The sequence below is a fragment of the Pseudoalteromonas sp. 19-MNA-CIBAN-0066 genome (assembly GCF_040308705.1).
GTDB classification, from domain to species: domain Bacteria; phylum Pseudomonadota; class Gammaproteobacteria; order Enterobacterales; family Alteromonadaceae; genus Pseudoalteromonas; species Pseudoalteromonas nigrifaciens.
Map to the genome: position 1 here is coordinate 1 of NZ_JBEONZ010000028.1, position 43,079 is coordinate 43,079.

Here is a 43,079-nt window from a genome sequence, read left to right on the forward strand (position 1 = left end):
ATGGTGGGGCATGATGGATTTGAACCATCGACCAATTGATTAAAAGTCAACTGCTCTACCAACTGAGCTAATGCCCCGCTCTATGCACTTAATTTAATTAAGCTTACGTAAATCCGCCGATTCCAGCCATTCTTAAATATAAAGAATGGTGGGGCATGATGGATTTGAACCATCGACCAATTGATTAAAAGTCAACTGCTCTACCAACTGAGCTAATGCCCCGCTCTGGGTACTTAATTTAATAATTAATTAAGCTTACGTAAATCCGCCGATAATAGACCATTATTACTATAAATATAATGGTGGGTCATGATGGATTTGAACCATCGACCAATTGATTAAAAGTCAACTGCTCTACCAACTGAGCTAATGACCCGCTCTATTTTTGTCGCATTTCGAGTGGGGTAACCATTCGTTTGCTGCGGGCGCTTATAATACTTATTTATAAAATGAGTGCAACCGAAATTGTCTCTTTTTTTAAGTTTTTATGCTTAGCTGAACAATTTTAGACCGCTTATGACAAAAAGCAGCCTAATCAAGTCTCTTGTATTAATTTTATAAGCGCTTTGTGGCCAATTTTGCAGCAGTGGTACTTGGATACTGATTAATTAAATCGTTCAGTATTTTTTGCGCTTCGGCTGCTAAATTTTGCTCTTGTAGCAAAGTACCTAACTTTAACATGGCATCTGGGCGCTTATTTGAATTTGGAAATTCATTAACCACCACTTTAAAATGCTCCGTTGCTTTAGCTGGGTTATTTTTTATCGTGAGCAGCTGCCCAAGCCAATAATGTGCATTTGATGCATACACAGAATTTGGGTAGGTAGTTAAAAAAGTTTGAAACTCTGGGATCGCCTGATCATAGCGTTTATCTTTCATTATTAAAGCAACAGCACGCTCGTATGCTTCGTTTTCAGATAAATCGACACTGTATGTCTGAGTATCGCTTGCTTGCGTGTGATCAACTCCAGGCGCTGTGGCAGCCGGTTGACTATAAGCTTGGCTTACGCGGTTTTCAATTTCTTGATAAAGCTCGCGCTGACGCTGCAGCACTTTTTCTAGCTTATAACTTTGCTCTTCGGTTACACCACGAATTTGGCTTACTTCATCTTGCAATAAATTAAGCTGTTGCTGTAACTCAACTTGTAAAAAGTTACGTTGTTGCATCATATTCTCTAACGACGCTAAACGCTTTTCAATACTCGATTGTGAACTTGCAGCTTCTGAAACAGGAGCGGGAGCAGCCATTAACTGGGTGCTCCCGCTCAATATCATGGCTGCCAAAATAATTTTCGGCTTCATAATATCTCTTATCTTAGTAAACTAGTACCGCACGGCGGTTTTTAGCGAAAGCTGATTCAGTGCGAGATTTAACCATAGGTTTCTCTTCACCGTAGCTTACCACTGACATTTGGCTTGCAGAAACACCTAAGCTTTGTAGGTATTTTTCAACTGCTTGGCCACGGTGCTCACCTAGTGCAATATTGTACTCTGGCGTACCGCGCTCATCTGCGTGGCCTTCAATAAGTACTTTAACAGATGAGTTTTGAACTAAAAACTCAGCGTGTGCGCGTAATAAATCAGCGTACTTGCCTTCAACTGTCGCTTTATCAAAATCAAAGTAAATTACTTGCTCTTGACGAAGTGCTTCGTATTTTTGACGAAGTTGCTCTTCTGCACGTTGCTCTGGCGAAATTGTCGCTACTTCAACTGTGTCAGTATTTGTTGATTGCTCAACCATACCTTGATTTGATTGGTTAGCTGCGCCTTCATCTATATCTGAAGATGAGCTACAAGCTGCTAAAGCCATTACTGGCACAGCAATTAGCAGGCCTTTAAGTATTTTATTAAGTTGCATTGAGTAGATTCCTATTTTGAGTAAACCAGCAATTATTACTGTAAATATGGCGACCAAGCTGGCGCCTTTACTTGTCCGTCTAGCACAGGTAACCGTGCTTTAAAGCGACCGTCCATCGATACCAGCGCAAGTACCTGTTTATTATTATGAAGCGTGCTATATATAATCATCGAGCCATTTGGCGCTATACTCGGTGATTCATCAAGGCGAGTTCGTGTTAATACTTGAAACGCACCTGTAGCCAGCTCTTTTTTAGCAAGATGGTACTGCCCGTTGGTACGGTTAACCATCACTAATTCTTTGCCATCGGGTGTTATTGAACCTGCTAGGTTCATATCACCGTCAAAGCTTAATCTTTGTGTTCTGCCAGTTTTTAAATTTAACTTATAAATCTGGGCATTACCACCCCTTTCAGATGTAAATACAATATCTTGGCCATTAGGATGCCACGATGGCTCTGTATCTATACTGCGATGACGAGTAAGACGCGTTTCTTTGCGTGTTACTAAGTCTAGTAAATAAACTTCGGTTGCACCGGTTTTATCTTTTGAAAGTACTAATAGTAACTTTTTACCATCGGGCGAAAACTGCGGTGCACCGTTAATACCAGGGTAACTAGTAACCAATTCACGTTTACCTGAGTATAGGTCTTGAATGTAAATTTGGCTCTGACGATTTTCAAACGTTACATAGGCTAACTTAGTGCCATCGGGCGACCATGCAGGCGACATTAACGGCTCTTTAGAGCGCAGTAATACTTGCTCATTAAAACCATCGTAATCAGAAACTACCAGTTGATAAGGTCTGTCGTCATTATCACGTACTATAACATAGGCTATTTTAGTTAAAAATGCGCCTTTTTCACCGGTTAACTTTTCGTAAATCACATCACTTATACGGTGTGAATAACGACGAAAGCCGGTGTCGCTAATAATACTTTCACGTGCTTCTAAAATATGGTCTTGGTTTTTAATTAATTTACCGTTAGTCATCATTTGCGTTTGACCACCGGTAATTTGCCCACGAATAACATCAACCAGTTCATAACGCACCAAGTAGCGGCCATTAGATTGCTGCTCAACTTCGCCAACTAATATCGCCTCTACTCCTTTGTTTACCCAAGAAGCATAGTTAATATCGCTATCTTTACTTGGCTGTTGCGGCATTTGTGCTACATCTACAGGCTTAAATTTACCACTGCGCATTAAATCTGCAGCAATAACTTCGCTGATCTTTTGTGGAATAGGGCCAATACCTTGATACTTAAATGGCACAATAGCAATTGGTCGTGCGCCATCTATACCCTCTGTTATTACAATTTCCAGGGCTGCATTTGCAACGCCCTGAAAACCCAATAATAAAATTAAACAGGCTACTTTTACTTTGTTGAACATATCATTCCTTTAAAATTCTGGCTTGATTGTTAAATTTATATTCTTAAGTTGGTCGAATACGTCTTTATCTTTTGATACCGGTAATGTGTCGGCCATACGCACCGCTCTTAATGCAGCTTCACACACTAATCTATCGCCGCCTAATGAAGTCACTTGCGTTACTAAGCCATTAAAGCCTAAACGAATGTTAACTCGGCACTGCTGATTTTTCATTTTTTCGTCAATAAGTAAGTTTTGCTGTATACGCGCCATTATTAATGCACGGTACTTATCTACTTCACTCACTACTTGTTGTTGGCGTATTTTACTGCGGGCAGCCTGCTCTTTAGCAAGTTGCTCTTGTAACATTTGCTCTTGCATTGCTTGCTCACGCTTACGTTCGGCTTCTGCTTCGCGTTTTTTGCGTTCAGCTTGTGCTTTTTTAAGCGCATCTTCCTCAGCTTTGCGTTTATCAGCGGCAGCCTTTGCAGCGTTTTCAGACTCTTGCTTTTGCTTTTCGGCTTGCTTAGCTTTAGCACGCTCTTGCTGCTCTATGGCACGTGCTTTTTTAGCTTGCGCTTGCGCCTCTGCCGTTTCTTTCTCTTTGGCTTTACGCTGTTGCTCTAACTTTTTAATTTGTCGTGCTTCTGATTCTCGCTCTTTGCGCGCATTACTAGCTCTGCGCTCTAAATCGCGAATACGTTTATCTTCAGCTCGCTTTTGATCGTCTTCTTTTTTTCTAAGTTGCGCAATTTTTTGCTCAACCTGTTTTTGATCAACCGTTACCGCAGACACCGCTTTATCTACATCGGGAATAGCCGAATTAAGTGTAACTTCCATTACCTTAGGCGCTGGCGGATGAATATTTGCGGTGGCATACAAAAACCCACCTAATGCCACATGTAAAAGTACTGATTTAATTAATGGTGTTTGCATAAGGCTACTTCGTCCCCTCAAAGGATTCTGTCATTAACCCTACCGATGGCACGCCTGCTCTTTTTAAAAAGTCCATTAATAGTAATACTTCTTGATATGACACTTTGCCCGAGCCTTTTATCATTACAGGTACATCTGGATTTTTCATCAGCTGTAACTTAATTACGGCAGCTACATCTAGCGCTTCCATTGGCTCTTCAGGGTCGGTGCCTACGCTTACATAGTATCGGCCATCAGCATCTATAGAGGCAATAATAGGTGGCGTATCTTTAGTATCAACTAAGTCTGACTCTTCCATTTTTGGTAAGTCAACTTTAACACCGTGAGTAATGAGTGGTGCTGTAGCCATAAATATAATTAGTAGTACCAACATTACATCAATGTAAGGCACTACATTAATTTCTGCGACCGGACGGCGCTTTTTACGCTGATACATTCGCTTGGGCCTCTATTTGAGTAGCTGCTTGACGGTGTAGGATATTAGCAAACTCTTCCATAAAGTTAATGTAATGCGTTTCTAATTTTTCAACTTTATTAGCAAAACGGTTATAAGCAATAACAGCTGGAATAGCTGCAAATAAACCCATTGCAGTAGCAATCAACGCTTCAGCAATACCTGGTGCTACCATTTGTAGCGTAGCTTGCTTAACTTCGCCCAGTGCAATAAAGGCATTCATTATGCCCCATACTGTACCAAACAAGCCTATATATGGACTAATTGAGCCCACGGTTGCTAAAAATGACAAACTTGATTCTAACTTTTCCACTTCACGCGAAAGCGCCACGCGCATGGAGCGATGTGTGCCTTCCATAACAATGCCAGCACTTTGAAATGTATTTTTTTTATGACGTGCAAACTCTTTAAAGCCAGCGGTAAATAATGCTTCTATACCTTTTGATTGCCCACTACGTGATGAAATTTCGCTATACAGCTTACTTAAATCAATTCCAGACCAAAACTTTTGTTCGAACTTTTTGGCATTGCTTAAAGCGTCTGAGATTGCTTTTTTACGCTGAAAAATAATAGCCCACGACATTACCGACATCGCTACTAACGCTAGCATCACTAGTTGCACAAGCAAACTTGCTTCTAGAATTAGATCTAAAAAATTAAGCCCTGATCCCACGTTAAACTCCTAAAAAATTAAAAACACATCAAATTGATTTATTTGGATAATATGACCTTACACCAGAACTACAAAGGGTAAGCGTCTAAAATTGTAGCTAGTGTATATAGTGTATTTCCCGCTTACAACGATCTTGCTATGAATAGACAACAAAAAACGTTAAAAAATTCTTTTATTTTTATTAAACCGTAAAATAACCCGTTTATTATAATTGCGTAATTAATATTAGTGTTTATTAATGCGCTATTATAAAGGTAACACTCAGTTAAATTAGCTGTTTATTCAAAATATAAGCATAAGCACGCAAAACAACCTAAGGTTTACTTTAACGTAATAGTAAAACTAATACCGAAATTTACTGCAAAATACAATATAAGCAAATAATTTCATAAAGTTATAATGTTAACGATTAATTAACGTGCAATAATTGAACATTCATAAAAAGCATTCAGATTAGTTTTTTTTATCTGAAATTATAAATTTTCTAGTTTGAACAAAAAACAACTCTTCGGTATTATTACCTCATACCGAACTAACGCATTAAATGAAAGTTTTCATTGCACCCAGTTCTTCGTAATATGACATTTCATCGTATTACATTGTTTTACTTTTTTAGGATAAAACCTAAGTAAGTAAAATAGAGTTCCCAAGATTACTTCCTTCAACTTGTTGTTTGCCCGCATTATTTGCGGGCTTTTTTTTGCCCATAAATAATCTTCATAACATTAATACCTAGGTATTAAGTTAACATCACAACTTTAGCGTTTATAACAATTGCATAAAGCCTAAGCTAGTGCGCCACAGCAAGCCACCTATTAGTTAACACCAGCAATATAACGCAGGCACAATAACCTTGATTGACTTAACGCATCGTGAATTATTGCTAAATTTAAGTACGCATACCAACCACATTAAAACTCACCAAGTATAGCGCCAATAACGTGCCTATAGAATGAATATAACGGCAGCGCAAAGCAACATAAAACACGGCTAAGCATAAACTAAAAAGCCATTGCAATTAATTAATCGCAATGGCTTTTTAAATTGGGTAAAGCTTTTTATTAGTCTTGCTTTGGTAGTAAACCAAAGTGATGATATGCGTTGTCTGACACTATTCGTCCACGGGGTGTACGCTGAATAAAGCCCTGTTGAATTAAAAAGGGTTCTATTACATCTTCAATAGTCTCTTTTTCCTCGCCAATAGCTGCAGCTATATTGTCGAGCCCAACTGGGCCGCCCATAAATTTTTCTATAATGGCGAGTAAGTACTTACGATCCATATAATCAAAACCGCTTTTATCTACATCGATCATATTAAGTGCCAGCTCTGCCACTTCGGCGTTTACCGTACCGTCTGACTTTACTTGGGTGTAGTCACGCACTCGGCGTAGTAATCTATTGGCAATACGGGGGGTACCGCGTGAGCGTTTAGCAATTTCAACTGCACCCTCGTCGCACATTTCTAAATCAAGAAAATGCGCCGATCGCCCTACTATGTACGATAAGTCTTCTACTGAATAAAACTCTAAGCGCTGCACAATACCAAAGCGGTCACGCAGTGGCGAGGTTAACGAACCCGCGCGAGTCGTTGCGCCAATAAGCGTAAACGAGGGTAAATCTAATTTTATCGAGCGTGCTGCTGGGCCTTCACCTATCATAATATCAAGTTGGTAGTCTTCCATTGCTGGGTAGAGTATTTCTTCAACTTGTGGGCTTAACCTGTGTATTTCATCAATAAATAATACATCACCTTCTTCAAGGTTGGTTAGCAATGCGGCTAAATCACCGGCTTTTTCGAGCACTGGCCCTGAGGTTGCCTTTATATTTACCTGCAGCTCGTTGGCAACAATATTAGCTAATGTAGTTTTACCCAAACCTGGTGGGCCAAAAATAAGCAGGTGATCGAGTGCTTCGCCTCGGCTACGGGCCGCTTCAATAAAAATTTCCATTTGCTGTTTAACATGCGGTTGACCACGGTAATCGGCGAGTAATTTTGGCCTAATTGCACGGTCTATAGAGTCTTCGTTGGGTTTTTCAGTCGCGTCAATTAAGCGATCAGCTTCGATCATAGGTTACTCACAGCATTGATTTTAAAGATTCTTTAATAAGAACCTCAGTAGACATATCGGGTTTACTTACTGATTTTACTGCTTTTTGCGCTTGTGGCAATTTATAACCTAGCGACACCAAAGCCGACACAGCATCATCGGCGGCATTATTAGCAATTGTTGCGTCGCTAAACGGCTCAATAACCGCACTGTCGCTGAAAGGGGTGAATAAATCGTTGCCCCAATTTTTTAATCTGTCTTTCATTTCGAGTACTAGCCGCTCGGCGGTTTTTTTACCTACACCGGGTAATTTAACTAAGCTTGTGGAGTCTTCGTTATTTACACAGCTTACAAATTGCTGCGCCGACATACCCGACAAAATAGCTAAACCTAGCTTTGGCCCTACGCCATTGGCTTTTAATAACTCTCTAAATAAGGCACGCTCTACTTTATTGTTAAAGCCAAACAATAGTTGTGCATCTTCGCGTACTACAAAATGAGTATAAACAATGGCATTTTCGCCAACTTTAGGTAAGTCGTAAAAGCAGGTCATTGGCATTTGCACTTCGTAGCCAACACCATTTACCTCTAATAATATTTCGGGAGGTTGTTTTTCTACTAAAATACCATTTAAGCGACCAATCATAGTTATTTCCTTAAACGTCCTCTAACGGTTTTGCTTGCGCTACCCGCTAGTTTTATTAAATTTTGTTCTGAGTGCGCATGGCAAATAGCAATAGCCAGTGCATCGGCGGCATCAGCTTGTGGCGTACCAGGTAGTTTTAAAATGTTTTTAACCATATGCTGTACTTGAGTTTTATCGGCGCCACCATTGCCTACTACGGCTTGTTTTATTTGCCTTGCTGAGTATTCAAATACTGGTAAGTCGGCCATTGCAGCGCCTACAATAGCAGCACCACGTGCTTGGCCTAGCTTTAAGGCTGAGTCGGGATTGTGCGCCATAAACACTTTTTCTATCGCGAAGGTTTCTGGCGAAAACTGCTCTATAAGCTGGGTAATGCCTTGGTAAATCATTTTAAGTCTTATATGAAACTCATGATCCGCTAATTTAATGCAACCACTGCCTAAATAAGTGAATTTAGATCCCTGATGCGCTACAACACCGTAGCCAGTTAAGCGTGAGCCTGGATCAATCCCTAAAATTATGGCCAAAAAGCACCCTCATTATTGTTATTCGTTAATTAGGCTAATAATGCCAGAGCACTGTATAAATTACCAGTAACAATAAAACAAAAACGCCCACTTAAGTGGGCGTTTTCCTTTTGCTTAAATATTGGCAACTTAACCTAACGCACGCACCAGCCCTTGGGTGTTTTGCTTAAGTGTGCGAGCAATCATAAAATAGCCTAACCCCGCTACAAACACTCCACCTGCCACCGGTCCTATTATCCAAATATGTGGATGTAATTTACCCGCCAGATCAAATAACTGCTGCTGTACAATTAATAGCGCAATATCACTAAAAAAAGCGGCAACTAAGCCGGCCAAACCACCAAGCAATAAAAACTCATATAAAGTGGCGTTTTTAATAAGCCGGCTTTTTGCACCAAGTGTGCGCAGTATTACAATTTCTTGCATGCGCTCGCCTAAGCTTGCTTGCACTTGCGATATTAATACCAGTGCACCACACAACACCACAATAGTAAGTACAAAGCCAATTGCAAGTGACACTTGCTCTATGGTTGATTGTATTTGTTTAACAAAGTTACCTACATCTATGGCGGTAACCGTTGGGTAGCTGCGCAGCAATTGACTAAAGTCGCGTTTTTGATCAGGCTCAATACGTACCGACGATATATAGGTTGCCGGAAAGTCTTTGAGCACATCAGGACTTAAAATAATAAAAAAGTTTGGCTTAAGGGTGGCCCAGTTTACTTTACGCACACTGGTAATTTTAGCGTCAAACGACTGCGCACCAATTAAAAACGTTAACGTGTCGCCAAGTTCAACATCTAAACGCTCAAGCATAGACTCCTCAATAGATGCCTCTGCTAATGTGTTTTCATTAAACCACTGCCCTTGCACTATTTCGTTTTGCGCTGGCGGCGTTTCAAGCCAGGTTAAATTTAGCTCGCGACCAATACCAGCGCGTGCCTCTTCATCTTTTTTCTCGTTGTCTTGCAATGATACTTCTCGCGCTACCAGCTCGCCATTTACCGCATTTACCCGGCCACGAATGGTGGGATAAAACTCCGATACCTGAATGTTTTTTTGCGCCAAATAAGTATTAATTGGCTCAAGTTCGTTTTGGGTAATATTGACTAAAAATGCATTGGGAGCATCGTCTGGTAACTGCGACTGCCAATCGGCTATCATGTCGTTTTTAAGTACCACTAAAAATAGTAATAGCTTAATAGCGAGGGAAAAGCTGATCAGCTGGACTGCATTCACATTTGCACGCTTTTGAATTGACGCAATTGCCAGCGACCAACTATTACCCGGCTTTAAGCCCAATTTACGGCCACCACCAAATATAACTTTAGACACCAAAAACAACACGCCAATTAAAGTTAGGGTTGAGGCAAACAAAATCAGAGTAATTTTTATATTATTGCTAAATAGCCACATGAGTAAAAACACGGTAAACGCACTCATAGCTAAGTGCACCCTGCTAACCGCTAGTTTATCGCCTAAGTTACGACGCAGCACTCGCAATGGCGGAATATCAAATAAATCAAATAACGGCTTGATAGAAAACATCACTGCACAAATTACACCTGTGCTAATTGCCACTAACCACGGCTTAAAACCCGCCATTGGCAACGTTGTACCCATGCTTTTTGCTAAATAATGTGTTGCAATTTCTTGTAAACCATAACCAATTAATAAACCCACTGTTACCGCCATTAAACACACCATTAATAAGTGTGTAAGGTAAATTTTGCGGATCATTGCCCGGCTACCACCTAAGGTTTTCATCATAGCAACTGGGTCGTATTGGCGTTCACAATAACGCTTTGCAGACACCGCAATTGCCACTGCGGCTAAAATAATGCCCAGCAAACCTGCTAGCAACAAAAAGCTTTCTGCACGGTTTAAACTATTAGATATTGGCGATTGGCGATCTTTTACGCCATACCATTGCTGGTTTTCTTTTAACTGCGGTTTTAGCCAATCGTAAAAACTATTTATATCGCTTTCATCGCCGGCATAAAGCTGACGATAAAACACTCGGCTACCCGGTTGTATTACTTCTGTTTTTTCCACGTCGTTAATGTTTATAAGCACCCTGCGGCTACTCGAAAACACATTAAAAGGCGCGTCGGGCTCTTCTACAATTACTTTTTCAACGTTAAATAATGCAGCACCTAGCTCTACTACATCGCCTATATCTATATTTAAACTATAAAATACCGACTCGCTAAGCCACACATTGCCAAGTGTTGGTCCGCCGTTAGCAACTTCGGTTTCTCCATTTAGGCTCGACTTAACCTTAAGTTGCCCCTTTAACGGGTAACCACTTGAGGCCGCTTTTACCGAACTAAATTGCATTTCGTCGTTGGCAAATAACATAGTGTCGAAGTAAAGCATTTGTGCGGTTTTTAAATTTTGTTGCTCTGCTTTAGCTATATAAGAAGTGTCGATTACGTGATTACTGCCAAGCACTCGGTCGGCGGCAATAAAGGCGCTACTTTTTTGCGCAATACTCTGTGCAATACGCTCGGTAACCATAGATAAAGTAAGCACGGTAAGTACCGCAAGCGCTATAGCCGCACTTATCACCGTAAGCTCACCACGGCGAAACTCCCGCGAAAATAACTTAAGCGCTAACTTAGCCCACATTTGCTATTTCCTCTGCTGAGTTTTCTACTAATCGGCCACCTTCAATTTGAATAATATGCTGGCATTTTTGTGCAAGTGCCTCGTCATGCGTTACTAAAATAAGCGTAGTACCGTGCTGCGAATTTAGATCAAATAATAACGACTCAATCATTTTACCGTTTTTACTGTCTAGATTTGCCGAAGGCTCATCGGCAAACAGTATTTTTGGCGTGCCAATAAATGCCCGCGCAATTGCAACACGTTGCTGCTCACCACCAGAGAGTTGCGACGGATAATGGTCGATGCGATGACCCAAACCTACCTTTTCTAGCAAAATAAGTGCTTGCTGTTTAGCGTCGCGCTCCCCTGCAAGTTCAGCGGGTAGCATTACGTTTTCAAGCGCTGTTAAACTTTGTACTAACATAAACGACTGAAATACAAAGCCTACTTTTGCGGCGCGCAGCCCAGCACGCGCTTCTTCATCGAGATTATGTAGCGGCTCGCCATCTAAAAATATTTCACCGCCACTCGCCGTATCAAGCCCAGCTAACAAACTAAGTAACGTAGATTTACCAGAACCAGAAGTGCCCACTACTGCAACAGATTCGCCATGCTTGACATTAAAGCTGATGTCGCTGAGGATGGGCAACTCACCTTCAAAGGTAGATACCACTTTAGACAAACCATTTACTTGAATTATATTTAATTGAGAAAGCGCTGACATATGACTCATTCAATCCTACGTTTTGTATTCATTTTATTTTTAGTTATCAAACCACTAAGTGCAGCAGCTAATAACACCATTTTAATACTTGGTGACAGTTTAAGCGCAGCCTACGGACTTAAACAAGAACAAGGCTGGGTACAATTGTTACAAGATAAATACGATGCTGAGCAAAGTAATATCAAACTTATTAATGCCAGTATCAGTGGCGAAACAACCGGTGGCGCACTGCGCCGTGTAGATGCTTTGCTAGCGCAGTATCAACCAACTCATGTACTTATTGAGCTGGGCGCAAACGACGGTTTACGTGGTTTTCCGGTGAGTAAGCTACAAGCTAACTTAACCGAATTAATCAAAAAAAGCCAAGCAGCCAATGCCACCAGCGCTTTAATGGAAATTTATATTCCCCCAAATTACGGGCCACGTTACAGTAAAATGTTTACCGATAGTTTTACACAAGTAAGTAAAAATACAAACGCTTACCTTATGGACTTTTTTGTACTTAAAGTTGCTGGGCAAAACGACTTAATGCAAAACGATAACTTGCACCCTAACAAAACTGCGCAACCAATACTACGAGACGAAATGTATAACACGATCAAACTGTGGTTAAATAAAGACTAGCGCCATGCTTAACTACTTTTAATTGCGCAAGGAAACTATTTTCAGCCTGCTTGCGCAAAAAACACTCAAACAAACAAATGCTTATTGATTTTTAAAAAAATACACGTACTATTGCAACCTCAGTCGGTATGTGGCGCAGCTTGGTAGCGCACTGTCATGGGGTGGCAGGGGTCGAGAGTTCGAATCTCTCCATACCGACCATTTAAATCAATACCTTACCTCTAATTATAAGACTTCCGTTTTAGCCTAACGCATTGCGTGTAGCCAATGTGTAGCCACTCTACTCTTTTTTATAGTCGGGAATTAAAATTCAACTCTTTAATTGCTTGCGCGTACTGGTTGCGAATCCCCCTTCTACGGTGTAGGAAAATACCCTATAAAAATTTAGCTAGCTTGCTGTATTGTTCTAGGCTATTTCTAAGCCCCCATACACCCGAAAACCCGTTTCTTTGTAAATATCTAAATAAGCTTTTACGCGTCCATGTATTACCCCAACTAGTTTTTAAGTTTATGTTATTTAAATGATTAACTAAATACTGGTAGCTAGGGTTTTTATATTTATGCGATTCATTAAGCTTTAATACCAGCGCTTTAAATACTAGTTTATCGTTATCAATTCTATGCTGTGTATTCATATATCCTCCTTAGAAGGTCATATTATACCCTTCCTTTTATTACAATCATTTCGGGCGATTCAGTTAGGCATAAAATTGTGTTCAATAAGAAGGCTATGGATAATTAAACTTAAATGACTTGAATTTGCTAGCGCCTTTTGTAATTCTAATAACACTAAAACTACTAAGGACGGTTATGTTTTTATCAGATAATCAACAATCAAAAGCTTCAAATACCAAAACCGAATGGACTTTAAACGACAAAGGCCTAACCAATAACTTTACTGAAACAACTTATGAGATTGAGCACCTCAGCTTTTCACTAAAAAAAGATGGTTACAAAGGTGTCGCATCAATATTTTATAAGAATGAATTCCTTTGCAATTTAATCACGACTTATAGCTTATCTGGTGTGTATAAAAAACATGGCATCAAAGAAAACACAACGATAAATAATAATATTAATGAAAAGCTTTTAGATGTAAACAACAATGAAATTACGCTCTCTAGTGTACTACTCAGCTTTAAATCAAAAGACTATGGTATAGCGGGTTTGAGGACTGTTGAATGTAACTCCTCTTATGATCTCCTTTTCTATGGTAAATATTTAACGAGTGTTTCTAAAGAAACTGCTCATAAGATAGAAGCTACAAAAGATATATATCTAAATACTAAACTCTCAGCTTTAAATGAAAGAATAAAAAATAACCTAAGCGAAATTGAAAAAAGAAAAGATAGCCTCACTACAAAAAACTTTAAAGTAATTAGAGGCCCTAACGAAGTTGTGCTTACTACTGAAACAGCATCAAATTTAAAAGTACTCAAAAGGTTGGATGTTATAACTGCTGAGTGTGTTTATGGGATGAATATCTTCAAAGATATATTAGCCAGTCTCAGTGATACTTTTGGTGGCAGAAATAAAAGTATACAAAACACTTTAAGAGATGCCCGCAGAACAGCTTTAACTGAGCTAAGAAAAGAAGCCTATTCTTTAGGCGCTAACGCTGTAATTGGTATAGACCTAGACTACAGTGAAATATCAGGCGGTGGTAAAGCTGGCATGTTGTTTATTGTCGCCTCGGGTACAGCAGTGATAATAGAGCAGTAGCTTACAAAGCCCTGCAAATATCTTAAATAAATTGTAAGGACAAATAAAAAATTAATGTGACACCCATTCTAATAATTAATCGCTTTAATTTTTACTAAGATAAATATCGTTTGGCTTAAAGTGTCCTAAATATTCAAAATGCTTCCGCTAGCTCAAATAACATCGTTTTTACCTACTTTTTATTCATTTTTAGGCATGCGAAATACTGTGCTTTCACAGTGAAGGGAAATAACGGGTAACTTTTTGAAGTAACGCTTTAAGCCAGTAGTTTTTCGCAGTTACTAACGTTTGCGCGCCGCTTTCTGTTTAGGTGTTCGCAGTATCCTTCGTGTGACGCTGGGCGACCTACTGCACCATGAAATACGCGACTAAATTGCGTGGTGAGTTTTAGCCAGTTTTCGGGGGTAATGTTTACTCTTTGTAACAGGGGTAAAGTGCTGCTTTCGATATAGCCTGCTTTACCTTCGCGTATACAACGTCCGGTTAATTCTACTAGTTCAAGGTAAGATTTAAGCGCAAAGGGTAATCCTTTTGCCATGTGCTTTTTTGATTTACCTGAAAAGCGCAGGAGTTGCTTCGGTTGCTTACCTGCAGTGGCACTTTCAATGCGTATTTTTACGCTGGTATGCTCTGATGTTTCTGGTGTTGTTGCTGCCTTTGCTCTTATTGGGTTTAAGTCAACATATGCCATACAGGCGATTAATGCGGCTTCATCTAAGAGGGCTTGTGATTTAAAGCGTCCTTCCCAAAAGCGGCCGGTACAGTTATCTTCTTTATTAGCTCTGCGCGCAATGTCTTCATTTAATAAGCGCATAAACCAACTGATATTAGCTAAGCGTTCTCGGTATTCAATGATTGTTTCATTTAGAAAGAGCCATTCAATTTTACTTAGCTCTTCACCTTGCAGATATTTGTTAGTGAGTACAGTGCCTTTACAAAGCCTGTGCCACCGCTGAATAATGGCTTTATCGGTTAGTCGCTTGGCTTTTTTATCATCAACATAGAGTACTAAGTGGGTGTGATTACTCATTACTGCATACGCGCACACATCGATACAAAATACGTTAGCGAGGGCAAGTAATTTGCTTTCAACCCACCCTCTGCGATGTTCATACGATTGATTAGTAAAGTTGTCTACGCCGCATAAAAATGCACGGCGTACACAGCGCGAAATACAGTGATAGTATTTTGTATCGACCAAACTTACCTGACGCTTTCTTGCGATAACCATGTGACACCCTGCTTAATTATTGCACTAACCAGAGCTTAGTTAATTACACTGATATTACAAATATTAAGATGGGTGTCTGTTTAATATCTTTTTACAAATATTAAGATGGGTGTCTGTTTAATATCTCTCCATACCGACCAACTTTAAAAGCCTTTTAAATAACCAAAATCAATTACTTCGCAACACGCTCAGTTACTTTATTGCTACCTTTCCTGAATTTAAAAAATATACAGTAACCTAGTCTGGCATGCAGCTTCCGCTATAAACCACTTTGCTATATTCACCTGAAAAATCACTCATGCTTACCGAATTTATTATAAATGCACTTTTGCTGATCAGCCATTGACCGTCTCTTTGCTTTTCAAATTCGTCGAGGTAGTAGCCACCTAATTGCACATGGAGCTTATCTTTGGTGTTGATACTTTGAAAGCGAAGGTTAATTTTAGTCTTGGCTGTATTGTTGGTGAGCTCTAAAAAAACCGGATTTTGTGCGTGATGCATATCAACTATATGGTCGTGGCAACCAAGATCTTTAAAAACAGCCACAAAATCTTCTCGTCGGTTAAATTGGCCAATGTGACCAAAGTTAATATCTACTTCGCCGCTAATAAAACAATTAGTTACCACCTCAGGTTGTTTTTCATCGCAGGCATTTAGGTAGCGATATTTCAACTCTAATATTGATTGCTTGTCTTCTAGTTGCTGTAAACGTTGCTCGGTAGTCTTTGTATATTTCATAGCAGCCCTTTGTTTTTTGGTTGATTTTTAAGCTAGGCTTTTATACTAAGGCTTTACATGCTAATTTCAATACAAATATATCTTTATTACTAGTACGACTACTATCGAAACTAAATTGAGCTGGTTAGCCAATTTAACCTTTAGTATTTTTTATGTGTCGTTTTTTAAATGAGGGAATTCATGCAACAGGAAGAAGCAAAAGTTGCCATTGTAACCGGTGCTAGCCGCGGTGCAGGCAGAGGCATTGCCTTAGCTTTAGGTAAAAAAGGCATGACAGTTTATGTTACTGGCCGCAGTATAAAAACAGGCTCAGTTTTAGGGTGGGATGGCTCGGTATTACCCGGAACAGTATATGAAACTGCCGAGCAAATTAATCAAGCAGGTGGTATAGGTATTGCTGTGGTGTGCGATCACAGTGACGATGCACAAACCGCCGCATTGTTTGCTCAGGTTGAAAAAGAGCAAGGCCGATTAGATATTTTGGTTAATAACGCTGCATTTATTCATGATCAATTAGTTGAACAAAAGCCATTTTGGGAAAAAGAGATTGATGCGGGTAAAATTTTAGATGTAGGTTTACGCTCTGCTTACGTGGCTAGTTGGCATGGCGCAAAACTAATGGCTAAGCATAACAGTGGCTTAATTATGTTTGGTTCATCATTTGGTGCTAGTTGTTATATTCATGGGCCTGCTTATGGTGCACAAAAGGCGGGCCTTGATAAGCTTGCTCATGATATGGCGGTAGACTTTAAAGGCACAGGTATGCGTGCTGTATCTATTTGGATGGGGCCACTCTTAACCGAACGTTCGGCCATTATAGGTAAACTAGATAAAGAGCAATACCAGCAGTTTATGGCAACCGCAGAGTCACCAGAATTTATTGGTGATATTGTTTATGCTATTGCTAATGACCCTAAAGGTGACGAGCTTAACGGGCACACTGTAATTGCTGCCGAAATAGCTAAGCATTTTAATATTACCGACAGAGAAGGTTTGCAGCCACCATCTTATCGCGAAATGTTAGGTTCGCCGAATAAGCCAAACCCTGCCATTATTTATTAATAAGTTATAGATGAGGCTGTTGAAGTTGATAGCGCCTATAAACCTTAAATAAGCTTATAGGCTAAAAACAAAATAAACGCCGCTTTAATTTAACAGTTTAAATTAAAGCGGCGTTTTAACTATTATAGTTAATGCTTGCGCCCTACACCATTACGAACCATGTCTTGCCCTGTTTGGAATACGTTTTCTGTAATCATGCGTGCTAAAAGTAGCTTTTGATTATCGTCAAACACAGCAACAAAACGGCTGCCATCCTTGTTATTAGTAGCCATACCAACACCGGCAACACCTTTAAGTCCAAAACCACCGCTTTCTACATTAAGTAAAAAACTTTCAAGGTCGGCTAGATTATCAATTACACTTTGCTCTTCGCTCATTTTTATAACTCTTTTAATCATGCTCCGCGTACTGCAAAGCTTAGTAATACAATATGCTCGCTATTTTATATACTCTTGGTAAAAACTTAAACCTTTTAGCCAACAACACCGCATATCAATATAAGTGCTACACTGTGGCCTGGTTATTATGCTAACTGGCAAACTATGAAAGACTGTAATCAATGCGGTAAATGTTGTATTAAATACGGCGATGGCGACTTGAGTGCTACCCAAGAAGAAATTGATTTATGGGAAATATTTAACCCTGAAATCTTTGAATTTGTTAAAAATAATGAGATATGGTTCGATCCTAAATCGGGCGTTAGGCTAAGCAGATGCCCTTTTTTAGAGGTTGAGCCTAAAACAAACCCTCAAGCGAAAAATAAATATACTTGCAGTATTTACTTAGACCGCCCCGAAGACTGCCGTCATTATCCGAGCCTAATAGCTGAAATGATCAGAGATGAATGCGAAATGATTGAAATAACTGATCTGTCGCAGCCAATAAAAGCACAAATAAAACTAGATTTTATCATGCGTGATAGCCGCCCCGCTGGCTACTAAGTATTAAAACGGCCAATATAGTTTTATAAACAATATTTTGGCCGTTTTAATTAAACACGCTCTAGTAAACTTTCAGAACTAAAATGTACTCACTGCAAGTTCTAAATGACTGATAGCACAGCCATATTGATCCTTATTAATACGATGATACGCAGTGTTAGCTTGTACACTTAAGCTCAATATAAACTGATCTTGTTGGGCAACTGTACTTTGCTCTTGGCTTAAACACATAGCTTGAATAAGTGAGCGTAATTTTGCATTCGTTAATATAGAGCCAAATCGTTGTAGCGGTAATGCTGGTATTTTAATATTTGCTAAAGCTTTTTCAATGCTGCGCTGGCTTAGGGTAAAGTCTTCATTTTTAATATCAATAACGCTGCCTGCAGGCCAGTATGAGTAGTTATAATGCTGATTGCCTTTTGCTTTTAAATATACCACACCACTTTTACCTATTACGGTAATTAAGTTACCTGCGGATGACTTTATAACGACTAATGCCGTGGCTTCATCAATACCAAAACCAAACTTTTGTTGCGTTTTATCAAGTACTGTTGCCAACCTTAATGTACGGTTTTGTTCACTAAAGTGAGTATCGATCATGCCATAATTAAATGTTGCAAGGCCACCAGCAAGATTAAACATAGAACTATCGTTAATATCTGCCTGTAAAGCCAAAAGGCTCGACCCTTTAGTAATTGTAGCTATGTTACCACTTGTGTTTTTGCCACCGCTTTGAATAGCCGCCCCCGCGCCGCTACCTATAACAACAGGGCGTGTTTGCAATGCTTTAGTCCACGGGTAAGCTTGGTTGTTTTCATCAAACAGTACGCTGCGCGTTAAGTCTTGCTCGCCATTATTAAAAATCACTCCTGTACTGTTGTTTATTAGCTTTACCAAGCTATTAACGCCATTACTGCAAAGGGTATTTTCTGCTTGGATGCGATCGGGATAAATAGCCTCACGGTTATACAAGCGCATTTCTGATTGCCTATATTGTGGTAATTTTTCACAGGTGTTTGTAGTAATTGCTTTAACTAATGCAGGGGTCAATGCTAACCATTGGCTGTTTACACTTGCCGTGCTCAATAAACCTTGAGTAAAATCGGCAGCAGCATAAGGGTCACGGCTTGCTGCTGTAATTGCCAACATACTTGGTTGTTCGTTAGCTACCTTTAAACTACCCGTTATAAATTGTAGTATATTGTTTATAGTCGGTTCATTATTCAAATTAGGGTTAACTTGCTCTGCTAATCGCTGCCCTTGAGAACTAAACTGAGGCACTTCAAGCATATCCATAACAAAATGATACTCTTGCTCCGACAGGCTATTAAGCTGGGTATTATCAATATCGCGCCAGTGCCATAACAGTGCAGGCTTAGTTATTGATGCTGATGACTTAGCCTGTATCGCAAATAAAACTTTAGCTGTGCTACTTTTAACTTCTTGATTAGTACTTGGCCACCGCTGAGTGATTTTTTTAACTTTTTCAGCCGTAACGCTAAATAAATGCTCTGCTTTACCCGCTATTTGGGTGTTTTTATCGCACTGCTGCGTGTTTAAACTACTGCAGCTACTTAGCTCGCTACCAACTAAAATTAACGTTTGGCTTTGCTCTGCGGCCGTTAAACTAGCACAAAACGTAATGCTTAATAACACAGCTAAAAAGCGGGCCAATTGCTGTTGTCTGTAATGTGTAAATGCATGCGTCATGATATAACCCAAATAAGAAGTGGCTTGTAATTACATCATGTTAATTTTTAATAACTTGGGCTGCAACTTTATATCTGAATCTAGATATGGTGTTAAGCCAATAACGCGCGTATCGCTTTGTTTAGCTAAAGATACTAACTACCTAAAGCGGTTAAATAGTACCTAAACAAAATTAAACACGCTGTTTATTGAGCCGGTGTTTTGTTTAACTTATGCTTATATTTTAGGCAACCCGAGTATGGAATATGGATTTTTCTGCTGAAGAAATAGACTTTTTATCTGACTTATTTAAATCCGATCAAAAACCTGCATTACCTCATGAGCCTATGTTAACCATGCAAAGCAGTGTGCCTGTTAGTGTTGCGCAGTTACTTAGCAATGCCAATTTAACTCTGCTGGCTGAGGTTGCCCATTATCAACTGTGGTTTCCGCTACACTTAAAAATTAATAGTTCCGGCACAATTACACCCACTTTAAGCGCTCCTGAAGTTATTGATACTAAAGGTACTCAACGCAGTTGGCGCTGGAGCCATTTAAATATTAAAAGCCAAGGCTTTTGCATTGAATCAATTTCAAGCACAGGTGTATTTTTAAAGCCCACAGGTAAACACAAAAACTTATCAAAAGTTCAACACGTAGAATTTACCCTACCAAATAAAGAATCTGTATCTATGGATATTGAGCCTGTAAGGCAAAGCAAGCATGGCCTTGCAGCTAAAATAAAACACATTCATACTGGTAAAGAACAATTAAGAGCTTATTTATTTGCCGAACACCAACGTCAATACGCTAATTTATATCAGTATGAACCATTAATTAACTCACCAAGTTAGCGCTTAACAACAGCCTCTGGTTACAGTCACTGCATACTATTGCTTTTTGTTATTTGCTAAACAAAGTAGATGCAATATGAATTGGATAGTTGTCATTTATTAATTCTTTAATAAATAACGACGGCTGTTTAGCATCGGCAATTAAGTAAGCCTTATGTTTTGCTCGGGTAAGCCCCACATATAATAAACGCCGCTCTTCTGAATAAGCAAAGGTGTCTTGGCTAGGTAGTAAAGCCTCCAGCAGCGGATTATTTTGCTGACTACTCGGAAAGCCAAACTTCCCCTGCTCTAACCCTATAATAATACAGTAATCTGCTTCTAACCCTTTGGCGCTATGCAGGGTTAAAAATGCTACGTTTGCACTTTTTTGTTGTGAGGCTAAATGCTGTTGCACTTTGTTGAGCGTATAACGATAACGGCTCAATACAGCAATACTCGCGTTTGCATGGTGTTTTTGAATAGTATTGATAGCTTGCTGGGTTTTTAGCTCTAACGACTTTTTACCTTGGTACACGTCATCTAATAAAATAACTTGAGGCTCAGCCACTTGTGTATGAGTAATAATGAGCTTTTTATACTGCTCAGGGTTTTGCATAACAAAACACCCCGCTACGTCACTTATACTATTGTTATACCTAAATGTTTTTTGCAACAACGTTAACGAATGACTACCCACTAACTCATTAAAACGTGTGGTAAGTGCTAAGTTACCACCAGAAAACCGATAAATTGACTGCCAGTCGTCACCTACAGCGGTAAAACGCACCTTATGACCATGCTTAATTAAACTGTTTAATAAAGCCATACGTGCAGCAGAAATATCCTGAAATTCATCCACTAAAATATGCTGCCATGGCACATTCACTTGCTGCTTATTTACAGCCTGAGTAGCTTGTAAAATCATATCGTCAAAATCAATACAGTTTTGCGCAATGAGTTGCGTTTTATAAGCGCGATGCATAGCAATTAATAACTGCGCGGCCGCACTGTGATGATTAGTGCTTTTTTGATTGCTATTAACTTGACTCGTATTTAATTGATTGGTACTTAGTTGAACAGTATTTAATTGATTATTTTGGCGCTTAAGCCGCTGAGTAATTTCGCTATCGGTTAACTGTTCAGCCCTTATAGCTGCTAAGCATTTTAAATATTTATCAACCTCATGCTTAAGCTGCCCTGAGTCTTTTAATATTGCCAGTACTTGCGTAGCATTAAACTTACTTTTATGAGTATCGCAGGATACTAAAGGCTTATCGAGCATAGCAATAAAGGCGCTTAATAATACCGGTTGGCCTTGTACTTGCTCACTTAGCCATGATGTTAGCCAGCTCGACAGCGCGCCAAAATCACTTACAAAAGGCGATATGTTGCAACCTTTACCTGCCTGCTGTAGCAGCTGCAACCCTAACGCATGAAAAGTTAAAACCTCTGGTGACTTGCTTGATAATTTAGCCTGCTGGGCGCGTTTAATAAAGCGTGTTTTAAGCTCTTGCGCCGCTGTTTTATTATAAGCAAGTACCAGTATTTGCTCTGGCATTGCTTGTTTTGTGGCAATTAGATCAAGTGCTTTGGCTACCATAACTGAGGTTTTACCGGTACCTGCAGCAGCCAATACTAAATTTTTATCGTTATTGCGTATTACAGCAAGACGCTGCTCATTAGTTAATGGGTTTGACTCCACGTTATTATAAAAATCAGCTCGTTGAGCAAGTTGCTTGCGCTCATATTTATTACGCAGTTGTGCAATAGCATCATTCTTATTTTTTGCACTGGCCAATACCGATAAAAACTGGCTACTATTTGAAGGTAAATACCCTTGCCACACATTGCGGTTTTGCTGATAGCGCTTGCTCAGTGAAAACACCTCAGCGCTTAAAATTGTGGTATTACTGTCGCGTAAATACTCATCTAACGCAGTGCGCTTTAATAAAGCTTTAGCATTATTTATTTTGTGTTCAAGCGCTTGCGAAAAATATTGGTTAATTGCAATGTTTAGTGCTTTTGCCTGTGCTTTGTTTAAAAAGCTAATAGTAGTATGAGCACTATTTTCACCTAGAGTTAAATTAATTTTGGCGCTAAATATCCGGTTTTGCAACTGCGAAAAATCGTTAAAATCCTTGATTAAAAACGATTGCTTAGTCGCGTTTTTAAACTCAATCACTAAGCTTTCCTGCTCAATACTGAGTAATTTAATACGGGTGAAAAAACGGCCTAACCAACTAGGTGTGGCAAAATACTGCGCCATAATACTCAATATCTAAGTAGGTAATAAAACAATTGTAACATACTCTTTTATAATACATTTAATTTAACAACTTACTATAACTGAGCTTAGTAAATAGCTAATTTAAAAAATTAAAACAGCTGTTTATCGTTTTAATTTGCGCCTTATTTTAGTCAGCGTTAAGCTGTGCCTTTATTTACTAATTATATTAACTGCATTTGCTATATAGCCTTGCTATAAGGTTAATTATAATTATTATTAAAGGTTTATTATGACTAACAGCACATATCCTATTGGCACACCTGGCACTAAGTGGAATAACAACGATAAAGCCGATTGGTTAACCCGCCAAAATATTAAACGCAGCTATCAAAATGAAGTAGTAACCCTCATTAACGAGCTCAAAGATGAGCTAAATGTAGAACAATATGGCGAACTAAATTACGTTGCAGGCAAATATCCTTTATTTGTTTTAAAAACCGCTGACTTTAACACTAACAAACCTACCGTTTTAATTACCGGTGGTGTACATGGCTACGAAACTAGCGGTGTACACGGCGCGCTTAGGTTTGCAAAAACGGCAGCGCAAAAATATAGTCAGCATTTTAATATTGTAATCGCACCTTGTATTAGCCCTTGGGGGTACGAAACGATAAACCGCTGGAACCCAGAAGCCATTGATCCTAACCGCTCATTTTATGAAGGTAGCCCAGCGCAAGAGTCGGCGGCGATTATGGCGTATGTAAAATCCCTTGAGTTAGATTTAATTGCTCATATTGATTTGCACGAAACGACCGACAGCGACAACAGCGAGTTTCGCCCGGCACTAGCTGCACGCGAAGGCACAGTAAATACTAATTGGAATATTCCCGATGGTTTTTATTTAGTGGCCGATAGCACTAAACCTGAGGCTGCATTTCAAAAAGCCATTATTGATAGCGTAGCAAAAGTAACCCACATTGCCCCAAGTGATGAAAATAACCAACTTATTGGTGTGCCACAAGAGCAATTTGGGGTGATCAACTACGCTGCTCGCGAATTAGGTTTATGTATGGGCTTTACCAATGCACCTTATGTAACCACCACTGAAGTATACCCAGATAGCCCTACAGCAAGTGACGAAGAATGTATTTTGGCGCAAGTAGCCGTAATTACGAGCGCATTAGATTACATAATTAATCTGTGATCTGGGTTTAAATATATACAATTAATAATCCTATTAAAATGCCCAAGTAGGTAAACTAGCTTGGGCATTTTTATACTTTTAATTTTTATAAAAGTAACTATCTTTCGTTATGCTAATGCTCGGATCTTCTTCTGCAAAAATAATAAATTTAACTTTACTTACCTTGTTTGAAATATCAAAGCCATCTGCAGTCACCGTTACGGGTATACGCCTCATCATTCCAGGTTGAATTAGTGTTGTATCTGGGCTAGTTAATTTAGCCTCTGCTAAGCCTGATATAGCAATAGTGTAGTGCAATGTTTGTTGGGTTTTATTTATAATCGTTAACGTATAAGGGTTTTCTACTAAACCCTCATAATTTACTCTGTACAAGGCGCCTCTATCGCGCAGTACCGAGGCTTCAATTGGTGTTCTTTGTGCCACCCAAGCAAACATAGCTACAATTAGCATCACGGTCAAAACACCATATCCAACCAATTTAAGCCTAAAAGGGTTGGTTTTTTTACCCGCCATTTGCTCTCCACTAGCGTATTTTATTAACCCTTTTTCATAACCAAATTTATTCATAGTATCGTCGCAAGCATCAATACATAAGCCACAGTTTATACATTCATATTGCAAACCATTTCGAATATCTATTCCTGCTGGGCATACCTCTACACATAAATTACAATCTACGCAGTCACCTAAGTTAAGTGCTTTTGGGTCGGCCTTACGTTTACGTGGGCCACGGTTTTCACCGCGCGCGCTATCGTAAGTAACCACGAGTGTATCTTTATCAAACATAACAGATTGAAAACGCGAATACGGACACGCCACAGTACACATTTTTTCACGTAAAAACCCTGCGTTACCATATGTACACAAAGCAAATAAAAACACCCAAAAGCTGGTAATACCCGACCACTCAAAAGTAAGCATTTCTAAGTACAATGTTTTTGCGGGTATAAAATAAGTTAAAAATGAAGTGGCAGTTAATAGTGATAGCACCAACCAAGCACTGTGTTTAGTAAGCTTTTTACGCCATTTGGTAAAACCCCATGCAGATTTATCAAGCTGTATACGCTGATTACGTGTGCCTTCAACGCGTTGCTCAACCCACGAAAACATCAACATCCAAATAGTTTGAGGGCAAGTATAACCACACCAAACGCGGCCTAACCAGTTGGTTACAAAAAATAGCGCAAAGGCCCCCACCATAAACAACATGGCTACAATAATAAAATCTTGCGGGAATAAAGTTAAAGTGAAAATAGTAAACTTTTGCGTTGCTACATCTAATAGCACCGCTTGTTGGCCGTTATATTGGATCCACGGTATTGCAATAAACGTAAGCATTAATAACCAGCCTAAGTTACGGCGTATACGCTGAAAAAAGCCTTTTTGCTCACGTATATAAATTGGCCCTTCGCTTTTGTAGGGCTTGATGATCATATCTTCTTCTTTAATATCAAACTTCATAGTACTTACTTAATCATAACGGATGTTAGTTAAGTATTTGCAACTTTCAGACCAAGCTGAAAGTAAAGGCATTGCATTGATATTTAAGTGATTTACTTATTATTAAAAACCTCAAACTCGCGAAATAAAGCGATCCTCGCGATATATCACGAAATCTTGCTAATCCCTAACTTGTGCATTTTAGAGCGTAAGGTACTCTCTGGCATACCAAGTTTTGCAGCGGCACCTTTACTCCCCGATATTTGCCAAGCCGACAGCTTAAGCACAGTAATAATATGCTGTTTTTGCATTTCATTGAGCGTTAATGCTGGGTTTATAGTACTTTGTGATATTGCTTGTAATGGCTGACTTAATTGTAAAACGGCTTGCTTAGACAAAATGGCCTCGCGCTCTAGTACATTTTGTAACTCTCTAATATTGCCTGGCCAGTCATAAGCTTGTAGTTGAGAAATTGCCTTATTACTTAATCCCTTAAGCTGCTTAGTTAAACGTTTATTTAACTGCACTATTAAATTACTACATAAATAAGGAATATCTTCCTTGCGCTCTCTCAGCGCTGGCACTTTTATAGGAAATACATTTAAGCGATAGTATAAATCGATTCTAAAACTGCCTTTTTGCACCATTTCCCATAGATCGCGGTTAGTTGCTGCAATAACGCGAATATCTACCTTTAATGTATTGCTTGCCCCAACACGTTCAAATTCTTGCTCTTGCAACACTCTAAGCAACTTACTTTGCGCTTCAAGCGGCAGCTCTGCTATTTCATCTAAAAATAAGGTACCTTTGTCGGCTAGTTCAAAACGCCCTTTACGGCGCTCATTAGCACCAGTAAACGCGCCTTTCTCATGGCCAAACAGCTCTGACTCTAATAAGCTTGGCGTAAATGCTGCGCAGTTCACTTTTATAAAGGGCTGTTTATTACGCTTACTTAATCTGTATAGGTTTCGGGCAACCAGCTCTTTACCTGTACCATTTTCGCCTAAAATAAGCACTGTGGTATCGGTTTCGCTCACTAACTTAATTTGCTCTAACATGGTTTGAAACACGTGGCTTTTACCTACTAAGCCAGAGTCTTGCCAATCTTCGTTTAATTCTGCTATTAAATAATTATTTTCATCTTGTAACTGTTCACTCAAATGTTTTACTTGTGCAAGTGCATCTTGTAATGCATTTTGTGTTTGTTGCTGCTGAGAAATATCGCGAAATACCGCTACCGCACCTATCAATTCATTATTTCGATAAACTGGTGTCGATGTGTACTCAACAGGGAAAGAGCTGCCATCTTTGCGCCAAAAAACTTCGTTTTTCACTTCACGGCGTTTACCGTCAAACATGGTGCAATATATTTGGCATTCGTCGGCTGGATAAGGCGTGCCATCGGCATGAGTATGATGATGGTATTGATGAATTTTTTTACCTAATAGTGTCTCTGCACTCCAGCCCGTCATGCGCTCGGCCGCAGGGTTAACAAACACGGCATTACCCGACAGATCAAAGCCATAAATTCCTTCGCCCACTGCGTTGAGTAATAAACTAGGATCGTTTAAAAATTGTTTTATCATAAAATAGCCCTCGCGAAATATCGCGATCATTATGACAATTTAATTCAAAAAGTGCACTGCAAAAATTATTATTAGTAATTAATAGCGCTGGAGGAAGGGAGTGACAATAGAATTACGAAAATACAAAAATTTATGACAGAAAACAAAGCCTAGTTACCTTATTATGCTAACTAGACTATATTTACAACTAACTTAAAGGCGTGGAACCAATTTTATAGCGCCTGCAACCACTTTCATATCAAGTGGTAGTTTACTTAGCAAGGCCATTTTAGGATCGTTCATATTTAGCTCATACACTGGGTTTACAGCTAAAAAGCGGTTAATAATATCCATAGCTTGTTCGTCTAGCGCACCTAAATTACCTTTAAAACCACCAGCATCAACACTCGAATCTAGTAATTTTATATTACGTAAAAACACCGCTTTTTTCTCGCTGTCGTAAAATGGGCTACCTTCTATTTGCAGCTTTAAGCGTACTGGGTATTTTAATGCAAAAGCACTAATGTTAGCGCTTGAATCGGCGCCTAGCACTACAACATCACGATTTTCTGGACCAATATTTACACTCACATCGTTTACATCAAACTCTACTGGTAATCCCATTAAACTTACCTGTTCGCTTAATTTAGGAAGCTGTTTTGTTAATAACGACTCCACGTCGGCGTTAGTAAATGAATAAACAGACATTCCTTGTGTAGCGTTACATGCAGTTAAAAATAATGCGGCAATAATAAATAATATTTTCATAAAAAACTCTCTAAATTATTATAAGTGATGGGTATAAAAAAGCCGCTTACGAGCGGCTTTTAAAAGAGTAATACTCTATTAGGTGTAACTACACTAAGCTGTAAAAACAGCCTTTAGCCGTGCTAGTGTGTCAGCATCAACTGAACCTTCACTGAGCGCTAACAACTGCTTTAAATAATAGCTTATATCTGCATGTTCGCCACGATGCTTATCATCTAACATGGCAACTTGCTCTGCCATTCTTTGCATTGCATCATTACTACTTACATTAGCTAAAATTTCCATTCTAGTAAGTAACTGTGCGCTACTAAGTGATGTTTTAAGTGCAGCTTGGTACTGGCTCGGTATCGCTTCATTATTTTCAAGAGCGTTAAATAAGGCCACTAAATTAGCTTGTTCGGCTTTGCTCGTTAGCCCTGCAAGCTTCTCTTCTATGGCGCTAAGTAACGACGTTACTTTTGGCGATAGTGACTTAAACTGGGTATACCCTTTAACTTTAGTTTCTAAGTCGTGTAATTGCGCTTTTTCGTTAATTTGACCCAGCGCCAATTCAAGTTCGTTAAGCTCAGCGACTACTTGCTTGTCGTTTTCGCTTTGATCTAACTTTTGCTGTTCAAACTCGCTACTGCGTTTAGTAAAAGTTTCGTCGTTAAATTGACGAAATTTTTGCCATAAGGCATTTTCAGCTTTTAAGCCGGCAAAGCCAATTGCTTGCCACTGCTGCTGTAATTGTTTTAGCTCTTGGCATGCTGCTGCTAGGTCATCACTTTGTGATAATTGCTGCGCTTGCTCTACTAATGCATTTTTAAGTACCGCATTGCCTTTATGAAACGCATTTAACGCCGCTAGCACACGCTGCTGCTCGTTTTTATAACGATCGTTTAATACACGGTACGTTTTAGGGTCAACTTTACCCACACTACGCCATGCTTTGTTTAAACGATTGTATTGGCTTTCAAACTGCTTCCAATCAAAACCCTGCTCGTCAGTTGCGAGTAAGTGCAGTGCATGCATGTCAGCAATAATACTTTCGCGCTGCGCTTTTGACGCTTCACGTTGTACTTCTTGCTCTGCAAAATAGTTACGGCAAGGTGCAAACAATAATTCGATTTTTTGATCAAATTGCTCACCTTGTTGCTTTTCTTCGTCTGTATCTAAGCGGCCAAGCTCATTCCAACGTTTACGCAACACTTTAACTTGATCAGCCCGTTGCTGGGGATCTACGCACTCCTCTAAAGCGAGCGTGCTAACTTCTTCAAGTAATGCTTCGCGCTTTGGTGCTGCAGCATATTTTTGCCAATCTTTGGCGTCAGCTAGCTGCGCTTCTAAATCGGTTTTTAAGCTTACAAGTGGTTGCTGATACTGCTCAGTTAAGGTATTAAATAACTCTTCAAAGCCTTTAAACACACCAAATGCAACGTTAAAACGACCTTCTTCTATTAGGCGCTTTACATCACGGGCTTTGCGTTTAGCTTGGCTTTGATTTTTTTCAAGCGGTTTTATCAACTCGTTCATTGGCACTAAAAATTGCTTTTTATGCGCATTAAGTTGTGTTTTAAACGTACCTTGCAATGCACTATCTAATATATTTAGATGATTACGCGCTGCTTTAAAACCACTATTAAATGCAGCTAGGGTTTCGTCGTATTGGGCTAAATCGGCTGCTGGTTTTATTTCACACAGTGCAGCAAATGCCAGCTTATAATCTTTAATAGCAGACGTTAGCTCAGGTAATTTAGCTACTTGAGTAAATGACTTTTCTAAATTATTAATAACCTGCTTTGATTGCGGGTTATTGGCTAACTCTGTTTCATTTATTGCTTGTTGAGCCTGCGCTACTTTTGCATCAAGCCAATCTTGCTGAATTTGCTCTGGCGTTTCTAGGCCAAGTTGTAATGCATTTTCAATTTCTTCACTTAAAGCTTCAAGCGTTGCTAATGCCAACAGTTGACGCTGTTGTAGTGCAAGTAATTGCTGCTCTTTTTCGTGCTCACTGCGAAGCTGTGCAATATGGGCATTTAGCTTTTCGGTAATTGTGCTGTACTTTTCGTTTAGCAGTTTTACTTGCTCAGTGCTAAGCCATTTAAGCTCTAAGGCTTGCCATTGCGCCATTAACTCACCGGCTTTTGGGTTGACTAATGCAAAATCATTCTTATCGCGCAGCGCATTTAGCTTAGCTAAAATAACACGGGTTTCCCCCTCAACTTGCGCTGGCATTTCAATTGCTAAACGCTCGTTTTCTAAATGCGTGTTAAGCGCTGTTTTAGCACTGTTTTGTGCATGCTTTAATAATGGTTTAGTTAACTGGTGGGTAATAACCAGCTCAACTAGTTGCGCTTGTAACTCTTCGCTGCCCTCTTTAAAGGCTTTTTCTATTAGTTTAGGGTTTCCTAGGCGCTTTAGTAACTTAACCCGCACTTGCAGCTCTTTTTCTGCAAAGGCAAGTTTTTCAAGGGTTTTTACTGGTGCAAAACGCTCTATATATTCACTTTTAATTTGCGGCGACAGTGTACTTTCGCTACTTAAAACAGCGGTAGATATTTGTTGTTCAGCAATATCTTTTAATGCTTGATCTTGTTTATAGGCTTTCCACCACAGTGGCAAGTCGTTTACTTTTTGCAGTGCCTTACGACGAATTTCTGCTGAGCTATCTTCCAGCGCTAAAGTGCTTAAAATTATTGCGTCGCGTTGTACATCTAATTTTTCGATTGCGTCTAGACGTACTTGCAGCTTTGGGTGTTTCCATTTTGGCGTAAAAAGGTGTTTAAAGATCATGTTCACTAAACCTAGCTATTTCGTTATCTGAGTTAAATTCTTTTTGCAGTTGTGCTTTTGTTTTTTGCACCATTTCGCCATTTGCACCAATAGTAAATTGCTCATTCGATTGAGCAACTTTTGCTTGATACAACATAACTAACTGCACTGTTTGCTGTTTTTGTTCATCTGATAAAGGAGTGCCGTCTGGCCATTTGCCAGTTGCTGCTCCGTATTGCAAACGTTCAAATAATTCTGGGGTAATATTTTGTACAAGATTGTCGATATTCATGTCATTTTTTCTTTTTTAGAGTCACTAAAATAATACGATTAATAAGGTACCAAATACACCCCACGCCAATAGCGATGGTGTAAGCATACCACTGAGGTGTTTTTTCTTGCGGTTGTAAGAAGTACAAACAGAAAAAACCGCCTAAAAATAGGATAAGTGCTAAAAATGAGTGAGTTATAAACATTTGCTGTTTTTTAATTCGCTGCTCACGTTGAAGCTGTTGAACTTGCTCATTATTTAAGTCGGCAACGTTACTTTCGCAATGCGGACATTGCGCGTGTTTATCTGATATTGATTTGGCACATTTAGGGCAACGGATAATCGCCATACATCTCTCCATACTACGCATAAAAAAAGCGCCTTGCGGCGCCTTTATTGTACTTGTTTTATTTCTCGTTGTCTTTTTTGAATTTGACCCAGTAGTCATCTACCGATTCTTTCATCTCTTTACGCAATAACATAATGCCAATTAAGTTAGGTAGCGTCATAACAACAATAGCCACTGCCGCTAACTTCCATACCAAGGTGGTATCGGCGAACGATGCCCAAAAGAATGCAGCCACATAAAATACGCGATACGGCATTACTGAGCGATGCCCTAATAAGTAAATCATTGCGCGATCTCCATAGTACGACCAAGCAATGGCAGTAGAGAACGCAAACAGCAATAAGCCTATTGATACAATGTACTGGCCACTATCGCCAAAGTAACCTCGTTTAAAAGCCTTGGTAGTTAGCTCTGCTGAATGTACCAATGATTTGCCCACTAAACTAATGCTGTCATCTGTTGGCATGCCATCTATTACTTCTACAACACCTGTGTATTTGTGCTTTTCAGTAATACCAAAGCGTACATCCTCTGCAATTGAGCGTGAATGTAGTACCGTAAAACCTGTACTCAATGCCTCACCATTAACCACTTCAATATTGCCGGTAAACGTCTCTATATTACTTTTTTGACCATTAAGATATTTATAGAGGTCTTCGCGCTGTGTTTGGTTTTCTTCTGTGTAATCGCCTTTAATAATACTCATAGCCGAGCGCTCAAAATGAGTTTGAAATTTTTCATTCCACACCCCCGAGGATAAAATAACCAACCCCGTAAGCGTACAAATAATAATGGTATCGATAAAAGGTTCTAGGATAGATACTATACCCTCTGATACTGGCTCATCAGCTTTTGCCGAAGCATGCGCTATAGGCGCAGAACCTTGACCCGCTTCGTTAGAGAATAAACCACGGTTTACACCCCGGTTAAACGCATAAGCAAATGACGCCCCCAAGAAGCCACCTGCGGCAGCAGAGCCAGAAAATGCGTCCATAAATACAGCAGAAAATGAAGGACCGATGTTTTCAGCGTTATAAAAAATAACAGCCAGAGCACCAATAATATAAATAGCCGCCATTAACGGTACTACGCGTGATGTAATTGCTGCAATACGCTTAATGCCGCCTAATATAACCAAGGCAAGTAAAATAGATAACACTGCACCTGTGGCCATAGGCGCAAAACCAAAGGTGGCTTCCATACCTTGTGCAATATTATTAATTTGTGGCAGGCTGCCTGTACCAAACGAGCTAATTACAGTGGCTACGGCAAATAAAATGGCCAGCCATTTCATGTTAAGGCGTTTATCCATGTAATACATTGGGCCGCCAGACATAGTGCCATCTTCAGTTTTTTCACGGTATTTATGCGACAAGGTAACTTCTACAAACTTGGTAGTCATACCAAAAAATGCGGTCATCCACATCCAAAACAACGCCGCAGGCCCACCAATTGATATAGCCAGTGCTACGCCACCAATATTACCTGTGCCTACTGTGCCCGATAGTGCTGTAGCAAGTGCTTGAAAGTGAGTGGTATCCCCTTCTGTATCTTTTTTATCAAACTTACCCGAAACAACTTGGCAAGCATGTTTAAAATACCGTATTTGGGGAAATTTTAAATAAATAGTAAAAAATAAACCAACCCCTAATAACACATAAGGAAACCATACTGCTCCTCCTAACATGCCATCTAGGCTATCTAAAAGTTGTCCGAATGCATCCACGCTAAATTCCTCTTATTATTTTATTTTGAAATTGCTGACTAAACATTCGTTAAGCCACAGTTTATTGTGCCGTTGCGCACTTGTTATTTTTGTAAGTGTTGTAACAAAAAAGGGCAACATTTTAATGTTGCCCTTACCTTATACTAATTTATCTTAATTTATCAACGACATTTACGATAGCCGCCAAAGTATCTTGGCCAAATTGATATGAACGACGATCTGACCAACCGTAATCTGGGTCGGGTAAGTCGTTATTATCTTTAAATGGCATTTCGACTGTATAGGTAAGCGCCTTAAATTCTTCTGCTGTTGCAGATGAACCTACTGTAAGGTTAGCTTGGCCTGGCTCGTCTTTAGGGTAGCCATGCTCGTCTTGAAACTCAGGAGTAATGGTTAACAAAGCAGCTTTAAAGCTATCTTCTAGATCTTTTAAGCGCGCATCATAACTTGGAATGCCTTCACTGCCGGCTACAAAGTTATACGGGATTGCTTCATCACCATGAATATCAAGGTGCATATCTAGGCCTGTTTCACGCATTTTATTAAGCACTAAATAAACTTCTGGGCTATTTTCCATGCTCGGCGTTTGCCATTCACGGTTTAAGTTAACGCCTTTAGCGTTAGTACGTAAGTGCCCACGAGCACTACCATCTGGGTTCATGTTTGGCACAATATAAAATACTGCTTTTGATAGTAATGCAGCAGCATGCGGGTCTTCGTCATCAAGTAGTTTGTGAAGTATTCCCTCTACAAACCACTGCGCCATTGTTTCACCCGGATGCTGGCGAGCTGTGATCCAAATGTTTTTCTTATCTGCACTTGGCTCACCAATTTTAAGTACGCTCATGTCGCGGCCATCAAGGGTTTCGCCCAATGTTTCTAATTGGCAAATTTGCTGGCTTTGCGCCCACGTAAGTAAATCTAAATGACGCTCATAGCTATATGGTGCAAAATAAGCAAAATAAACACTGCCGCACTCTGGCTCTATTTCAAAGCTTAATGTGCCATTTTCGTAGCTTGAAGGTACACGAAACCACGTTTGACGGTCATACGATGCAACCGCCTTATAATCTACCCAGCCATCTGGATAAGCTGAATTTTCGAGCTTGTTTATATTTAGCTTATGTAATTGGTAAGGGGTTGTTTCTAGGCGAAAATGAAACCACTGATAAAATTCAGACTGGAAATCGTTATTAATCTCTAACTGGATATTTAATGGATCGGTGGCTTCAATAACCTTAATATTACCACTATCGAAATTGCTACTGATTTTCATGACAAAAAACCTATAAGTTGACTAAGTGTCTCTGGACTGCATAAATAGCCAGGATGTAAGTACGCTGCGATTAGCCGTATCTAATGTATAAAGCGTACCATAAGCGCTGCGCTTTAAAAATATTGATAATCAAAAAAGCCAGCAAATGCTGGCTTTTGTATAACGACTAATAAATTAGTGAGGTAAGCTTGGGAATGCCACTTCGGCCATATCGCGCATACAACGTACCACTTGGCAGCTGTAACCAAATTCATTATCGTACCAAACGTAAAGTACAATACGGTTGTCATCAACAATAGTTGCTTGCGAGTCAACCACACCAGCGTAACGACTACCTACTAAATCGGTAGATACGATTTCAGTAGAAGCGGTGTAATCAATTTGGTCGCGCAGGTCTGAGTGAAGTGCGGTATCGCGTAAAAATGCATTTAGCTCTTCTACCGAGGTGCTCTTTTCTAAGTTTAGGTTCAAAATAGCCAGCGACACGTTAGGTGTAGGTACGCGAATTGCGTTACCCGTTAGTTTGCCCTCAAGCTCTGGTAGTGCTTTTGAAACCGCTTTTGCAGCGCCTGTTTCAGTGATTACCATGTTAAGTGCAGCAGCACGGCCACGGCGGTCTGCTTTGTGGTAGTTATCAATTAAGTTTTGGTCATTAGTATACGAGTGAACCGTTTCTACGTGACCATTTTTAATGCCAAACTTATCGTTTAATGCTTTAAGTGTTGGTGTAATGGCATTAGTTGTACAGCTTGCTGCACATACAATTTTGTCTTCAGGTAAAATATCTTTGTTATTTACACCATATACGATGTTTTTGATATTACCTTTAGCAGGAGCCGTTAATAGTACTTTAGCAGCGCCTTTACATTCTAAATGCTGACCAAGGCCTGCTTCATCTTTCCAAATACCTGTGTTATCAACAATAAGTGCATTGTCGATGCCGTAGGCTGTGTAATCTATTTCGCTAGGAGAGTTAGCGTAAATAACCTGGATGTAGCTACCATTAGCTTTAATTGCATTACGTTCTTTATCAACAGTGATAGATCCATTAAATGGACCGTGAATTGAATCACGACGTAATAAACTGGCACGTTTTTCAAGGTCGCCATCTTTACCACCACGTACAACAATTGCGCGTAGGCGTAAGTCAGCATAAGGACCTGATTTTTCAATTAGTAGGCGTGCAAGTAAACGGCCAATTCGACCAAAGCCATAAAGCACCACATCGCGTGATTCTTTAGCTGGTAAATCAGCAATTTCAGCGAGCTCATCTTTTACAAACTCTTCAACAGAACGACCGTTTGCAGCATCATTATACAAATAGCTGTAAGCAAGCTTACCAATATCGATACGTGCAGAGTTTAAATCCATTTTGCTAATCGCTTCTAAAAATGGGAAGCTTTCACGTAAACGTAATTTTGTACCTTCAAACTGCGCAACTGATTTGTGAGATTTGATAATTTCAATTGGGCTTGCATTTACAAGTGGGCGGCCATAAACAGCAATTTCGATACCACGACTACGATAAAGCTTACCAATGATTGGTTGCATGCTTTCTGCGTAACCTTGGCGTTCTTGCCAACTATTTGTGTATTCTAACTCGTGAGATGAGGTCATTTTATTTACCTAAGTTAAACATTTTTGAACGGATAGCCCTAGAGCATTTAACCATCAAAAGTTGAAATGATTTCGACCCTGATAAGTCAACGCACTCTAGTGACTTCCCTATTCTAATTTAATCTTGCTTTATTCTCTACTGTTAGAGGCTAAATGATTGCGTTAGAATAACATTATATTAATATATTTAAGGGTTGAGGATGGTTATAAGACTAATAGTAGTGCTTGGAGTACTCACCTTAGCCGGATGTGAAAAGCCACTAAGCTTGGCCCAAGTATGTAAAGAAACGCCCGGTTTTTGCAACGATCTAAATAAAGATAATCATTGTCGGGAGCAGCGTTCTAACACTATTTTGCAGCGTTATATTGAATATAAGCACCCAACTGATGAAAATAAATATCAGCTACTTAAAGAGTTTGAATCATATAATCAGTGTATTACGCTTGCAGCTAAAATTGAGCATATAAAATTAAAAGAAAAAAAGACCTCTCGTGTAGAAGGTAAATTAACCAGTATTAAAGAAATGACGCGATTATATCAAGATACTAAAAGTACTAATCACCCAGGCTTACTTTACTATCATTGGTCGCGTAATAACGATCAGCGAGCACTGACTAAATTTTTAGCTTTGGAGCATGATGAAAGGGTGACAACAAGTGCTGAAATGCAACTTTTTTTGGCATCGTATTATATTAAATTTGATGATGATAAAACGATTGATTTGCTCTACAAAACATTAGAACTTAATAAAGCACAGCAAATACCTGATCCCGAGGTGTTTACCTCTTTGGTCAGTTTGTTTTATAAACAACAAAATTATAAACATGCCTATGTTTTTTCTAAAGTTGCGCAGATGTCGGGGATAGAAAACGTTGATATATTTGCTGTAGAGCAGCAATTGGCAAGCAGCAGAAAAAATCTTGATAGTTTAGATTCATTAGCGCAACAAACTTTTCAGCAAATTCGCGCTGGTAAGTTTGTATCACCTAGGGAGTTTTAAGTAACCTAGGCGTAGTTAAATAAAACATTAATAATAAAAAAGGCAGCTTACGCTGCCTTTTTTATATTACTTTGCTTTACTTGTACCCACTTCTACTCGGGTTTTAAGTTTTTGCCCAGGTCTAAAGGTCACAACGCGACGCGCCGAAATAGGAATATCTTCCCCTGTTTTCGGATTACGTCCCGGTCTTTCTTTTTTATCACGAAGATCAAAATTACCAAATCCAGAGAGCTTAATCTGCTCGCCTTTTTCAAGCGCTGAGCGGATTTCTTCAAAAAACGCTTCAACTAAATCTTTGGCATCTTTTTTATTGATCCCGAGTTTTTCAAATAGGTGTTCAGCTATGTCGGCTTTAGTAAGCGCCATATCTAGTCCCTCAACGATGCATTAAACTGTTCGGCCAGTGTGGCCACCACGTTATCAACTACTAGATTGATATCTTTCTCTTCGAGTGTTCTATCAACCGATTGCAGTGTTAGAGCAATCGCCAAACTCTTATAATTTGGCTCAATACCTTTGCCCTTATACACATCGAATAAGTTTAGGTCAACTAATTGATTTCCGCCAACTTTTTCTATCGCTGTTAAAATATCGCCAATATTTACGCTCTCTTGCACTAAAATCGCGATGTCGCGGCGATTTGAAGGGAATTTAGACACCCCTGCAACTTGCGGTAAATTTCTTTTTTCGATTGCCGACATTTCAATTTCAAACACGAAAGTAGCATTATTGATATCTAACGACTTTTGCGCTTGAGGGTGTAATGCACCAAAAAAACCGACCTTTTTACCAGCAACATAAATTACCGCTGATTGACCAGGATGCAAACCGTCTGACTGCTCTGCTTTAATTTCAAAGCGGCTCATATCATTGGTAATTGCCAGTAGTGCTTCCACGTCACCTTTCACATCGTAAAAATCGACGTTGCGTTTTTCTTCAACCCAATGTTCGCCATGCGCAAGACCGGTAATTACACCGCCAATTACTGGCACTTGGTTAACACCATTTTCGGCATTTTCGTCACTTAAAAATTTAAGGCCGTGTTCAAATAGACGAATACGCGGTTGCTGACGATTTTGGTTATACGCTAACGACGCCAATAAGCCAGGCATTAAGCTTACTCGCATTGCAGACATTTCAATTGAAATTGGGTGCGGTAATACTAGCGGCTGACTTTCTGGGTGCAAAATAGCTTGCGCTTTAGGGTCGACAAAACTGTACGTAATAGCCTCTTGATAACCACGGGCTACTAGCGTATTACGAAACTTGCTTAGTGCGATAGTCGCTTCGTTATGGGTGGTCATTTTAAGCTTAGCAGTCGGTGCAACATTAGGAATACTGTTGTAACCGTAAACACGCGCCACTTCTTCAATTAAATCTTCTTCAATACGCACATCAAAACGGTAACTAGGTACATCTGCACTCCAGCTGTCGTTTTCAACTTTTACGTTAAAACCTAAGCGAGTTAAAATATCAGTAACTTTCTCATCTTCAATATGATGGCCAATAACACGGTCTAAACGGCTACGACGTAAACGAACCTCAGTCACTTTAGGTAGTTTATCTGCGGCAACGGCTTCAACCACTGGGCCTGCTTCACCGCCTACTATTTCAAGTAGTAACGCTGTTGCACGCTCTATTGCATCATGCTGTAGCGCAAAATCAACACCACGCTCATAACGATGCGATGCATCTGTGTGTAAACCGTAGCTACGTGCTTGCCCAGCTATTGCTACAGGGTTAAAAAATGCGCTTTCAAGTAATATATCAGACGTTTTATTTGTAACACCCGATTGCTCGCCACCAAAAATACCCGCAATGGCTAGTGCTTTATTATGATCGGCTATCACTAATGTAGATTCGTTTAATTTAACGCTATTACCGTCAAGTAAAACTAGCTCTTCACCGGCGTTTGCACTACGTACTTTAATTCCACCTTCAATCGCATTTAAATCAAATGCATGCATTGGATGGCCAAGTTCAAGTAATACATAATTAGTAACATCAACTACTGGGTCGATTGAACGCACACCGCTGCGACGTAGTTTTTCAACCATCCATAACGGCGTTGCTGTATCAAGGTTAATGCCTTTGATCACACGCCCAAGGTAGCGAGGACATGCATCTTCATTAACTAATTCAATCGATACTTTATCGTCAATTGTTGCTGTAACCGCTGGAATTTGTAATACGTTTACGTCAATGCTGTTAAGTACGCCCACTTCGCGCGCTAAGCCTTTTATACCTAAACAATCACCACGGTTTGGTGTTAAATCAACATCAATAATATTATCATCAAGGCCTAGGTATTCACGTAAATCTGTACCTACTGGCGCATCGCTTGGCAATTCCATAATGCCATCGCCTTCTTCGCTAATACCTAGTTCAACAAAGGCACACAACATGCCATTTGAAGGTTGGCCACGTAACTTGGCTTTTTTAATTTTAAAATCACCAGGAAGCACTGCGCCAACAGTTGCAACCGCAACTTTAATGCCTAAACGACAGTTCGGTGCGCCACATACGATATCAAGTAGTTCATCACCACCGACATTAATTTTGGTAACGCGTAGCTTATCTGCATCAGGATGTTGTCCACATTCAACAACTTCACCTACCAATACACCATTAAATTTTGCTGCTGCAGGTGTTACGCCATCAACTTCTAGGCCAGCCATAGAAAGCTGTTCCGACAGAGCTTGCGTATCAATGGCTGGATTAACCCACTCTCTTAACCACTTTTCACTAAATTTCATATTATTGTTTCACTCTTAACGGAACTGGTTTAGGAATTTTAAGTCATTTTCAAAAAATGCACGTAAATCGTTTACGCCATAACGCAACATAGTTAAGCGCTCTACACCCATGCCAAAAGCAAAGCCGGTGTATTTTTCAGGATCAATGCCCACAGACTTAAGAACGTTAGGATGTACCATGCCGCAGCCTAATACTTCTAGCCACTTGCCGTCTTTACCCATTACGTCTACTTCTGCTGAAGGTTCTGTAAAAGGGAAAAATGAAGGACGGAAACGAATTTCCATGTCTTCTTCAAAAAAGTTACGCAGGAAGTCGTGTAAAATACCTTTAAGTTCAGTAAAGCTCACATCTGTGTCGACCATTAAGCCTTCAACCTGATGAAACATAGGCGTGTGCGTTTGGTCATAATCGTTACGATATACACGTCCAGGAGAAATAATACGCAGCGGCGGTTGCTCAACTTCCATTGTACGTATTTGTACGCCACTCGTTTGCGTACGCAATACCAGCTTAGGGTTGAAGTAAAAAGTGTCGTGATCAGCACGGGCTGGATGATGCTCAGGAATATTTAACGCATCAAAGTTATGAAAGTCATCTTCAACTTCAGGACCCGATTTAACTGCAAAGCCTAACTCACCAAAAAAGCTTTCTATGCGCTCAATGGTACGTGTAACCGGATGTAGGCCACCAGTAGGCATAACACGCCCAGGTAATGTTACATCGATAGTTTCAGCGGCTAGCTTTTCTTCTAGCGCTTTACTGGCTAACAGCTCACGTTTATCGTTTATAGCAGCTTGCACATCTTGTTTAGCTTGATTAATAACTTGGCCCGCTTCTTTACGCTCTTCAGGGGCAATTTTGCCTAACGTTTTAAGTAAGCTGGTGATCTCGCCTTTTTTGCCAAGGTAATTAACCCGCATTTCTTCTAACTGCGCGATTTCACTGGCACTGGCTACCGCCTCAAGTGCTTGCGCTAATATATTTTCTAAGTTCATTGGATACCTGATCTTTCACAGAAGGTGATTGCTGTTAAGTAATAACTTATGATAACTGAAAGCAGTGCCTAGATTCTAGACCTACTAGAGCTTTAACGTTGATTTTATAAAAGGAATTGTTAATTTTCGTTGTGCGGCCATAGATGCATGATCTAATTTGTCTAATACGTCGAGTAATGTACGCATATCACGACTTAAGCGCGTTAATAAAAATCGGGCGCATTCGTCACTTAGCTCTAAGCCACGCATTTTTGTGCGTTTAACTAAAGCTTGTGCTTTATCGTCATCGCTCATTGAGCGAATTTGCAGTGTAGTTCCCCATTTTAGCCGCGATTCTAAGTCTGGTAAGCTAATATTTAGCATGTCGGGGAGTAAGTCAGCGGTCACCACTAACATTTTTTTAGGCTCGTTAAAGCGATTAAAAAAATTAAATAAGGCCTTTTCCCACGCATCATCACCCGCTACCAAATGCACATCATCTATGCATAAAACATCAAGGGCTTCTAAGCCTTCTAATACCATAGGGCCAAAATCAATAACTTCTCGCATAGATAACAGCATATTTGATAAGCCGCGCTCTTGCGCTTGAATACACGTAGCGTACAAAAGGTGAGATTTCCCTGAATCGCCCAAACCACATAAATAAGTGTATTGAAAAGATTGCGACAATTTTGAAAAACTGTCTTTTAAATGACTTACTTCTAAAGAGTCCTCACCACCAAAGTACGAGGTAAAGGTTTCGTCATCGGGCAAAGTAACCGGCAATGCCATTTGCATTGGCTCATGAGTTAGCATTACTCACCAATCCATTGATACTCTAAACTGTTTTTATCAACAATATGATAAAAAGCACTTGGATCAACATAATCTCTAAACGCAGCATCAAGCCCTAATGCTTTTTTTAAATCAACCACACTACCCGTATGATTAAGTTTGAACTCAACTAAATCTGGGGTTTTTCGTATAATAGTAGCCTGAGTTACCACACTTAAATTTGATAACCGGCGTTTAGCCAACTCAATATCAACAAAGCTTTGCGTACCTTTTAGAGTTAAAGTTGCCGCTGCTTGCTCGTAATAAGCATTTGGATCAATTGCATATTCATTAGCTAGCCCTTTCGCTAACGTATCTATCATTTGCGCAACAACTTGTTGTTTATCACCCGTTAATCTATTTAATTCAAAAAGATCATCGTTAGTAAATCGCCAATCTAAAACCCAGTTTTCACTATCTGGTTGCTTATACATTCTGGCTGTAATACTGCGCTCAGCACTATAACGCTTAGAGGCCTCTTCTACTGGCTCTGAAAAGTTACCCCATACTTCAGGAATACCTACTAGACGTCTGTCTTGTAAATCAAGTAAAGGCACCACAACCGGTAAACCACGTCGCCCTGCTTTATCGTATATTAACTGTTCTAGTTGTGGGTAGCTTTCTTGAGTAACTAGCTCTCTGCGCCAGTTATCTTCAATTCCTAACCATATTGCAATTAATGGTCGTTGCACACCCCATAAGGGTAAACCGAGCTCTTTAATTAATGCATTAATTTTTCGCGCTTCAAATTTAACAACAAGTTTTAAGTTACCGGTTGTACTCTCGTCGTACTCAAACTTGAGCATGTAGTCTGAAATATCTTGAGTTTTTTGTTGCGCTAAGCTGTTTTGATCAGCACTTTCATCACCGCTGACTTTCACTAGAACATTCAGCAATGCTTTACGACTTGCTGCTAAACGCGTGTCTCGAGTTTTATCATCAACTTTTAAAATATCTTGATAAAGATCAGTTACTTCAACCGCTGATGCAGTAAAGCAAAATATAATTGATAAGGCACTTAATAATAATCTATACACAGGCTATTTGTTCTTAGTTTTAAACTGATTTGATCCTAAATCAAAGCAACCCACAAAGCAAAATTATATTTTATTTGTAGGAAAAAGTGCTAGGTGCTAGCAGAGATTGCTGATGGGGTTATTTTTGTCTAACAATTTAATGTTTTTATACTAATCGCATAAAGTTAATGAGTAATTTAATATTAAATAACGAGCTCAATAACAAAGCGATAATTAGAATCGGAGTCTTTAATTAGGCCTGGTAGTGTCTTAATGCCCACAGCAGTGGAGAGTCACAGTGCAAATACACCACACTCATTGACTAGTGATGATGTTTTTATGATTTGAATGTCGGTGCGCTACTTCGTAGCGACAACGCAGTAGAATGTCGTAGTGCCCACAGCGGTAGAAAGTCACAGTGTAAATACCCCACATTCATTGGCTAGTGGTGATGTTTTTATGATTTTTTATGATTTGAGTGTCGGGTGTCGCTACGCTCGCCCAACCTACGCGGGAGACTTGTGTACATTATTCGTGAGCGTCTAGCGAACTACACCTATGTTTTAAAATTCCAGGGTAACAAGCTGTCGATATCGGGCTCAGGCTGGCAC

The 43,079-nt window shown here is 39.6% G+C and carries 38 protein-coding genes and 4 tRNA genes; 8 read left to right on the plus strand and 34 right to left on the minus strand.

Features of this window, described 5'->3' with window-relative positions; translation table 11 throughout:
* Position 1: 1 nt before the first annotated feature.
* The 14 genes from AAEZ18_RS14160 to AAEZ18_RS14225 form a co-directional block, all read right to left on the minus strand.
* Positions 2-77 (minus strand) — tRNA-Lys (locus tag AAEZ18_RS14160).
* 69 nt (positions 78-146) lie between these two features.
* Positions 147-222 (minus strand) — tRNA-Lys (locus tag AAEZ18_RS14165).
* Positions 223-300: 78 nt separating this feature from the next.
* A tRNA-Lys gene (locus tag AAEZ18_RS14170) sits at positions 301-376 on the minus strand.
* Between the two features lie 179 nt (positions 377-555).
* Complete coding sequence (gene ybgF / locus AAEZ18_RS14175; RefSeq protein WP_350595056.1) at positions 556-1,302, minus strand: tol-pal system protein YbgF; 747 nt, start codon at positions 1,300-1,302, stop codon at positions 556-558.
* A gap of 13 nt (positions 1,303-1,315) precedes the next feature.
* Entirely contained in the window at positions 1,316-1,858 is a 543-nt protein-coding gene (pal, locus tag AAEZ18_RS14180) for a peptidoglycan-associated lipoprotein Pal (RefSeq protein ID WP_011328542.1), read from the minus strand.
* A 35-nt stretch (positions 1,859-1,893) separates the two neighbouring features.
* Positions 1,894-3,252: a Tol-Pal system beta propeller repeat protein TolB gene (gene tolB, locus AAEZ18_RS14185; RefSeq protein ID WP_011328543.1), complete on the minus strand. Its 1,359-nt coding sequence runs from the start codon at positions 3,250-3,252 to the stop codon at positions 1,894-1,896.
* A 9-nt stretch (positions 3,253-3,261) separates the two neighbouring features.
* A complete protein-coding gene (gene tolA / locus AAEZ18_RS14190; RefSeq protein WP_011328544.1) occupies positions 3,262-4,167 on the minus strand; it encodes a cell envelope integrity protein TolA in 906 nt (301 codons plus the stop codon).
* A 4-nt stretch (positions 4,168-4,171) separates the two neighbouring features.
* Positions 4,172-4,603, minus strand: a complete 432-nt coding sequence (gene tolR / locus AAEZ18_RS14195) for a protein TolR (RefSeq protein ID WP_041454479.1) — start codon at positions 4,601-4,603, stop codon at positions 4,172-4,174.
* Positions 4,590-5,294 carry a protein TolQ gene (gene tolQ, locus AAEZ18_RS14200; RefSeq protein WP_041454480.1) on the minus strand — a complete coding sequence of 235 codons (705 nt, stop codon included), beginning with the start codon at positions 5,292-5,294 and terminating at the stop codon, positions 4,590-4,592. Before tolQ ends, tolR begins: the two co-directional genes overlap by 14 nt.
* A gap of 1,061 nt (positions 5,295-6,355) precedes the next feature.
* Complete coding sequence (gene ruvB, locus AAEZ18_RS14205; RefSeq protein ID WP_011328547.1) at positions 6,356-7,363, minus strand: Holliday junction branch migration DNA helicase RuvB; 1,008 nt, start codon at positions 7,361-7,363, stop codon at positions 6,356-6,358.
* A gap of 7 nt (positions 7,364-7,370) precedes the next feature.
* On the minus strand, positions 7,371-7,988 hold the full coding sequence (gene ruvA / locus AAEZ18_RS14210) for a Holliday junction branch migration protein RuvA (protein WP_089368500.1): 618 nt from the start codon (positions 7,986-7,988) through the stop codon (positions 7,371-7,373).
* A gap of 2 nt (positions 7,989-7,990) precedes the next feature.
* Positions 7,991-8,515 carry a crossover junction endodeoxyribonuclease RuvC gene (gene ruvC / locus AAEZ18_RS14215; RefSeq protein WP_011328549.1) on the minus strand — a complete coding sequence of 175 codons (525 nt, stop codon included), beginning with the start codon at positions 8,513-8,515 and terminating at the stop codon, positions 7,991-7,993.
* Between the two features lie 129 nt (positions 8,516-8,644).
* Positions 8,645-11,146 carry an ABC transporter permease gene (locus tag AAEZ18_RS14220; RefSeq protein WP_089368501.1) on the minus strand — a complete coding sequence of 834 codons (2,502 nt, stop codon included), beginning with the start codon at positions 11,144-11,146 and terminating at the stop codon, positions 8,645-8,647.
* Positions 11,136-11,849, minus strand: a complete 714-nt coding sequence (locus tag AAEZ18_RS14225) for an ABC transporter ATP-binding protein (protein ID WP_011328551.1) — start codon at positions 11,847-11,849, stop codon at positions 11,136-11,138. The genes AAEZ18_RS14220 and AAEZ18_RS14225 overlap by 11 nt, the downstream gene beginning before the upstream one ends.
* Here AAEZ18_RS14225 and AAEZ18_RS14230 point away from each other — a divergent pair, their 5' ends adjacent.
* Both AAEZ18_RS14230 and AAEZ18_RS14235 read left to right on the plus strand, forming a co-directional pair.
* Positions 11,850-12,473 (plus strand): arylesterase, encoded by a 624-nt coding sequence (locus AAEZ18_RS14230; RefSeq protein WP_011328552.1) that lies wholly within the window; start codon positions 11,850-11,852, stop codon positions 12,471-12,473.
* Between the two features lie 124 nt (positions 12,474-12,597).
* Positions 12,598-12,674 (plus strand) — tRNA-Pro (locus tag AAEZ18_RS14235).
* 173 nt (positions 12,675-12,847) lie between these two features.
* On the opposite strand, the gene AAEZ18_RS14240 is transcribed toward AAEZ18_RS14235, so the two are convergent.
* Entirely contained in the window at positions 12,848-13,108 is a 261-nt protein-coding gene (locus AAEZ18_RS14240; protein WP_192532648.1) for a hypothetical protein, read from the minus strand.
* Positions 13,109-13,283: 175 nt separating this feature from the next.
* On the opposite strand from AAEZ18_RS14240, the gene AAEZ18_RS14245 reads away from it, so the two are divergent.
* Positions 13,284-14,195 carry a YbjQ family protein gene (locus AAEZ18_RS14245; RefSeq protein WP_011328554.1) on the plus strand — a complete coding sequence of 304 codons (912 nt, stop codon included), beginning with the start codon at positions 13,284-13,286 and terminating at the stop codon, positions 14,193-14,195.
* Between the two features lie 256 nt (positions 14,196-14,451).
* Here AAEZ18_RS14245 and AAEZ18_RS14250 read toward each other — a convergent pair whose 3' ends face one another.
* Together AAEZ18_RS14250 and AAEZ18_RS14255 are read right to left on the minus strand one after the other, a co-directional pair.
* Positions 14,452-15,426: a transposase gene (locus AAEZ18_RS14250; RefSeq protein WP_350551917.1), complete on the minus strand. Its 975-nt coding sequence runs from the start codon at positions 15,424-15,426 to the stop codon at positions 14,452-14,454.
* A 237-nt stretch (positions 15,427-15,663) separates the two neighbouring features.
* Positions 15,664-16,164: a nuclear transport factor 2 family protein gene (locus tag AAEZ18_RS14255; RefSeq protein ID WP_197108764.1), complete on the minus strand. Its 501-nt coding sequence runs from the start codon at positions 16,162-16,164 to the stop codon at positions 15,664-15,666.
* A gap of 180 nt (positions 16,165-16,344) precedes the next feature.
* Between AAEZ18_RS14255 and AAEZ18_RS14260 the strand changes: the two genes are divergently transcribed.
* Positions 16,345-17,226: an SDR family NAD(P)-dependent oxidoreductase gene (locus AAEZ18_RS14260; RefSeq protein WP_197182985.1), complete on the plus strand. Its 882-nt coding sequence runs from the start codon at positions 16,345-16,347 to the stop codon at positions 17,224-17,226.
* A gap of 128 nt (positions 17,227-17,354) precedes the next feature.
* Here the strand turns inward: AAEZ18_RS14260 and AAEZ18_RS14265 are convergent, their stop codons facing one another.
* Positions 17,355-17,603, minus strand: coding sequence for a hypothetical protein (locus tag AAEZ18_RS14265; RefSeq protein ID WP_197182986.1), 249 nt, complete (start codon positions 17,601-17,603; stop codon positions 17,355-17,357).
* 165 nt (positions 17,604-17,768) lie between these two features.
* Between AAEZ18_RS14265 and AAEZ18_RS14270 the strand changes: the two genes are divergently transcribed.
* Complete coding sequence (locus tag AAEZ18_RS14270; RefSeq protein ID WP_197182987.1) at positions 17,769-18,167, plus strand: YkgJ family cysteine cluster protein; 399 nt, start codon at positions 17,769-17,771, stop codon at positions 18,165-18,167.
* A 78-nt stretch (positions 18,168-18,245) separates the two neighbouring features.
* Here AAEZ18_RS14270 and AAEZ18_RS14275 read toward each other — a convergent pair whose 3' ends face one another.
* On the minus strand, positions 18,246-19,877 hold the full coding sequence (locus AAEZ18_RS14275; protein WP_197182988.1) for a cyanophycinase: 1,632 nt from the start codon (positions 19,875-19,877) through the stop codon (positions 18,246-18,248).
* A 245-nt stretch (positions 19,878-20,122) separates the two neighbouring features.
* On the opposite strand from AAEZ18_RS14275, the gene AAEZ18_RS14280 reads away from it, so the two are divergent.
* Positions 20,123-20,710: a hypothetical protein gene (locus AAEZ18_RS14280; RefSeq protein ID WP_197182989.1), complete on the plus strand. Its 588-nt coding sequence runs from the start codon at positions 20,123-20,125 to the stop codon at positions 20,708-20,710.
* Positions 20,711-20,759: 49 nt separating this feature from the next.
* Here AAEZ18_RS14280 and AAEZ18_RS14285 read toward each other — a convergent pair whose 3' ends face one another.
* Complete coding sequence (locus AAEZ18_RS14285) at positions 20,760-22,955, minus strand: UvrD-helicase domain-containing protein (RefSeq protein WP_350551920.1); 2,196 nt, start codon at positions 22,953-22,955, stop codon at positions 20,760-20,762.
* Between the two features lie 250 nt (positions 22,956-23,205).
* Here AAEZ18_RS14285 and AAEZ18_RS14290 point away from each other — a divergent pair, with 250 nt between their 5' ends.
* Positions 23,206-24,120 (plus strand): M14 family metallopeptidase, encoded by a 915-nt coding sequence (locus AAEZ18_RS14290; RefSeq protein WP_089368508.1) that lies wholly within the window; start codon positions 23,206-23,208, stop codon positions 24,118-24,120.
* 78 nt (positions 24,121-24,198) lie between these two features.
* On the opposite strand, the gene ccoG is transcribed toward AAEZ18_RS14290, so the two are convergent.
* The 9 genes from ccoG to AAEZ18_RS14335 form a co-directional block, all read right to left on the minus strand.
* Positions 24,199-25,581 carry a cytochrome c oxidase accessory protein CcoG gene (gene ccoG / locus AAEZ18_RS14295; protein WP_167376935.1) on the minus strand — a complete coding sequence of 461 codons (1,383 nt, stop codon included), beginning with the start codon at positions 25,579-25,581 and terminating at the stop codon, positions 24,199-24,201.
* A gap of 146 nt (positions 25,582-25,727) precedes the next feature.
* Complete coding sequence (locus tag AAEZ18_RS14300) at positions 25,728-27,146, minus strand: sigma-54 interaction domain-containing protein (protein WP_011328565.1); 1,419 nt, start codon at positions 27,144-27,146, stop codon at positions 25,728-25,730.
* A gap of 192 nt (positions 27,147-27,338) precedes the next feature.
* Positions 27,339-27,893, minus strand: coding sequence for a YceB family lipoprotein (locus tag AAEZ18_RS14305; protein WP_011328566.1), 555 nt, complete (start codon positions 27,891-27,893; stop codon positions 27,339-27,341).
* A 93-nt stretch (positions 27,894-27,986) separates the two neighbouring features.
* Entirely contained in the window at positions 27,987-30,668 is a 2,682-nt protein-coding gene (locus AAEZ18_RS14310; RefSeq protein WP_350551925.1) for a DUF349 domain-containing protein, read from the minus strand.
* The gene (locus AAEZ18_RS14315; RefSeq protein ID WP_011328568.1) at positions 30,658-30,939 is read right to left on the minus strand and encodes a YeaC family protein; all 282 of its coding nucleotides are present in this window, start codon (positions 30,937-30,939) and stop codon (positions 30,658-30,660) included. The genes AAEZ18_RS14310 and AAEZ18_RS14315 overlap by 11 nt, the downstream gene beginning before the upstream one ends.
* 1 nt (position 30,940) lies before the next feature.
* On the minus strand, positions 30,941-31,267 hold the full coding sequence (locus AAEZ18_RS14320) for a hypothetical protein (RefSeq protein WP_011328569.1): 327 nt from the start codon (positions 31,265-31,267) through the stop codon (positions 30,941-30,943).
* 58 nt (positions 31,268-31,325) lie between these two features.
* Positions 31,326-32,993, minus strand: coding sequence for an alanine/glycine:cation symporter family protein (locus AAEZ18_RS14325; protein WP_011328570.1), 1,668 nt, complete (start codon positions 32,991-32,993; stop codon positions 31,326-31,328).
* Between the two features lie 148 nt (positions 32,994-33,141).
* Positions 33,142-34,269, minus strand: a complete 1,128-nt coding sequence (locus AAEZ18_RS14330; protein ID WP_350595059.1) for a M14 family metallopeptidase — start codon at positions 34,267-34,269, stop codon at positions 33,142-33,144.
* 174 nt (positions 34,270-34,443) lie between these two features.
* Positions 34,444-35,886 carry a glyceraldehyde-3-phosphate dehydrogenase gene (locus tag AAEZ18_RS14335; RefSeq protein WP_011328572.1) on the minus strand — a complete coding sequence of 481 codons (1,443 nt, stop codon included), beginning with the start codon at positions 35,884-35,886 and terminating at the stop codon, positions 34,444-34,446.
* 200 nt (positions 35,887-36,086) lie between these two features.
* Here AAEZ18_RS14335 and AAEZ18_RS14340 point away from each other — a divergent pair, with 200 nt between their 5' ends.
* Positions 36,087-36,887: a DUF2989 domain-containing protein gene (locus tag AAEZ18_RS14340; RefSeq protein ID WP_089368513.1), complete on the plus strand. Its 801-nt coding sequence runs from the start codon at positions 36,087-36,089 to the stop codon at positions 36,885-36,887.
* 66 nt (positions 36,888-36,953) lie between these two features.
* On the opposite strand, the gene ihfA is transcribed toward AAEZ18_RS14340, so the two are convergent.
* The 5 genes from ihfA to AAEZ18_RS14365 all read right to left on the minus strand — a co-directional run bounded on the left by ihfA (position 36,954) and on the right by AAEZ18_RS14365 (position 42,489).
* The gene (gene ihfA / locus AAEZ18_RS14345; protein WP_011328574.1) at positions 36,954-37,253 is read right to left on the minus strand and encodes an integration host factor subunit alpha; all 300 of its coding nucleotides are present in this window, start codon (positions 37,251-37,253) and stop codon (positions 36,954-36,956) included.
* A 2-nt stretch (positions 37,254-37,255) separates the two neighbouring features.
* Positions 37,256-39,643 carry a phenylalanine--tRNA ligase subunit beta gene (gene pheT, locus AAEZ18_RS14350; RefSeq protein ID WP_086994471.1) on the minus strand — a complete coding sequence of 796 codons (2,388 nt, stop codon included), beginning with the start codon at positions 39,641-39,643 and terminating at the stop codon, positions 37,256-37,258.
* Between the two features lie 15 nt (positions 39,644-39,658).
* Positions 39,659-40,639, minus strand: a complete 981-nt coding sequence (gene pheS / locus AAEZ18_RS14355) for a phenylalanine--tRNA ligase subunit alpha (RefSeq protein WP_011328576.1) — start codon at positions 40,637-40,639, stop codon at positions 39,659-39,661.
* Positions 40,640-40,723: 84 nt separating this feature from the next.
* Positions 40,724-41,434 (minus strand): DnaA regulatory inactivator Hda, encoded by a 711-nt coding sequence (hda, locus tag AAEZ18_RS14360; protein ID WP_172459224.1) that lies wholly within the window; start codon positions 41,432-41,434, stop codon positions 40,724-40,726.
* Complete coding sequence (locus AAEZ18_RS14365; protein WP_011328578.1) at positions 41,434-42,489, minus strand: DUF2066 domain-containing protein; 1,056 nt, start codon at positions 42,487-42,489, stop codon at positions 41,434-41,436. The genes hda and AAEZ18_RS14365 overlap by 1 nt, the downstream gene beginning before the upstream one ends.
* Positions 42,490-43,079: the final 590 nt, after the last annotated feature.

Bases quoted from the DNA above. Each gene is read 5' to 3' on its own strand.
- ybgF (WP_350595056.1), bottom strand. From the start codon at position 1,302: ATGAAGCCGAAAATTATTTTGGCAGCCATGATATTGAGCGGGAGCACC.
- pal (WP_011328542.1), bottom strand. From the start codon at position 1,858: ATGCAACTTAATAAAATACTTAAAGGCCTGCTAATTGCTGTGCCAGTA.
- tolB (WP_011328543.1), bottom strand. From the start codon at position 3,252: ATGTTCAACAAAGTAAAAGTAGCCTGTTTAATTTTATTATTGGGTTTT.
- tolA (WP_011328544.1), bottom strand. From the start codon at position 4,167: ATGCAAACACCATTAATTAAATCAGTACTTTTACATGTGGCATTAGGT.
- tolR (WP_041454479.1), bottom strand. From the start codon at position 4,603: ATGTATCAGCGTAAAAAGCGCCGTCCGGTCGCAGAAATTAATGTAGTG.
- ruvB (WP_011328547.1), bottom strand. From the start codon at position 7,363: ATGATCGAAGCTGATCGCTTAATTGACGCGACTGAAAAACCCAACGAA.
- ruvA (WP_089368500.1), bottom strand. From the start codon at position 7,988: ATGATTGGTCGCTTAAATGGTATTTTAGTAGAAAAACAACCTCCCGAA.
- AAEZ18_RS14220 (WP_089368501.1), bottom strand. From the start codon at position 11,146: ATGTGGGCTAAGTTAGCGCTTAAGTTATTTTCGCGGGAGTTTCGCCGT.
- AAEZ18_RS14225 (WP_011328551.1), bottom strand. From the start codon at position 11,849: ATGTCAGCGCTTTCTCAATTAAATATAATTCAAGTAAATGGTTTGTCT.
- AAEZ18_RS14230 (WP_011328552.1), top strand. From the start codon at position 11,850: ATGACTCATTCAATCCTACGTTTTGTATTCATTTTATTTTTAGTTATC.
- AAEZ18_RS14240 (WP_192532648.1), bottom strand. From the start codon at position 13,108: ATGAATACACAGCATAGAATTGATAACGATAAACTAGTATTTAAAGCG.
- AAEZ18_RS14245 (WP_011328554.1), top strand. From the start codon at position 13,284: ATGTTTTTATCAGATAATCAACAATCAAAAGCTTCAAATACCAAAACC.
- AAEZ18_RS14250 (WP_350551917.1), bottom strand. From the start codon at position 15,426: ATGGTTATCGCAAGAAAGCGTCAGGTAAGTTTGGTCGATACAAAATAC.
- AAEZ18_RS14255 (WP_197108764.1), bottom strand. From the start codon at position 16,164: ATGAAATATACAAAGACTACCGAGCAACGTTTACAGCAACTAGAAGAC.
- AAEZ18_RS14260 (WP_197182985.1), top strand. From the start codon at position 16,345: ATGCAACAGGAAGAAGCAAAAGTTGCCATTGTAACCGGTGCTAGCCGC.
- AAEZ18_RS14265 (WP_197182986.1), bottom strand. From the start codon at position 17,603: ATGAGCGAAGAGCAAAGTGTAATTGATAATCTAGCCGACCTTGAAAGT.
- AAEZ18_RS14270 (WP_197182987.1), top strand. From the start codon at position 17,769: ATGAAAGACTGTAATCAATGCGGTAAATGTTGTATTAAATACGGCGAT.
- AAEZ18_RS14275 (WP_197182988.1), bottom strand. From the start codon at position 19,877: ATGACGCATGCATTTACACATTACAGACAACAGCAATTGGCCCGCTTT.
- AAEZ18_RS14280 (WP_197182989.1), top strand. From the start codon at position 20,123: ATGGATTTTTCTGCTGAAGAAATAGACTTTTTATCTGACTTATTTAAA.
- AAEZ18_RS14285 (WP_350551920.1), bottom strand. From the start codon at position 22,955: ATGGCGCAGTATTTTGCCACACCTAGTTGGTTAGGCCGTTTTTTCACC.
- AAEZ18_RS14290 (WP_089368508.1), top strand. From the start codon at position 23,206: ATGACTAACAGCACATATCCTATTGGCACACCTGGCACTAAGTGGAAT.
- ccoG (WP_167376935.1), bottom strand. From the start codon at position 25,581: ATGAAGTTTGATATTAAAGAAGAAGATATGATCATCAAGCCCTACAAA.
- AAEZ18_RS14300 (WP_011328565.1), bottom strand. From the start codon at position 27,146: ATGATAAAACAATTTTTAAACGATCCTAGTTTATTACTCAACGCAGTG.
- AAEZ18_RS14305 (WP_011328566.1), bottom strand. From the start codon at position 27,893: ATGAAAATATTATTTATTATTGCCGCATTATTTTTAACTGCATGTAAC.
- AAEZ18_RS14310 (WP_350551925.1), bottom strand. From the start codon at position 30,668: ATGATCTTTAAACACCTTTTTACGCCAAAATGGAAACACCCAAAGCTG.
- AAEZ18_RS14315 (WP_011328568.1), bottom strand. From the start codon at position 30,939: ATGAATATCGACAATCTTGTACAAAATATTACCCCAGAATTATTTGAA.
- AAEZ18_RS14320 (WP_011328569.1), bottom strand. From the start codon at position 31,267: ATGGCGATTATCCGTTGCCCTAAATGTGCCAAATCAATATCAGATAAA.
- AAEZ18_RS14330 (WP_350595059.1), bottom strand. From the start codon at position 34,269: ATGAAAATCAGTAGCAATTTCGATAGTGGTAATATTAAGGTTATTGAA.
- AAEZ18_RS14335 (WP_011328572.1), bottom strand. From the start codon at position 35,886: ATGACCTCATCTCACGAGTTAGAATACACAAATAGTTGGCAAGAACGC.
- AAEZ18_RS14340 (WP_089368513.1), top strand. From the start codon at position 36,087: ATGGTTATAAGACTAATAGTAGTGCTTGGAGTACTCACCTTAGCCGGA.
- ihfA (WP_011328574.1), bottom strand. From the start codon at position 37,253: ATGGCGCTTACTAAAGCCGACATAGCTGAACACCTATTTGAAAAACTC.
- pheT (WP_086994471.1), bottom strand. From the start codon at position 39,643: ATGAAATTTAGTGAAAAGTGGTTAAGAGAGTGGGTTAATCCAGCCATT.
- pheS (WP_011328576.1), bottom strand. From the start codon at position 40,639: ATGAACTTAGAAAATATATTAGCGCAAGCACTTGAGGCGGTAGCCAGT.
- hda (WP_172459224.1), bottom strand. From the start codon at position 41,434: ATGCTAACTCATGAGCCAATGCAAATGGCATTGCCGGTTACTTTGCCC.